This window comes from Kosakonia sacchari SP1 (assembly GCF_000300455.3).
Lineage (GTDB): Bacteria > Pseudomonadota > Gammaproteobacteria > Enterobacterales > Enterobacteriaceae > Kosakonia > Kosakonia sacchari.
This window is the reverse complement of the sequence record NZ_CP007215.2, coordinates 3,678,580-3,736,250: the sequence shown is the minus strand read 5'-3', so window position 1 is coordinate 3,736,250 and position 57,671 is coordinate 3,678,580. Positions and strand designations below refer to the sequence as shown.

The window sequence follows — 57,671 nt, the reverse complement described above, 5'->3', positions numbered from 1 at the left end:
TATTTATTGAGCATAATAATAACTTTGGTGAATTGTTTTAGACCGTTTTTATTTTTTGATGACCTGATTTTAATAGGAAAATAGCCAGCAAATATATTCTTTAGTGATTTTTTTGTCACTTTACTGTTTTTTAACATTTTCAGGCTTTCGACGCCGAAAAAAAAGCGCCTGCAGGCGCTTTTTAATCACGTCTTTTTATCACGTCATAGCAACTCTGTTTTACGTAGCGCCAGCAAATCCAACACACCACCAAACACAATGCCGATAAAGGCTAACAGGGCACCCCATTCCAGCAGCGTGGTGCCGAAAGACCAGGCAGTCAAACCTGTGGCGTTAATCATCAGCACCAGCAGCCAGCATCCTAACAGCACGCAACCGGCGCTCAGTATGCGCAGCGCCAGCCGGTAGGCCGCAGCGTATTCCGTCCTGCAGAGAAAACTTTCACTCTGTTGCGTAAATGCCAGCGTTTTTTTGCACAACACCAGCAATACCAGGCCGGGAAGCGCGGCCACAATCGAAAAGAGATAGAACGTCGACCAGCTATAGCTTTCAACAAACCAGCCAGCCAGCGGGCCGACATAGACGCGCCCAACTGCCGACAGTGCCGAGAGCAAAGCAAACTGCGTTGCGGAGAAGGATTTGTTGCAGAGCGTCATTAATAGTGCAACAAACGCTGCGGTCCCCATGCCGCCACACAAGTTTTCTAAAAAGACGGCTGAACCCATCGTAAAAATACTTTTCGCCGTAATCGATAGCAGCCAGTAACCGGCATTGGAAATGGCCTGCAGTACGCCAAAAATGAACAGCGCACGGAACAGGGATAACCGTTGCATCAGTACGCCGCCAAATAACGCGCCGATAATCGTGGCGATAAGCCCCAGGGTTTTGTTCACCACGCCGACTTCCCCGGCGTCAAAACCAACGCCGCGGATGAGAAATGTTGTTGTCAGGCTCATGGCGAACGCATCGCCCAGTTTATACAGCACTATTAATAGAAGGATAAGCCAGGCGTTGTTGCGCCCGAAGAAATCACGCAGCGGCTCGACAACGGCGCGTTCCAGTGTTTTCGGCACCGGAATCATATCCTCTGGCTCCGGTGCGAGCAGGGTGGCGATAATGCACGGAACCAGCAGCACGGCCATTAACCAGTACATCCCTTGCCAGCCGAGCCAGCGATCTGCCAGCCATAAAGCCAGTCCGCCTGAAACCAACATTCCGAGCCGATAGCCCAGCACGCTTATTGCTGCACCTGCGCCTCGCTCTTCGAGCGGCAGCACATCCGTTTTCCAGGCGTCGAATACAATATCCTGAGACGCAGAGCAGAAAGCGATAAGCACAGCCAGTGCTGCCATCCAGCGCAGATGGTTGGCCGGATCGAGGAAACCCATTGCGGCAATCGACACCAGCAACAGGATTTGCGTAAGGAGCAGCCAGCCGCGACGACGCCCGAGTAAAGACGGCGTGTAGCGATCCATCAGCGGCGACCACAGAAATTTAAAGACGTAAGCCTGGCCGACCAGAGAAAAGAAACCGATGGTTTTTAAATCGATGTTTTCAACGGTCATCCATGCCTGGAGCGTCCCGCTGGTCAGGGCGAGAGGCAAACCGGAAGCGAAACCCAGAATCAGCAGTATGGCTGATTTCGGCTGAGTGAATATGCGTAAGTAGTGACTGGACATGAGTTAAAAACTGGCCCGGAAAACCGGGCCAGAAAAGATTAGCGGGCGTTTTGCTTGATGAAGTCGTGAATGCTGGTGTCCTGAGACATATCAGCGATGGTGTCAGTCAACACGCTGTTAACCGCACCGGCAATCTTGTCGTTGGTAGCCTGGAATGCGCCTTCGACGTTATAGCTTGCGCGGTAGTTTTTGGTCATCTTGTTGCCGTTCGCAGCCGTCGCGATGATGGCGATATCCGCTTTGGTGGCGATGTTGTAGCGGACGTTGCCCTGAGAGACATCCGCATACAGCTGGTTAACAATAATCTGCAGGTTTACCGCACCGTTCGGCCCGATCATATAACCGCGCGCGGTCATCTGTTTTTCCAGCACTTCTTGCAACAGGAAACGCAGATCGCGGGAAGCGGTCAGGGTGACTAGCTGGTTATCGCGCGTCACTTTGGCCAGCGCCTGATCCGGACGCTGATCGGCACCGTTGATGCTCACGGTGACACCCATCAGGCTTGGATCCTGCTGCGGCAGAGTAATTTTGGGGGTGACATCAAGCGTTGTCGGCGGGGTTGCGCACCCGGCCAGCATAAATAAAGCGACCAACGGAAAGAGTAGTTTTTTAAACATGTTCAGGCTCTCAAGGATCTAAGCTTCTGGGGGAAAATTCTCGCCATCATAACATTGCCGCTGTTAAGAGGAAGTCCTCAATGCATGGAAATTCATCGTCTTGTGCTTTTTTTGCCATCAAAAACCTTTTTATGGGTGGTGCCACGCAAAAAAAGCAGCTTTCAGTAGAGTTCATCCCCTTGAGCGGGAAAATAGGACGAACGCTAATTTTTTGTTGTTTTATTGTTATAGAGACGGTAAAAGCGGCTAACATTTAAAGAGATGGCTGACATCTCAGCGTTGTCGGAGGTGTAATATCATGATGATGCGCGAACAAATAGAAGCAAAGCTCAAGGCGGCATTTGAGCCCCTCATTCTCGAGGTTGTTGACGAGAGCTATCGTCACAATGTCCCCGCAGGTTCTGAAAGTCACTTCAAAGTTGTACTGGTGAGCGACCGCTTTACTGGAGAGCGTTTTCTGAACCGTCATCGCATGATTTACGGCACGTTGGCAGATGAACTGTCTACGACGATTCATGCACTGGCTCTGCATACTTACACACTTAAGGAGTGGGAAGGTTTGCAGGATACCCTGCTGACCTCGCCAGCCTGTCGCGGTGCAGGAAGCATCGCATAGAAAACCTGGTTGCAACTGCCCAAACTTTTCCAGTATGTTGCATGCAGATTATGTAAAAACGGCCTACGGGCCGTTTTGTTTTGTCTGAATTTTGAGCGAGAAACGCAGTTTTTTGAGCGAAATTGCTTCAGAAGTGTGAAAAATGACGCACCATTGCGACATTCCCGTTCTCGACTCATATCTGTGATGCCGCTATAATGCTGCGTCTTATTTTTCGGAATGTCTTCGGGATGATTCTGACGACAGGGAATGTATATCTGATTTGAGAGAACATCCCGGTTCTGCAAGCGAAACGGTTTGCTTCGCAGAGTAGAGTTGACCGAGCACTGTGATTTTTTGAGGTAACAAGATGCAAGTTTCAGTTGAAACCACTCAGGGCCTTGGGCGCCGTGTAACGATTACAATCGCTGCTGATAGCATCGAGACCGCTGTGAAGAGCGAGCTGGTCAACGTAGCGAAGAAAGTGCGTATTGACGGCTTCCGTAAGGGTAAAGTACCGATGACCGTTGTTGCTCAGCGTTATGGCGCGTCTGTTCGCCAGGACGTTCTGGGCGATCTGATGAGCCGCAACTTTATCGATGCGATCATTCAGGAAAAAATCAACCCAGCTGGCGCGCCGAATTATGTTCCGGGCGAATACAAACTGGGCGAAGACTTCACCTACTCTGTAGAGTTCGAAGTGTATCCGGAAGTTGAGCTGAAAGCGCTGGATACCATTGAAGTTGAAAAACCGGTTGTTGAAGTGACCGATGCTGACGTGGACACCATGCTGGAAACTCTGCGCAAGCAGCAGGCGACCTGGAAAGACAAAGATGGTGCTGTTGACGCTGAAGATCGCGTGACCGTTGATTTCACCGGTTCCGTTGATGGCGAAGAATTCGAAGGCGGCAAAGCCACTGATTTCGTACTGGCAATGGGCCAGGGTCGTATGATCCCGGGCTTTGAAGACGGTATTAAAGGCCACAAAGCGGGCGAAGAGTTCACCATCGACGTGACCTTCCCGGAAGAGTACCACGCAGAAAACCTGAAAGGTAAAGCGGCGAAATTCGTCATTAACCTGAAAAAAGTTGAAGAGCGTGAGCTGCCGGAACTGACCGAAGAGTTCATCAAACGCTTTGGCGTTGAAGATGGCTCCGTTGCGGGTCTGCGCGCTGAAGTACGCAAAAACATGGATCGCGAACTGAAAGGCGCGGTGCGTAACCGTGTTAAATCTCAGGCGATTGAAGGCCTGGTAAAAGCGAACGAAATCGACGTTCCGGCTGCACTGATTGACAGCGAAATCGACGTTCTGCGCCGCCAGGCTGCACAGCGTTTCGGTGGCAACGAGAAGCAAGCTCTGGAACTGCCGCGCGAACTGTTCGAAGAGCAGGCTAAACGCCGTGTTGTTGTTGGTCTGCTGCTGGGCGAAGTTATTCGTACCCACGAGTTGAAAGCTGACGAAGAGCGCGTTAAAGGCCTGATCGAAGAGATGGCATCTGCGTATGAAGATCCGAAAGAAGTGATCGAATTCTACAGCAAAAACAAAGAGCTGATGGAAAACATGCGTAACGTCGCGCTGGAAGAGCAAGCGGTTGAAGCGGTTCTGGAAAAAGCGAAAGTGACTGAGAAAGCCACTTCCTTTAACGAACTGATGAACCAACAGGCTTAACCGACTTCTGCGATAGCTAAAAGCAATAAGCCCGTCACCTGCTTGCTGGTGACGGGCTTTTTTTATCGCATCAGGACTATCAGATCTGTGCTAAAAGGGCGTTTCAGTGTTAGCGTAACAGCAAAAGATTGTTATGCTTGAAATCAGGTAATGTCATCCCCACTAAGGGAATAGCGACAGAAAAGACTCTGGCTGATAATCCGTCCGTGAGGCGTCGTAGTCAGACCCCACTCACTCAAGTACAATCAGTACAGCAGGTTTGTTAATTTTTTATCCAGGAGACGGAAATGTCATACAGCGGCGAACGAGACAACTTTGCACCCCATATGGCCCTGGTGCCAATGGTTATTGAACAGACCTCACGTGGTGAGCGCTCTTTCGATATCTACTCCCGTCTTCTCAAGGAACGCGTAATTTTTCTGACTGGTCAGGTTGAAGACCACATGGCGAATCTGATTGTGGCGCAAATGCTTTTTCTGGAAGCGGAAAACCCGGAAAAAGACATTTACCTGTACATTAACTCGCCTGGCGGGGTAATTACCGCAGGGATGTCAATTTATGACACCATGCAATTTATCAAGCCGGACGTCAGCACTATTTGTATGGGCCAGGCTGCGTCAATGGGCGCATTCCTGCTGACGGCGGGGGCAAAGGGCAAGCGTTTCTGCCTGCCAAATTCACGCGTGATGATTCACCAGCCGCTGGGTGGCTACCAGGGCCAGGCGACGGATATTGAAATCCACGCGCGTGAGATTCTGAAAGTGAAAGGGCGCATGAATGAACTTATGGCGCATCATACGGGTCAATCTTTAGAACAAATTGAACGCGATACAGAACGTGACCGCTTCCTTGCCGCGCAAGAGGCGGTTGAATACGGGCTGGTTGATTCAATTTTAACCCATCGTAACTAAGCTCAGGCTACAGGTGCCGCTATACTATTGGGTACAAGCGGCACACGCTTGAGTAACGTTTTGCGCCTGGAATGGCATATGCGTCGTCATGTGCGGCACAAAGAACAGATAAGAGGTTTTGACTCATGACAGATAAACGCAAAGATGGTTCGGGCAAACTGTTGTACTGCTCTTTTTGCGGCAAAAGCCAGCATGAAGTGCGTAAGCTGATCGCCGGACCATCCGTGTATATCTGCGACGAATGTGTGGATCTGTGTAACGACATTATTCGCGAAGAGATTAAAGAAGTTGCGCCGCATCGCGAGCGCAGCGCGCTGCCGACTCCGCATGAAATTCGCCACCATCTTGATGATTATGTCATCGGTCAGGAGCAGGCGAAAAAAGTGCTGGCGGTTGCGGTATATAACCACTACAAACGTCTGCGCAATGGCGACACCAGCAACGGCGTTGAACTGGGTAAAAGTAACATTCTGCTTATCGGGCCGACAGGTTCCGGTAAAACGTTGCTGGCGGAAACGCTGGCGCGCCTGTTGGATGTCCCGTTCACTATGGCCGATGCCACGACGTTAACCGAAGCAGGTTACGTGGGTGAAGACGTGGAAAATATCATTCAGAAACTGCTGCAGAAGTGCGACTACGATGTGCAGAAAGCGCAGCGCGGGATTGTCTACATCGATGAAATCGACAAGATTTCCCGTAAGTCTGATAACCCGTCGATTACCCGTGACGTTTCCGGCGAAGGTGTACAGCAGGCGCTGCTAAAACTGATCGAAGGTACCGTAGCTGCAGTTCCGCCGCAGGGTGGACGTAAGCATCCGCAGCAGGAGTTTTTGCAGGTTGATACCTCTAAAATCCTGTTTATCTGTGGTGGTGCGTTCGCAGGGCTGGATAAAGTGATTTCTCACCGTGTTGAAACTGGCTCCGGCATTGGTTTTGGCGCAACGGTGAAAGGAAAATCTGAAAAAGCCAACGAAGGCGAACTGCTGGCGCAGGTTGAACCGGAAGATTTGATCAAATTCGGTCTGATTCCTGAATTCATCGGGCGTCTGCCGGTCGTTGCAACGCTGAGTGAATTGAGCGAAGAAGCACTTATTCAGATTCTGAAAGAGCCTAAAAACGCCCTGACGAAGCAGTACCAGGCGTTGTTCAACCTGGAAGGCGTGGATCTCGAATTCCGCGACGAAGCGCTCGACGCTATTGCTAAGAAAGCAATGGTGCGCAAAACCGGTGCTCGTGGGCTGCGTTCTATCGTTGAAGCCGCGCTGCTGGACACCATGTATGACCTTCCATCGCTTGAAGATGTCGAGAAAGTGGTGATTGATGAGTCGGTCATCGCGGGTCAAACCAAACCCTTGCTGATTTATGGCAAGCCGGAAGCGCAGCAGGCATCTGGCGAATAATTAACCAAATCTTACAATCAGTTAATCGAAAAGGGGGGATTTTATCTCCCCTTTTATTTTTCCGTAAACACAGCGTTGAATGTGTGGGAAACATCCCCATATACTGCTTTACATGTTAATGGTGCGTGTTGCACAGTCACGTCACCTGATTACCTGGCGGACTTTAAACTAAGAGAGAGCTCTATGAATCCTGAGCGTTCTGAACGCATTGAAATCCCCGTATTGCCGTTGCGCGATGTGGTGGTTTATCCGCACATGGTCATTCCGTTATTTGTGGGACGGGAAAAATCTATCCGTTGTCTGGAAGCGGCCATGGACCATGATAAAAAAATCATGCTGGTTGCACAGAAGGAAGCCTCAACGGATGAGCCGGGTGTAAACGATCTTTTCACCGTCGGGACCGTGGCGTCTATTTTGCAAATGTTGAAACTGCCCGATGGCACGGTGAAAGTGCTGGTCGAGGGGCTTCAGCGCGCGCGCATTACCACGCTTGCCGACGATGGTGAGCACTTCTCTGCGAAAGCAGAATACCTTGACTCGCCAGCTATCGATGAGCGCGAGCAAGAAGTGCTGGTGCGCACGGCGATCAGCCAGTTTGAAGGCTATATCAAGCTCAACAAAAAAATTCCGCCAGAAGTGCTGACGTCGCTCAATAGCATCGACGATCCTGCGCGTCTGGCTGACACCATCGCTGCACACATGCCGCTGAAACTGGCGGATAAGCAGTCCGTGCTGGAGATGTCCGACGTCAACGAACGTCTGGAATATCTGATGGCGATGATGGAGTCTGAAATCGATCTGCTGCAGGTTGAGAAACGCATTCGCAATCGCGTGAAAAAGCAGATGGAGAAATCCCAGCGTGAGTACTATCTGAATGAACAGATGAAAGCCATTCAGAAAGAGCTGGGCGAAATGGATGACGCGCCGGACGAAAACGAAGCGCTGAAGCGTAAAATCGACGCCTCGAAAATGCCGAAAGAGGCAAAAGAGAAAGCCGAATCTGAACTGCAAAAGCTGAAAATGATGTCGCCGATGTCTGCGGAAGCAACCGTAGTGCGCGGCTATATCGAATGGATGGTGCAGGTACCATGGAACGCGCGTAGCAAGGTCAAAAAAGATCTGCGTCAGGCGCAGGAAATTCTGGATACCGACCACTACGGCCTCGAACGTGTCAAAGACCGCATCCTTGAGTATCTTGCGGTCCAGAGCCGTATGAACAAGCTGAAAGGACCGATTCTGTGCCTGGTGGGACCTCCGGGGGTTGGTAAAACCTCGTTGGGTCAGTCCATTGCGAAAGCTACCGGGCGCAAATACATCCGCATGGCGCTGGGCGGCGTGCGTGATGAAGCGGAAATCCGCGGTCACCGCCGTACTTACATCGGCTCAATGCCGGGCAAACTGATTCAGAAGATGGCGAAAGTGGGCGTTAAAAACCCGCTGTTCCTGCTTGATGAGATCGACAAAATGTCGTCTGACATGCGCGGCGATCCGGCTTCAGCACTGCTGGAAGTGCTGGATCCTGAACAGAACGTGGCGTTTAGCGATCACTATCTGGAAGTGGATTACGATCTCAGCGACGTCATGTTCGTTGCGACCTCCAACTCCATGAATATTCCGGCGCCGCTGCTGGATCGTATGGAAGTGATCCGTCTTTCTGGGTACACCGAAGACGAAAAACTGAACATTGCTAAACGTCATCTGCTGACCAAGCAAATCGAACGTAATGCACTGAAACCTAATGAGTTAACGGTTGATGACAGCGCTATTGTCGGCATCATTCGTTACTACACGCGTGAAGCGGGTGTGCGTGGTCTGGAGCGTGAAATTTCGAAACTGTGCCGAAAAGCGGTGAAACAGCTATTGCTGGATCCGTCTTTGAAGCATATCGAAATCAACGGTGAAAACCTGCACGATTATCTTGGCGTGCAGCGCTTTGATTACGGCCGTGCGGACGATGAAAACCGCGTAGGTCAGGTCACCGGTCTGGCCTGGACGGAAGTGGGTGGCGACTTGCTGACCATTGAAACCGCCTGCGTACCAGGCAAAGGTAAGCTGACTTATACCGGTTCTCTGGGCGAAGTGATGCAGGAGTCTATCCAGGCGGCGCTGACTGTGGTGCGTGCCCGTGCGGAAAAACTCGGTATCAACGGCGATTTCTATGAAAAACGTGATATTCACGTTCACGTGCCGGAAGGTGCGACGCCGAAAGATGGTCCGAGCGCTGGTATTGCGATGTGCACCGCGCTGGTTTCTTGTCTGACCGGTAACCCGGTTCGTGCAGATGTGGCGATGACAGGGGAAATTACCCTGCGCGGCCAGGTTCTGCCAATTGGCGGTCTGAAAGAAAAACTGCTGGCGGCGCATCGTGGGGGCATTAAGACTGTTCTGATTCCTTACGAAAACAAACGCGATCTGGAAGAGATTCCGGACAACGTTGTTGCCGATCTGGATATCCATCCGGTTAAGCGTATCGAAGAAGTTCTCGCCCTTGCGCTGCAGAATGAACCCTTTGGTATGCAAGTCGTAACGGCAAAATAGTGACCTTGCGCAAAGTGCGTTAATAAAAACAAGGCTGGTGAGTGATTTCGGACTTGCCAGCCTTTTTTTGTATAGCTAATTTAGATTGCTGGTTGGGTGTGTCATCATCAACTGGTGTTGTAAGGGCATGACAGGCCTGATATAACTGCTGCGCGGTCGCGCTGTGAAGGATTCAGGTGCGATATAAATTATAAAGAGAGGAAGAGTAGAGTGAATAAATCTCAACTGGTAGACAAGATTGCCGCAGATGCTGACATCTCTAAAGCTGCGGCTGGACGTGTGTTAGATGCTTTTATTGCTGCCGTTACTGATTCTTTGAAATCCGGGGACGACGTAGCGCTGGTAGGTTTTGGCTCTTTTGTTGTTAAAGAGCGTGCTGCCCGTACTGGCCGCAACCCTCAGACCGGCAAAGAAATCACCATTGCTGCGGCTAAAGTTCCTGGTTTCCGCGCAGGCAAAGCACTGAAAGACGCAGTAAACTGATCGCCTTCCCTTTGAAGGGATAGCGACAAACTACAAGGGCGCATCGTGAGATGTGCCTTTTTTATTTGTGCAGACGCACTTTCTGCGAGTTAATACGCGATACGGGCTAACAATTACCCCGTTTTCTTGTCAAAATACGCGCTTACACGCAGCAGGCAACTTGAGCTGCCTGAGATCTACAGTCACCTACAGCGGAGTGTTGTTACACCATGATGGACAATTTACGCGCGGCGGCAAATCACGTCGTGCTCAAGATCATTTTGGGTTTGATTATCGTGTCATTCATTTTGACTGGCGTAGGTAACTACCTGATTGGCGGTAACAATAATTACGCCGCAAAAGTTAATGGTCAGGAAATCGGCCGTTCACAGTTTGAAAATGCGGTGAATAGCGAGCGCAACCGCATGGCGCAACAGCTGGGCGATCAGTTCTCTGAGCTGGCTGCTAACGAAAACTATATGAAATCGGTGCGTCAGCAAGTGCTCAACCGCTTAATTGATGAAGCGCTGCTGGATCAGTACGCAAAAAACCTGGGTCTTGGCATTAGCGATGATCAGGTGAAAAAAGCGATTTTCGCTACTCAGGCATTCCAGGCTAACGGTAAATTTGATAACAATCGCTTCAGCGCCATCGTAAACCAGATGGGGATGAGCACCGATCAATATGCTCAGGCGCTGCGCAATCAGTTAACTTCTCAGCAATTGATTAATGCCGTTGCCGGTACGGATTTCATGCTCAAAGGTGAGACCGATGAGCTGGCTGAGCTGGTCGCTCAACAGCGTGTTGTGCGCCAGGCGGTAATTGATGTCAACGCGCTGGCAGCGAAGCAGACCGCGAGCGATGAAGAAATTGCCAGCTACTACGATCAGAACAAGAGCCGCTTTATCTCGCCGGAGCAGTTCCGCGTAAGCTATATCAAGCTGGATGCTGCATCAATGCAGGAAAACGTCACCGACGAGCAAATCCAGGCCTATTACGATCAGCATCAAGATCAGTTCACTCAGCCGCAGCGTAATCGATACAGCATTATCCAGACCAAAACGGAAGACGAAGCGAAAGCGGTGTTGGATGAGCTGAAAAAAGGCGCGGACTTTGCGGCGCTGGCAAAAGCGAAATCTGCGGACATCATCTCTGCGCGTAACGGCGGTGATATGGGCTGGCTTGAAGATACCACCACGCCGGAAGAGCTGAAAAACGCCGGTCTGAAAGAGAAAGGCCAACTCTCTGGTGTCATTAAATCTTCAGTGGGTTACCTGGTTGCACGTCTGGATGATATCCAGCCTGCGCAGGTGAAACCGCTGAACGATGTGCGTGATGAACTGGCAGCGAAAGTGAAACAGGAAAAAGCGCTGGATGCATGGTACGCGCTGCAGCAGAAAGTGAGCGAAGCGGCGAGCAACGATAACGAATCGCTGGCGGGTGCTGAGCAGGCTGCTGGTGCCAAAGCAGTTCAGACCGGCTGGTTCGGTCGCGATAATCTGCCGGAAGAGCTGAATTTCAAACCGGTAAGCGATGCCATTTTCAATGGTGGTCTGGTAGGGCAGAACGGTACGCCAGGCAGCAACTCCGATATCATCACTGTTGATGGTGACCGCGCATTTGTGCTGCGTATCTCCGATCACAAAGCCGAAGCGATCAAGCCGCTGGACCAAGTAAAAACTCAGGTCAGCGATATCGTGAAGCACAACAAAGCGGAGCAACAAGCAAAACTCGATGCGGATAAACTGCTGGGTGAGCTGAAAGCCGGTAAAGGTGATGATGCGCTGAAAGCGGCTGGCCTGAGCTTTGGTGAGGCAAAAACGCTGGCACGTACTGGACAGGATCCGGTAAGCCAGGCGGCATTCAATCTGCCGCTGCCAGCAAAAGATAAGCCTTCCTTCGGCACCGCCAACGATCAGCAAGGCAATGTCGTTATTATGGCGCTGGATGAAGTGAAAGCAGGCACGATGCCGGATGCGCAGAAGAAAGCGATGGTGCAGGGCATCACGCAGAACAATGCGCAAATCGCTTTTGAAGCGTTGATGAGCAACCTGCGTAAAGAAGCCAAGATCAAACTGGGTGATATCGTCGCTGAACCACAGCAATAAAAAGGCTCGATGCGCCTCGCAAAAAAAGAGTAATACTCTGCAAACCTTAAAGGCCGTTTTCGCGGCCTTTTCCATTTTGAATGTTTGTGTTTTGTCTGCATCCTTTGTTGTGGTTATTGTTGCCTGGCGTTGAAAACAAAGGAGAAACACAATGAAACATGGAATCAAAGCACTCTTAATTTCGCTGTCCTTCGCTTGCGCGACCCTGAGCCACAGCGCGCTGGCTGCGCCTTCAGCTGCGGCTAAGCCACCTGCTGTGCAAAGTAAGAGCGACGCCGCCACGCCAGCGCAAAGCAAAGCGCAGGATGCGGCGAAAAGCGCGGATGATGAAGGTGGTACCCGGGTGAGTATCAATAGCGCAACGGCAGAAGAGCTGTCGCGGGTCATGAATGGCGTGGGTATCAAGAAAGCGCAGGCGATTGTCAGCTATCGGGAAGAGTATGGCCCGTTTAAATCTGTAGACGATCTTAAGCAGGTGCCAGGCATAGGAGGGACGCTGGTTGAGCGTAATCTGTCGAACCTGAAACTGTAAGCCGCTTGCGTAGTCGCTAATCTTTGCCAGAATAAAGAGGTCATACCAGTATGACCTCTGTCTCTATAACTATAAACGGTAAAGGTTGAAGCGCTATGCAGACGCAAATCAAAGTTCGTGGTTTTCATCTTGATGTCTACCAACATGTGAATAATGCCCGCTATCTGGAGTTTCTTGAAGAGGCGCGCTGGGATGGGCTGGAAAACAACGAGAGCTTTAAATGGATGACCGCCAACAACATCGCTTTCGTGGTGGTCAATATCAATATCAACTATCGCCGTCCGGCCGTATTGGGCGATGTGCTTACGGTAACCAGCCATGTGCAGCAGATTAATGGCAAAAGCGGTGTGCTGAGCCAGGCTGTGACATTGAACCCTGAGGGGCAAATGGTTGCTGACGCGCTGGTGACGTTTGTCTGTATCGATCTCAAAACGCAAAAAGCGCTGGCGCTGGAAAGCGAACTGAGAGAAAGGCTTGAAAAGATGATCCGCGAAGGCGACTAATTCATCCTTTAAGCACCGTTTCGTCGTTCGGATAACGCAATGCCGCCATCAGGCTAAAGCCCGGTGGCGCGCTCGCTCACCGGGCCGTGTAGCGTGCTTACTTGAGCCCGGTTTTCTGTTTCATTGCCGCCATCACGGCGGGTTTGTCCGCCAGGTAGTGCTGTAAACCATTGGCGCGCAGGTTACAGGCGGCACAATGCCCGCAGCCATCGCCTTTGATGCCGTTATAGCAGGTCAGCGTCTCGCTGCGAACCAGATCCAACTTGCCCCAGTAATCCGCGAGCGCCCAGGTCTCGGCTTTATCAATCCACATCAGCGGCGTTTCAAAACGAATCTCTTTTGCCAGGCCCAGGTTGATCGCATGATTCAGCGCCTTAACAAACTCATCGCGGCAGTCGGGATAACCGGAAAAATCCGTTTCGCATACGCCGGTGATCACTGCTTCCGCCTGCACCTGATAGGCATATACGGCGGCCAGTGTCAGAAACAGAATATTACGTCCCGGCACGAAGGTGTTCGGAATGCCGGTCGCGTCGGGTTCATAATCCGGAACCGGAATGCTGTCGCGCGTCAGGCTACTCACCGCCAGTTCATTCAGCAGCGTTACATCCAGCACTTTATGTGCGCGTGCGCCCAGCGTTAGCGCAAGTTCTCGTGCCACATCAATTTCGGCGCGATGACGCTGCCCGTAATCAAAAGTCACGCAATGCACTTCATCGTAGTGCTGCAACGCCTGAACAAGGCAGGTTGTGGAGTCTTGTCCGCCACTAAACACGACAACGGCACGTTTCATAATTCTTCCTGACAATGACAAATAAAGCGCTATGGTAGCGCGAGCGGCTGGCAGCGACCAGCTTCTTCACAGCGATGGAGCAGGGAGCCAGGCCTCGGCAAAATCAAACCAGCCGCGCGTATTCAGGTGGATCCCTTCCACGCCCGGTGGCGCACTAATGCGGTACTGATAATTAAACATCGGGGTGAGAATAGCGTTGTCCATCAAGTGATAAAAAACATCCTGTAGTGCGCGGTTGCGCTGCTGTTCGTCGGGTTGGCGTTGAACTGCATCCAGTGTGGCTTGCTGATGCGCAAACTGTTGAGCGCTCAGCAGGTTTGGCCACAGCGGATCGCAGCGCAGCCACTGTTCCAGCGTGCATTCTGGCGCTTCGCCGATTAGCCTGTCACCCATCATCAAATCGGCGCTGGCGAGCTGAGTACACCCTTCCCAGTTTTTGCCGTTATGGAAAATCACCGTCAGTTCACAGCCAAGTGTCTGTAAATGCCGCTTAAACTGTTCCGCCATGGTGTGTAACTCCACGGGTAAGTGATAAACCAGCGTAAGTTTATTCGGCAGCGAAACCTGTTCTGTGGGCCAGTCTGGCATTTGCCAGCCGGGTAAAAGCTCCCGACTTGGCGTGATGAGATCCTCATCCAGCGGCAGCGTTTGCAGTAGCGAAGAGTGGTGAATAATCTGCACCAGCCGGCGTAGCTGGGCGTCATTCAACCGCGCACCCGGACGCAGAGTAAGGTAGCAGAACCCCAGGCTGATACTGTTACTCACCGGCTGCAAGTGCTGCAACTCATCAGCCTCGCCGATGGCAATCTGTACCGGGTGTCGACAACTGGTGCCAAGATCTTGCTCAAAGAGTTGCGGGGTTATCCAAAATTCCACCGCTTTAAGCAGCGGGTGGCCCAGGTGGTAATAGTCGTGGCTTTCCAGACGAACCAGCTCCCGGCTGAATGTCACCAGCCGAAAAGGGCCGGTACCCAGCATCGGTTGTTGCGGGTGCGCCAGACGGCTGCCATAGCTGGCTAGCCTGTGCGCCAGCCAGTAATCCGGGTGATGCAGCTTGAAGGTCAAACACCAGGGATGCGTTATGTCGATACGCTCGACGCTGGCAAACAGCTTTTGCAGGGCGGGCAGCGTCAGCAGCTTGTGCAGTTGCGCCTGCAACTGTTCAGCCGTCACGGCGTCGCCGTTATGCCAGTGCAACGTTGAGTGCAGATGAAAACGCCAGCACAACCCATCGGGGCTGACATCCCAGTGATGCGCCAGGTCGCCCTGCGGCTGGAAACTGCGCGTCACGAAACGCGTTAAGCCGCTAAAAATCTGCCCGGCTAAATGCTGTTCCGCACGGCCGGGAAGAAATCCCGGTACCAGCGGATCCAGCGGGCGATAATAGGGAATGCGCAGCGTCGGCGTTTCGTTTTGCCATAAGCCACCCAAAAAGGGATTGAGCAACGCCCGCAGATCGTCAGGATCGAGCTGCGCCAGTGCTAGCGCGTTCTGCTGCTGCCCGGTGTTTAATGCGAACTCCAGCATTTCGCTGTGCAGGGATTCAGGTGTGACGAGAAAATGAAGCTCACCGCGCTTGCCGCGCCCGGATTGCGAGTGCCAGTTTAACCAACCCGCGTCCTGCATCTGGCGCAGCAGCGTGCGCATATGCCTCTCGCTGCAAAAACAGCGCGTCGCCAGTTCACGAATGCTGACGGATTGCGCCTCTCCGGCAGATGCCTGCCACAGACGCTGGTATTGATTAAGCCGATTCAGTTGTCGCATAAACCCGGAACAATAATTTTCATCTATTCACTATTACTTCCGTATATCCCACGCAATACTGGAACACAACACTGAATTTCACAAAAACGCACTACAAGCGGAGAAAAATCATGGCACGTCTGGCCGCTTTTGACATGGATGGCACCCTGTTAATGCCCGACCATCGTTTGGGCGATCGAACGTTAGCTACACTCCGGCGCTTACATGAGCGGGAGGTGACGCTCGCTTTTGCAACCGGGCGGCACGCGCTGGAGATGCGCCGCATTCTCAGAGCTATCGCGATGGATGCCTTTTTAATTACCGGTAACGGTACGCGGATCCACTCTCGTGAAGGTGAGGTGCTGTATCGCCAGGATCTCAACCCGGAAGTGGCCGATCTGGTGCTGCACAGTCGCTGGGAAACCGAAGCTACAGTCCACGTTTTCAATGATTCGGGTTGGTTGACCGACAAAGCGCTGCCAGAGACGTTGCAGGCGCACCTTTATAGCGGATTTACCTACCAGCTCACCGATCTCAAACGCCTGCCAGCGCATGACGTGACCAAAATCTGCTTTGTTGGCGGTCACGACGATCTTTGCCGTTTGCGCATTCAACTAAATGAGGCGCTGGGCGCACGTGCGCACTCGTGTTTCTCCGCGATGGACTGCCTGGAAATCCTGCCGGTAGGGTGCAACAAAGGCTCGGCGCTGGCGGTGCTCAGCACGACGCTGGGTTATTCCTTGCAGGATTGCATGGCATTTGGCGATGCGATGAATGATAGAGAGATGCTCGAAAGCGTCGGTAAAGGAATGATCATGGGCAACGCCATGCCGCAACTGCGTGCGGCGCTGCCCCATTTACCGGTAATTGGACACTGCCGGGATCAGGCGGTATCACACTTTTTGACCCACTGGCTGGACACCCCCAATCTTCCTTATTCCCCCGAATGAAAAGATCTTTCCAGCAAGCCAGGCGCTACTGCCTGGCTTTTTTTTATGCCGTAAGGCGGGCGATTTCGGCTGTCCACTGCTCAATATCACCAAAGTTCGCCGCTACCCATTGCGGGTTGTAGTAGGTGTCCAGATAGCGTTCACCGCTGTCGCACAGCAGCGTCACGATAGAGCCGCTGCGGCCTTCTTCACGCATCCGCGCGGCAAGCTGCAACACGCCCCACATATTGGTGCCGGTGGACGCGCCCACTTTGCGCCCCAGTTGCGTTTCCAGCCATTGTGCGGTGGCAATGCTTGCCGCGTCCGGCACGCGCAGCATCTCATCAACAACGTCGGCGATGAACGACGGTTCCACACGCGGGCGGCCAATGCCTTCGATTTTACTGCCCACTGCGCTTCGCAGAGTGGCGTCGCGATGCTGCCAGTAGTCGAGGAATACGGAGTTTTCAGGATCGACCACCATCAGCTGGGTGCCATACCCCTGGCTGCGAATATAGCGGCCTATGGTGGCGGAAGTCCCGCCGGTGCCCGCGCTCATCACAATATAGTCGGGTTGCGGATGCGGTTCATTTTTCATCTGGCGGAAAATACTGTCGGCAATGTTGTTATTGCCGCGCCAGTCGGTTGCGCGCTCGGCAAAAGTGAATTGATCCATATAGTGACCGTTCAACTCTTTTGCCAGCCGTTCGGACTCGGCGTAAATCTCGCAGGCGCTATCGACAAAGTGGCAGCGACCGCCATAGAACTCAATCTGTTCAATCTTGCGTTTCGCCGTACAGTGCGGCATCACGGCAATAAACGGTAAACCTAAAAGCCGTGCGAACCACGCTTCTGAAACCGCCGTGGAACCAGAAGAGGCTTCAATAATCGTGGTGCCCTCTTTGATCCAGCCGTTGCATAAGCCGTAAAGAAACAGCGAGCGTGCCAGACTGTGCTTCAGGCTGCCGGTCGGGTGAGTGCTTTCGTCTTTTAAATAGAGGTTGATGCCTGCAAAACCGGGCAGTGCCAGGCGGATCAAATGGGTATCTGCCGAACGCTGTGCGTCAGCATTGATTTCGTTGATAGCGTATTTAACCCAGTTGCTATTCATGGTGGTTATCCGTTTGTCATTTTGTGCCCAGTCTAGCGAAAGAGAAAGAAAAAAGGGTTGTCATTTCGCCTTTGTATTAGACTGTTAAGAGAAAAATATTCTCCTGAGGTGGGTAATGTTAGATAAAATTGACCGCAAACTGCTTTCGCTGCTGCAACAGGATTGTTCGCTCTCTTTGCAGGCGCTGGCAGATGCCGTTAATCTGACCACCACACCGTGCTGGAAACGTCTGAAGCGGCTGGAAGATGACGGTATTTTACTCGGTCGGGTGGCGGTGCTGGATGCCGAAAAGCTGGGGTTAAATTTGACGGCATTTGTGCTGATCAAAACCCAGCATCACAGCAGCGACTGGTACTGCCGTTTCGTTAATGAAGTCACGCAGATGCCGGAAGTGCTCGGTTTCTGGCGCATGGCGGGAGAATACGACTATCTTCTGCGGGTGCAGGTGGCCGATATGAAGCGCTATGACGACTTTTACAAGAAGCTCGTGAACAGCGTTCCGGGGCTGTCAGATGTCACTTCTAGCTTCGCCATGGAACAGATAAAATACACCACGGCTTTGCCCATTGAATAACCCTCGCGGCAGTAATTCACTGCCGGAAAATCACGTTCAGGATGTTACCGCGTGCGATTATTTGCTCAGTTAGGCTGGTACTTTCGCCGGGAATGGCAACGCTATCTCGGGGCTGTCGCCTTACTTATTATTATTGCTATCTTGCAGCTTATTCCGCCCAAAGTGGTGGGGATTGTGGTGGATGGCGTCACCAAACAGCACTTCACCACGCAACAAGTGTGGATGTGGGTGGGGGTTTTGGTCGCCGTTGCGATCGTCACCTACTTGCTGCGCTACGTCTGGCGCGTCTGGCTGTTCGGCGCATCCTATCAACTGGCTGTTGAGTTGCGGGAAGATTTTTACCGCCAGTTGAGCCGACAACACCCGGAATTTTATCTCCGTCACCGCACCGGTGATTTGATGGCGCGCGCGACCAACGATGTCGATCGCGTCGTTTTTGCCGCGGGCGAAGGGGTGTTGACGCTGGTGGATTCGCTGGTGATGGGCTGCGTAGTGCTGGTGGTGATGTCAACGCAAATCAGCTGGCAGCTCACGTTATTGTCACTATTACCGATGCCTATTATGGCGCTGGTTATCAAGCGTTACGGCGATCAGTTGCATCAGCGCTTTAAGCTGGCGCAGGCGGCGTTTTCTGCGTTAAACGATCGAACCCAGGAGAGCATGACCAGCATTCGCATGATCAAAGCGTTCGGCCTGGAGGATCGCCAGTCCGCACTGTTCAGCCGTGAGGCGGCTGACACCGGCGCGAAAAACATGCGCGTGGCCCGCGTTGATGCCCGTTTCGATCCCACTATTTATATCGCCATTGGTATGGCGAACATGCTGGCTATTGGCGGCGGTAGCTGGATGGTGGTGCACGACTCCTTAACGCTCGGCCAGTTGACCAGCTTCGCTATGTATCTGGGGCTGATGATTTGGCCGATGCTGGCGCTGGCGTGGATGTTTAATATCGTCGAGCGCGGCAGCGCGGCTTACAGTCGCATCCGCGATATGCTGGCGGAAGCACCGGTTGTGAATGACGGCTCCGACCCCGTGCCGGAAGGGCGCGGTAACTTGCATATCGCGATCCGTGAATTTCGTTACCCGCAGACCGAGAGCGCGACGCTCAACAATGTGGCTGTGACGCTGGCACCGGGCCAGATGTTGGGCATTTGCGGCCCGACAGGCGCCGGGAAAACCACATTGCTTTCTCTGATTCAGCGCCATTTCGATGTTGAGCAGGGCGACATCCGTTTTCACGATATCCCCCTGACGCGCCTGCAACTGGACGCCTGGCGCAGCCGCCTGGCGGTGGTCAACCAGACGCCTTTCCTTTTCTCCGATACCGTGGGCAACAATATTGCGCTGGGTAAACCCGGTGCGACGCAGGAGGAGATCGAGCATGTGGCGAAACTTGCCAGCGTGCACGAGGATATCCTGCGCCTGCCGCAGGGATATGACACCGAAGTGGGTGAGCGCGGCGTGATGCTCTCCGGCGGGCAAAAGCAGCGAATCTCGATTGCCCGTGCGCTGCTGCTGAATGCGGAGATTTTAATCCTTGATGATGCGCTCTCCGCCGTGGATGGGCGTACTGAACACCAGATTTTGCATAATTTGCGCCAGTGGGGCGAAGGACGCACCGTTATTATCAGCGCGCATCGTCTGTCGGCGCTGACTGAAGCCAGTGAGATTATCGTCATGCAGCATGGACACATCGCGCAACGCGGCCAGCACGAACAACTGGCGCGCCAGCCCGGCTGGTATCGCGATATGTATCGCTATCAGCAACTGGAAGCGGCGCTGAATGATGTGCCTCAGGAGGCGGTTGATGCGTAATTTCACCAAACAGTGGCCAACGCTTAAACGCCTGCTGAAATATGGCTCACCGTGGCGCAAACCGTTGGCGAAAGCGGTACTGATGCTGTGGATCGCGGCGATTGCCGAAGTCTCTGGCCCGGCGCTGATCAGCTACTTTATCGATAATATGGTGGCGAAAAACTCTCTGCCGCTCGGCGTGGTTGCCGGGATGGCGGCGGTCTATATCGGCCTGCAACTGCTGGCGGCCCTGCTGCATTATGCGCAAGCGCTGCTGTTTAACCAGGCGGCGGTCGGCGTCGTGCAACAGTTGCGTACCGATGTGATGGACGCCGCCCTGCGCCAGCCGCTTAGCGCGTTCGATACCCAGCCCGTCGGGCAAATTATTTCGCGTGTGACCAACGATACTGAAGTGATCCGCGATCTCTACGTCACGGTGGTGGCAACGGTGTTACGCAGCGCGGCGCTGATTGGCGCGATGCTGGTGGCGATGTTCAGCCTCGACTGGCGTATGGCGCTGGTGGCGATGGCAATTTTCCCGGCGGTGTTAATAGTGATGCTGCTTTACCAGCGTTACAGCACGCCCATTGTGCGGCGTATGCGAGCTTATCTGGCGGATATCAACGATGGTTTCAACGAAATCATCAACGGTATGAGCGTTATTCAGCAGTTCCGTCAGCAGGCGCGTTTTGGGGAACGCATGAGCGAATCCAGCCGTTCGCACTATATCGCTCGTATGCAAACCCTGCGGCTGGACGGCTTTTTGCTGCGTCCATTGTTGAGCCTTTTCTCCGCGCTGGTGCTGTGTGGCTTGCTGATGCTGTTTGGTTTCTCGTCCGTAGGCACGGTAGAAGTCGGTGTGCTGTACGCCTTTATCAGTTATCTCGGGCGTCTTAACGAGCCGCTGATTGAGCTGACAACGCAGCAGTCGATGTTGCAGCAGGCAGTCGTCGCCGGCGAGCGCGTGTTCGAACTGATGGACAGGCCGCGCCAGACTTATGGTTACGATGACGCGCCGCTACAAAGCGGGTCTATTGACATCGACAATCTCTCTTTTGCTTACCGCGACGATCAACTGGTGTTGCAGGATATCTCCCTGCACGTTGAACCGCGCAGCTTTGTCGCGCTGGTCGGACACACCGGCAGCGGGAAAAGTACGCTGGCCAGCCTGTTAATGGGCTATTACCCTCTGACGAAAGGGGAGATCCGTCTGGACGGGCGTCCTCTTTCTGCATTAGGGCACGCGCCGCTGCGCAAAGGTATAGCGATGGTGCAGCAGGATCCGGTGGTGCTGGCGGACAGCTTTTTTGCCAATGTCACACTGGGACGTGAGATCAGCGAAGATCAGGTGTGGAAAGCGCTGGAAACGGTGCAACTGGCGGAACTGGCGCGTACGATGAGCGACGGCATTTACACCCGGTTGGGCGAGCAGGGTAATAACCTCTCGGTGGGACAAAAGCAACTGCTGGCGCTGGCGCGCGTGCTGGTCGATACACCGCAGATCCTGATTCTGGATGAGGCGACAGCGAACATTGACTCCGGCACCGAACAGGCGATTCAGCACGCGCTGGCGGCCGTGCGTGAGCATACGACGCTGGTGGTGATCGCCCACCGCTTATCGACCATTGTTGAAGCAGAAACGATCCTGGTATTGCATCGCGGGCAGGCGGTTGAGCGCGGCACACATCAGCAACTGCTTGAAGCGAAAGGCCGTTACTGGCAGATGTATCAGTTACAGCTTGCCGGCGAAGAGCTGGCTGCCAGCGCACGTGAAGAGTCGCTTATCGCCTGATGCACCAAAATTAAGCACGCACTTTCAGGGAATCTCTGTTGGTGCAAAAAAGTAACGCACCATGCACTGTCATGGTGCGTTTTTCTTTGCGCTTTACATACCGAATCTCATGCAGACTTTTTTCCCTTTCTGACGCTGCCCGTCCGGGCGCACTAACGGCCTGAAATCCTCCCTCTTTTCATTCCTGGCACAACGATTGCAATGTTTGTTGCGTGTTAGCTGCGGCCATTATCGAATTCGACTGGAGGGGGATCTATGAAGCTGGTTACCGTGGTGATTAAGCCATTCAAACTTGAAGACGTGCGTGAAGCGCTTTCTTCTATTGGTATTCAAGGGCTGACCGTAACTGAAGTGAAAGGCTTTGGCCGTCAGAAGGGTCACGCTGAGCTGTACCGCGGTGCGGAATATAGCGTCAATTTCCTGCCAAAAGTAAAAATTGATGTGGCGATCGCCGACGATCAACTCGATGAAGTGATCGATGTGATCAGCAAAGCGGCCTACACCGGAAAAATTGGCGACGGCAAAATTTTCGTTGCCGAGCTGCAACGCGTCATTCGTATTCGTACCGGCGAAGCCGACGAAGCGGCACTGTAATACAAGACACACAGTGATGGGGATCGGAACAATGAAAAACACAACAGTAAAAACAGCTCTTGCTTCGCTGGCGTTACTGCCAGGCCTGGCGATGGCGGCTCCCGCTGTGGCGGATAAAGCCGACAACGGCTTTATGATGATTTGCACCGCGCTGGTGCTATTTATGACCATTCCGGGCATTGCGCTGTTCTACGGCGGTTTGATCCGCGGTAAAAACGTGCTGTCGATGCTGACGCAGGTTGCCGTCACCTTCGCTCTGGTGTGCATCCTGTGGGTGGTTTACGGCTACTCTCTGGCATTTGGCGAGGGCAACAGCTTCTTCGGCAGCTTCAACTGGGCGATGTTAAAAAACATCGAATTGAAAGCCGTGATGGGCAGCATTTATCAGTATATCCACGTGGCGTTCCAGGGCTCCTTTGCTTGTATCACCGTTGGCCTCATTGTCGGCGCGCTGGCTGAGCGTATTCGCTTCTCTGCGGTGCTGATTTTTGTAGTAGTATGGCTGACGCTCTCTTACGTGCCGATTGCACACATGGTCTGGGGCGGCGGTCTGCTGGCAACCCACGGCGCGCTGGATTTCGCGGGCGGTACGGTTGTTCACATCAACGCCGCGATCGCAGGTCTGGTGGGGGCTTACCTGATTGGCAAACGCGTGGGCTTTGGCAAAGAAGCATTCAAACCGCATAACCTGCCGATGGTCTTCACTGGTACCGCTATCCTCTATGTTGGCTGGTTTGGCTTCAACGCTGGCTCTGCAAGCTCGGCGAACGAAATCGCGGCGCTGGCCTTCGTGAACACTGTCGTTGCTACTGCGGCCGCTATTCTGGCGTGGGTATTTGGCGAATGGGCAATGCGCGGCAAGCCGTCTCTGCTCGGTGCTTGTTCTGGTGCCATCGCGGGTCTGGTTGGTATCACGCCGGCCTGTGGTTATGTGGGTGTCGGCGGCGCGCTGATTGTGGGTCTGATTGCCGGTCTGGCTGGGCTGTGGGGCGTTACTGCGCTGAAACGTATGTTGCGTGTTGATGACCCGTGCGATGTCTTCGGTGTGCACGGCGTGTGCGGCATCGTGGGCTGTATCCTGACCGGTATCTTCGCGTCTACGTCGCTGGGCGGTGTCGGTTTCGCTGAAGGGGTGACCATGGGCCATCAGGTACTGGTACAGCTGGAAAGCGTTGCCATCACTATCGTGTGGTCTGGCGTGGTGGCCTTTATTGGTTACAAACTGGCGGACATGACGGTAGGCCTGCGCGTACCGGAAGAGCAAGAGCGTGAAGGGCTGGATGTGAACAGCCACGGCGAAAACGCCTATAACGCCTGATTACGTTGAGTTATCTCCTGAGCATAAAAAAGCCTCCGATCGGAGGCTTTTCTTTTTTAAAGCATTTAAAGCGCAGTTAGTTGCGATTGCGCATGACGCCTTCCTGCACGCTGGACGCGACCAGCACACCTTCTTGCGTATAGAACTCACCGCGCACAAAACCGCGAGCGCTGGAGGCTGAGGTGCTTTCCACACTGTAGAGCAACCACTCGTTCATATTAAACGGGCGATGGAACCACATTGAGTGGTCAATGGTGGCAACCTGCATACCTCGCTCAAGGAAGCCCACGCCGTGCGGCTGAAGCGCAACCGGCAGGAAGTTAAAGTCCGAGGCATAGCCAAGCAGATATTGATGTACGCGGAAATCGTCCGGCACCGTGCCGTTTGCGCGGATCCATACCTGGCGGGTGGGAGCGGCAACGTGTCCTTTCAGCGGGTTATGAAACTCAACCGGGCGGATCTCCAGTGGTTTATCACTGAGAAATTTCTCTTTGGCCTGCGGTGGCAATAAATGGGCAAGCGCGCGGGCGATATCCGTTTCGGATTGCAGCGAATCCGGCGACGGTGCCTGCGGCATCGTTTTTTGGTGCTCGTAGCCGGGTTCCGGTGCCTGGAACGACGCGGTCATGTAGAAAATGGGTTTACCGTTCTGGATGGCCGCAACGCGTCGGGCGCTGAAACTGTTGCCATCACGTAACACTTCCACGTCATAAACAATCGGTTTTTCACTATCGCCCGGACGTAAAAAATAACTGTGGAATGAATGCACCAGGCGCTCGGCAGGAACGGTCTCTTTGGCGGCGTACAAGGCCTGACCTACGACCTGACCGCCAAAAACCTGGCGCAAGCCGAGATCTTCGCTCTGCCCGCGAAACAAGCCCTCTTCAATTTTTTCCAGGTTCAGTAATGCCAGCAGATTGGATAACGCCTGACTCATAAATTTCCTCAAAATAATAACGGCTGACGGAGCGAATTATCCGAATAGTATAACCTGGAAAAATTGCTGGTCCGATGGGTTCAATAATCTGAATAGATGGCTGTTTGCAGGAATATATCCGGCACGTGTGCCACACTTGTTCAGGTTACGATGGTTTGACCACACATCCTGGCGGGCGAAACGCCTGCCGGTGCATTGAAGATAAGGAGAAATCAATGAAACTCGTGCACATGTTAAGTGGTTTAGCAGTCGCGGTCGCGCTGTCTGCCTGCGCCCAAAAGGGCGGCGATATTCCGACACCTGCACCTAACCCAAATGCACCTGCGGCAACAAATAAACCGGCAATCGCTCAACCGAATGTTTCGGGTACGGTTTGGATCCGTCAGAAAGTGGCGCTGCCGCCAGACGCGGTACTCACCGTGACGGTTTCTGATGCCTCGCAGGCAGATGCGCCGTCGAAAGTACTGGCGCAGAAAGCCGTCCGTACGGAAGGTAAACAGTCACCGTTTAGCTTTGTGCTGCCATTTAACCCGGCGGATATTCAGCCGAACGCCCGCATCCTGCTGAGCGCGGCGATTACCATTGACAACAAAATCGTCTTTATTACCGATACGGTTAAGCCGGTTATCAACCAGGGCGGTACGAAAGTTGACCTGACGCTGGTGCCGGTACAGCAAACCGCTGTGCCGCTGCAACAAAGTGGTGGGGCGGCAACAACAGTGCCTTCCACTTCTCCGACGCAGGTAAACCCGTCGGAAGCGACACCTGCGCCGACGCAGTACTAATCTGATTGTGCTCCTCCCGGCCGGGAGGAGCCTTAATAAATCCAACGATAGTGCTGTAAATCGATTTGTCCACTTCCCGATACCACCACGCCTTCCGCCAGCAGCGCCTGGCGCTGACGCTGTAAATCCGGCCCGGTCAGCGAGATACAACCATGACGATTCACCACCCGATGCCACGGTAACGTGCTACCTTCCGGTAAGCGTTTTAGCACGCCGCCCACCTGGCGCGCCGCGCGCGGTGAACCAGCCAGTTTCGCCACATCGCCATAGGTCGTGACATAGCCTTCGGGTATGGCGGCAACGATTTGCCACACCCGCTGCGGGAAAGAGTCCTGTGTATCCATTGTGATGTTGATGTCCTGAACGAAGAAGAGGCAGCATAAACAGCGAATCGTGTGCTGTGAAGAGAGGATTGCGCAAGAAACCAGCATCCACCCCGGCGCGGCTTGCAATTGCCATCCCGGATAGGGATAATGCGCCAGCGCGTTGGTTAACAACGCTCTCAATGGGGGCTCTGTTGGTTCTTCCGCAACGCTACTCTGTTCACCAGGTCAGGTCCGGAAGGAAGCAGCCAGGGCAGATGACGTGTGTGCCGGGATGTAGCTGGCAGGGCCCCCACCAATTTGTGCTAAGTGCATGATATCCATCATGTTACCCCTGTTTTTCGTGCATTGAAACGGCGGTGATACAACTTTTGTGTATCACTTAGGACGCTAATCAATGTCGCATCTTATGCTTTCCCGTCACGGGATCTGGTACTACCGTAGGGTCTACCTGACATCTCGGAAACGCCGTGAAATTCGTATTTCTCTTCGCACACGTTCCAGGCGTGAAGCCTTGCTCCGTGTGGAGAAATATCTCGCCTCACAACCTTTCCACTGCGTTCCGCAGTCCATCCCGGCACACACTGCAACCCTGTCTGCTTCCTTCCAACAGCCACAACAGAAGAAGGCATTCAAGAGCCTCAAGAGTGGACTGACCCCACAACAGTAGACATTTCCTGTCCTCACGACGAGGCCTGTTCAAAGGCCTCCGGACTGACGCCGCCGAGATGGCTGTGGCGCCGGGCCCGGTTGTAGAACACTTCAATGTAATCGAAGATATCGGCCCGGGCCAGATCCCGGGTTTTATAGATGCGCTTTCTGATCCGTTCTTTTTTCAGCGAACTGAAGAACGACTCCGCTACCGCATTATCCCAGCAGTTGCCACGCCGGCTCATGCTCGGGGCCAGGTTATTGGCCCGGCAGAAGCGCTGCCAGTCGTCGCTGCCGTACTGGCTGCCCTGATCGCTGTGTACGATAACCTCGCCGTCCGGTTTTCGTCGCCACACGGCCATCATGAGCGCATCCAGCGCCAGTTCGCGTGAGAGAGTGGGTTTCATCGACCAGCCCACCACGTTACGGGCGAAGAGATCGATAACCACCGCCAGATATAACCAGCCCTGCCAGGTGCGGATATAGGTAATGTCGGTTACCCAGACCTGATTGGCCCGGACAACGGTAAACTGCCGCTGCACACGATTAGGCGCAACCACTGAAGGTCTGCCGGCGATACGACGCGGAGCTTTATAGCCGCGCACGGCTTTAATCCGGTTCAGTTGCATAATACGGCCCACCCGATTTTTACCGCAGATTTCCCCGATTTCGTTCAGGTCGCCATGAACCCGGCGGTAACCGTATACGCCTCCGCTCAGTGAATAGGAGTCACGGATAAGCGTCAGCAGACGCTGGTTATCTTTATCCCGCGCGGAGACCGGGTTATGCAGCCACGCATAAAACCCGGCCCGGGCAACGCACAACACCCGACACATCGTCATGACACCCCATACAGTGCGGTGCTCATTGATAAAGCGGTACTTCAGTCGGGCTCCCTTGCAAAGTACCGCGCGGCCTTTTTCAGTATGTCCCGTTCTTCCTCAGTGCGCTTCAGTTGGGCCCTGAGCTTCAGGATCTCGCTTTTCGCTTCCAGTAAATCACGGGCATGCTGCTCGCTGTTATCGGGTTTAATAGCCCGTAACCACTTATAGAGACTGTGTGCTGAAACGCCCAGCCGGTCAGAAACTTCGGCGACGGAATAACCGCGTTCCGTTATCTGACGGACGGCTTCTTCCTTAAATTCAGGTGTAAATCGTGGTGTGCCCATACGCTCCTCCTATGCTCAAACTATAGGGCAGGATCGTCTACCGGGGCGGGGTCAGTCCAGTTCGAAAAACCTTAGCTGGCAGGGCCCCCACCCAATTCTGCTTCCTTTGTTTTTCTCACTCGCGTGAATAACGCAAATACCCCGCAATGCTATCTTTTCCGCCATCCGAAGGGTGATGAACACCTTCTGAAACCGGAATTTGCTCAAAATCGAAGGGCGAGACTCCTTCAATGCATGCCACATTCACGCCGTATTGATCCGGGTTAGATCGCCGCTGGTGAAACGTATAGATACCGCAAACCGAGCAAAAATAGTGCACGGCGGTGCCGGTGTTAAAGCGATACTCGGTCAATTTATCTTTGCCTTTAACAACCTCAATGCCCGAGAGCGGGGCCGACACGGCAACTGCGCCGCGCATTCGGCAAAAAGAGCAATTACAGCGTCGCACGGTGTTAAAACCGTCCGAAAGCTGCACAGAAAACGCCACCGTACCGCAGTGACACTGCGCCATTAATTTTTCCGCCATCGCTTTCCTCACAGAGCAAATCAAACGGGTCTTTCAACCTTAGCCTTTTTTACCTTTTTTGGTGGGGGAAAACGCGTGGGTTCACTGGTGATGTTTTTATGCAGAAACGGTACGCTGTAGCCGCAAAAATAATTCTGATAAAAGGGCAGGGAGTATGCGCAACATCGTATTGGCAGTGACGTTATCGGTATCGACAGCACCTTTTGCCGCCACATTGCAGTCGGGAGTTTATGAAGAGTTGCAACTGGCGGTGTCACCCTCCGGGCAGGTCACGGGCTACTACTCTGAAACGATGGGGGTTGGCGTGACGCGAAATTGCGCGTTTGCGCTGGCGGGTAACGTGTCTCCGAACGGGGAAGCGGAAATATCCAGCTGGTCTTCTGATGTGCTGCCGGGACATCTTTCTGCCACGGCGGACGGCGTGACATTGAAGATTGCGAACGGGCAAAACCATGACGGCTGCATGAATGTGATGGTGCCGCAAATCAACGAGGGGATTGCACTGAGTAAAACCCAGTCTACACAGTGGGTTTCTCTTGCCGAAGTGGTTGATGAGCGGGTTTATCTCAGCAACACACCGGATGTCAGCACGCGTCGCAAAGCGTGGATTGTCAAAGATGATGTTGTCGGTGTGCTGAAAACCGGGAAAGGCTGGACACAGATCCAGTTTATTAGCGAGTCAGGAAAAAGCACCACTGGCTGGGTTAACAGCCAGTCGATAAAACCGCTGACGCCGCCTGCGGCCTGAGTTTTACACCACGCTACGCTTAAATGGCGCTTCCGTTTCGCGAAGCGCCAGCCACAAAGGTTTGAGTCGCAGCAGTGCATTTTCCAGCTCACGGGAATCCAGCGCGAAAGGGATGCGCAAATAGCGCTCAAACGCCCCCGTCAGCCCAAAGCGCGGGCCAGCGCCGAGATGGATACCAATCGTTTCTGCGCGTGCGGCAAACTGCGTTGCCAGCATATCGGGCAGCTCTATCCAGAAAGAGAGGCCGCCTTCCGGCAGCGAAAAACGCCAGTCGGGGAAATGTTCCCGCAGCAACGCCGCACAGCGATCGCGTCGTGCTTTGAGCATGTCACGACGCGCGGGCAGGAAGCTTTCGCCATTTTCCATCAGCCATAGCGTCGCCAGCTGTTCCAGTAGCGGTGAGCCGAGTTCCAGCGTATCGCGCGTCTGCACCAGCGTGGCAATGGTTCGCGATGAGGCGCGGATCCACCCTAAACGCAGCCCACCCCAGAACGTTTTACCCGCCGAACCGAGCGTAATGACCGTGCTGCTACTATCAAACGCTGCCATTGGCGGTGGCGGCGGAGACGCGTACCACAAATCAACCATCGTTTCGTCGACCACCAGGGTGGTGCGCGCTTGCGCGGCAACGCTGACGATGGCCTGCCGCGTGGCGATATCCATACAGCGGCCGGTTGGGTTGTGATAATCAGGCATTAAGTACGCCAGCCGTGGCGCGGTCTGCGCCAGCGTCGCTGCGAAACCGTCGGTGTCCCAGCCCGATTGCGGCAAGGACACGCCAACCGGCCTGCACGACGCGCCCTGGATGGCGGCAATCGCCAGCGGATAGGTCGGATGATCGACCACCACGCGATCGCCTGGGCCGGTCAGCATACGCAGAACCAGCGCCAGCCCGCTGAGCGCGCCATTGACCACCATCACTTCATCAGCATGCGTGGGCAAGCCGCGGACGGTGTATCGTGCGGCAATCGCTTCGCGCAGCGCCTGCACACCTAATTGCCCGTAACCGGTGCGGGAAAGATAGGGCGGAATGGCCGCCAGCGCGTGAGTATAAGCCTGGTGGATTTCCGGGCCAGCGCTGAGCGCGGCAGTGGAGAGATCGAGCGCTGTGCCCGCCGTGCTAAGCGTTGGGATCGCCCGGCTATCGGGCAGGATCACACGCGAGCCACTGCCGTGGCGGCTCTCCAGATAACCTTCATCACGCAGGTGCGCCAGTGCGCTGGCAACCGTTGTGCGGCTGATCTCAAGCATTGAGGCCAGTTCACGCTCTCCGGGAAGGCGTGTCTCGATTGCCAGTCTGCCATCAAGGATCAGCAGGCGCAGCGCGTCGGCAAGTTGTCGCCATAAAGGCGTACGGGAAGCGGGTTGTTGCCAGTGTCCCAACAGACGGTGTAAAGAGTGGCTACCCAGGCGGCGTGATGACATATACAGTCCACTATTTTAAAACTGGACATTAATAATAAGTCCATTTCCGGTAAAAATGAAAGCCTGAACAACCGGAGAAAAATAATGCTGCGTCGATTAATTCAACTTTATATAGGCCTGGTTCTGTACGGCGTTTCTACCGCCATGTTTGTGCGCGCGGATCTGGGCGCGGATCCGTGGAACGTTTTTCACCTGGGCGTGATGAAACTGTTATCGCTGGATATTGGTACGGTGATGATCGTGACCGGTGCGCTGGTGCTGCTGTTGTGGATCCCGCTGCGCCAGCGGCCGGGATTGGGAACGATCAGCAATGTGATTGTGTTAGGCCTTGCCGCCGATGCCGCGCTGTCGTTGATGCCGGTGCTGGATTCGCTGGTGGCTCGGGGCACTTTGCTGGTTTGCGCCGTGGTGGTGAATGCCATCGCGACCGGAATGTACATTGGCGCGGGGTTTGGTGCCGGGCCGCGCGATGGGTTAATGACCGGTATTCATGCGCGCACCGGCTGGTCGGTGCGAACTATCCGCACGGCGATTGAAGTTTCTGTGCTGTTCATCGGCTGGCTGCTGGGGGGAACCGTTGGCGTGGGTACGGTGGTTTACGCGCTGGCGATTGGCCCGTTGATTCAGCTTTGCCTGCCGTGGTTTCGTCAGAAACCGACGCTAAAGCCTGAGCCACAAAGCGAGCCCGCGCTATAACTGTGTATTAAGTGCATCGCGCTTCATCCCCTCAATTTTGGTGTGAAACGGGCGGTTTACTTTATAAAACGGGTAGGGGATTCTGGTGCAACAACATCCGTTGGCGTTGCAAAGGAGTATGGTCAATGACAACACCCGAGCTCGAAACCGCAAGACTTCTTCTCAAGCCGCTGGCATCGGAAGATGCCACGCAAATACAGCGTATTTTTCCGCGCTGGGAAATTGTGCGTTACCTGATTGCCAGTGTGCCCTGGCCCTACCCGGACGGTGCCGCGCAGCATTATGTCGATAATGTTGCGCTGGCGGCAAACCGTGCAGGGGAAGGCTGGTTTTGGACGCTGCGTCGCAAATCAGAACCGGCGGAGTTGATGGGTGTTATTTGCTTAATGAATACGCCAGACAATAACCGCGGTTTCTGGCTGGCACCGGAGTGGCAAGGGCAGGGCTATATGACGGAAGCTTGCCATGCCGTGAATGATTACTGGTTCAATGTGCTCGATCGCGATGTGCTGCGCGCACCGAAAGCCGTGGCGAATGCGCGTTCGAAAAAGATTTCTGAACGTAGCGGAATGCGGCTGGTTCGTTGCGAGAAAGGGCAATACGTCTCCGGAGAACTGGACACAGAGCTTTGGGAGATAACGCGCGACGAATGGAATAATCTTTATCGCTGAAACCTGTCAGCCGCAGGAGGCTGGCAGGATATTTAAATTTCATTGTCGATATATTTATTTATGCAGGTTTATTTGTCATTTTACTGAAATATTAATTTAATCTTTTTGTCATAATTCTTAGGCAGATTAATCTGGGGTTTTTTTAAGTTGTTATAATTCTGAAATATATTTCTGGATCAGTTCCATAAGTTCGTGTATTAATTAGCATGTTTATTCACACAAGAAGGGATAATCATGGCCAGTGCTGTATTAAACGTCAAAATTGATGAAGCGCTAAAAGAGAAACTTCGTCATTACGCAGAAGTAAATAGTGAAAATCTCGGTACCGCGACAGAAAAGCTATTGCTGCTGGCTTTTCAGGCTGCAGAAGAGGCGGGAGTATCGGAAGACGACATTGATAACCAGCATACCGAAGAAGAGAGTTCTACTCCGTTAACTCCTAAAGAAATTAAAGCGTTACGTAAACTTCTGAAGAAGAAAAAATGAGCCAACAACTGCTATCAACCGCCAGCAACTATGGCGAGGCCTGTGAGATGCTACGCTCAGGTTTTGTCAAACAAGTTCGTCTGGACTGGAATATCGGAAGTGATGAGTTTTTTCGCATCGCATCAGACTGGTGTGACGCCGGAGCGAAAATTAAAAAAGAAGGGCACAGCTTTATTATTTCGATAAAAGGCTTTCCAATTCCACGCCAGCAGTAATGTATTTGTCATGAAACTGTCATTTTAATTGCATTAAAAAATGTGATGGTGGTTTCATAATAAAAATACGTAACCATCTCAAATGCACATTACGGATGATGTTTCCGACGAGCCTTTTGTGGCTCGTCGCTATTTCTTTTCCCGCAAATTATTCTTCGATTGTATTTAGATTGTATTTAGATTGTATTTAGTCCCGTCTGGTTTTTTCTCCGAAGCGCTCACAGGCGCTGACCTGCAAACCGGGTATACTGGAAAACTGTTTGCAGCCGGGAAGCGCTATGAAAACCATCACTCTTTATGATGTCGCCAGCCATGCGGGCGTCTCTTACCAGACCGTTTCGCGCGTGATTAACGATGCGGCGCATGTCTCTACAAGAACGCGTGAGAAAGTACTCGCTGCGATGGCGGAGCTGCATTACATCCCCAATCGCGGCGCTCAGCAACTGGCGGGTAAACGTACAAAAACGCTCGGTTTGTTGACAACCGATCTGGCGTTGCATGCGCCATCGCAAATTGCGTCGGCGGTAAAGTCCCGCGCCGGGCAGGCTGCTGCCAGTGTGATCATCTCCATGCTGGAGCAGCACGATGCAGCCAGTTGCTCGGCTGCCTTACAGGAACTGCTGGCGCAGCGCGTTGAAGGCGTGTTGATCAACGTGCCGCTTGATGATGCGCTGGCGCAACAACTCGCGGCGCAGGCGGCTCCCACGCCCGTGTTGTTTCTGGATGTTGGCGAGACGGCGGCGGTGAACAGCCTGGTATTTGATGCCATGCAAGGTGCGCGGCTTGGCGTAGAACATCTGCTGGCACAGGGGCACCGTCAGATTGCGTTACTCGGCGGGCCGCAGACCTCGGTTTCCGCGCGTACCCGTTTTGCCGGTTGGCTGACGGCACTTCAGCAGGCGGGTCTAACGCCTTGTGCCAGCGCGCACGGTGACTGGAGCGCGGCTTCCGGTTATGAAAAAGCGCACAGTTTGCTCGCGGGCCGTCAGTTACCCGACGCGGTGCTGGTGGCAAACGATCAGATGGCGCTTGGCGTTATCCGCGCCTGCGTCGAGAAAGGAATTGATGTACCGGCGCAGATCTCTGTGGTGGGTTATGACGATACCGCCGACAGCGCCTGGTTTTCCCCGCCGCTCACCACCATTCGCCAGACGTTTAAAGAGGCCGGGGAGCGAAGCGTCGACTGGCTACTCAGCCCGTCAGCCCGGAGCGATGTCACAGGTCAAACGCGGTTGCCGGTGATGCTCATCGAGCGACACTCCACCGCGCCAGCCCGGCAACAGAAACTGAGTGGTGAAACCCTTGCCAGGCGCTTAAACGAACTGGCGCAGCAGGTCGCGATGCTGGGTCGCCGTTAACACTTTTGTGATCGCCTTCGCTTTGATCCTGCTTCCCGCTTTACCGGTGGTGAAAAATGCGTCATTGTTCCTTTAATTGTGAGCGCTTCGCAAAATGAGGTTTTTATGTCCGCTTCCGCGTTAAATTCGATTCTCTCCCGCCGCGACTGGGAAAACCCGGTTCTCACACAGTGGCACCGTTTACCCGCGCATGCACCGATGCGCAGCTGGCGCGATGAAGTCTCTGCGCGCGACAATTCGCCATCGCCCGCACGTCGTTTACTCAATGGTTACTGGCAATTCAGCTTTTTCGCTGCGCCAGACGCGGTATCTGCAGGTTGGATCGACAAAGATTGCTCTGATGCGGTGGCAATGCCAGTCCCTTCAAACTGGCAAATGCAGGGTTTCGATACGCCGATTTATACCAATGTCACTTACCCGATTCCGGTGAATCCCCCGTTTGTACCGCAACAAAATCCGACAGGTTGTTACTCGCTCACATTTGAAATGAGTGAATCAGAACTGGCGCACGGGCAAACCCGTATTGTTTTTGATGGGGTGAACTCGGCTTTTTATCTGTGGTGTAACGGGCAATGGATCGGCTACTCACAGGACAGCCGCCTGCCTGCGGAGTTTGATTTGAGCCAGGCGCTCAAGGCCGGAGAGAACCGGCTGGCGGTGATGGTATTGCGCTGGTGCGATGGCAGCTACCTGGAAGATCAGGATATGTGGCGGATGAGCGGCATTTTTCGCGATGTCTCTTTGCAACATAAACCGGCCACGCGGATTGCTGATTTTCACCACGTTACGCAGCTAAATGCGCAACTGACTCACGGGCAGTTACAGGTTAACGCCCGGCTTGAAGGTGAAGTTACCGATTGCCGCGTTGCTTTCGCGTTATGGCGAGGGGAAGAAAAAATCGCCGAAACGCAGCAAACACCGGGCAGCGTAGTGGTTGATGAACGCGGATGCTGGGCGGAGCGTCTGAGCGTCACGTTGCCGGTGGCTTCCCCGTTGTTGTGGAGCGCCGAAACGCCGCATCTTTATCGCCTGACGCTAACCCTGCTCGACGCGCAGGGAAATGTACTGGAGGTGGAAGCCTGTAATGTCGGGTTCCGCCAGGTTGAAATCAGCAACGGCTTGCTGAAACTCAACGGTAAACCGCTGCTGATCCGTGGCGTTAACCGCCACGAGCACCACCCGGAAAACGGGCAGGCGATAGATGAAGCCACCATGCGACGCGATATTGAGCTCATGAAACAGCATAACTTTAATGCGGTGCGCTGCTCTCACTATCCCAACCACCCGCTGTGGTATCAGCTGTGCGATGAGTACGGTTTATATGTGGTGGATGAGGCCAATATCGAAACCCACGGAATGGTGCCGATGAGCCGTCTCGCTGATGATCCGCTCTGGCTTCCGGCAATGAGCGAACGCGTGACCCGCATGGTGCAACGCGATCGTAATCATCCGTCGATCATCATCTGGTCGCTGGGAAATGAGTCGGGGCATGGCGCGAACCACGATGCGCTCTATCGCTGGCTGAAAACCACCGATCCGACGCGCCCGGTGCAGTATGAAGGTGGCGGGGCGAATACCGCCGCGACCGATATTATCTGCCCAATGTATGCGCGTGTTGACCAGGATCAGCCATTCCCGGCGGTGCCAAAGTGGTCAATCAAAAAGTGGATCGGTTTGCCGGATGAAACCCGCCCGCTGATTTTATGTGAATACGCCCACGCGATGGGCAACAGCTTTGGCGGCTTTGCCAAATACTGGCAGGCCTTTCGCGCCGCACCGCGCTTGCAGGGCGGCTTTGTCTGGGATTGGGTCGACCAGGCGCTAACGAAAAAGGACGAGAACGGACAACCGTTCTGGGCGTATGGCGGCGATTTTGGCGATACGCCAAATGACCGGCAGTTCTGTATGAACGGGCTGGTTTTCCCGGACCGAACACCGCATCCGGCGCTGTATGAAGCGCAGCGCGCCCAGCAATTTTTCCAGTTCAGCCTGCTGAGTACGCAGCCGCTGGTTATTGAGGTGGAGAGCGAATACTTGTTCCGCGCCAGCGATAACGAGTACCTGCGCTGGCGCGTGGAGCGAGATGGCGAAGTACTGGCGCAGGGAGAAACCGTACTCGATATCGCACCGCAAGGAAAACAGAAAATTGCGCTCACGCTTCCTGAACTGCATGCTGCACCCGGTGAAGTGTGGCTGAATGTCGAGGTTTACCAGCGGGCAGCGACACGCTGGTCGGCGGCGGAACACCTCTGCGCGTGGGATCAGTGGCGTTTGCCCGCGCCGTTGTATATCGCGCCGCGCGAGGTCAAAGGTGCGCGACCGAGACTGCAGATGAACGCACAGGATTACACTATCAGCGCGGGTCATCAGCGCTGGCAGTTCTGTCGGCAAAACGGCAACCTGGTGCAGTGGTGGCGCGATGAGCAACCAACGCTTTCCACACCGCTCACGGACTGTTTTGCCCGTGCACCGCTGGATAACGATATCGGCATCAGTGAAGTGACGCGTATTGACCCCAACGCCTGGGTGGAGCGCTGGAAAGCGGCTGGCATGTATAACCTGCACGCGCAGTTGCTCTATTGCGAGGCGGAAGAGGGGGCGGCTGAAGTCGTTATTTATACGGGCCATTGCTGGGTGGGCGCGGGGAAAACGGCTTTTATCAGCCACAAGCGCTGGCGCATTGATAGCCACGGTGTATTGCACGGTGACGTGGAGGTACAGGTGGCAACCGATATTCCGCCACCGGCGCGTGTCGGCCTGGTTTGTCAGCTCGCAGAACACCATGCACAGGCAAGCTGGCTAGGCTTAGGGCCGTATGAAAACTACCCCGACCGTAAACTGGCAGCACGCCAGGGATTGTGGACATTGCCGCTTGCCGCGCTGCATACGCCCTATATTTTTCCCGGCGAGAATGGCCTGCGTTGCGATACGCGCATGTTGCGCTATGGCGCGCATCGCCTGGACGGCAATTTCCACTTTTCGCTGGGGCGCTACAGCGATGAGCAACTGCGCGAAACCACGCATCATCATCTGCTGCGAGAAGAGGACGGTTGCTGGTTGCATGTCGATGCGTTTCATATGGGTGTTGGCGGCGATGACTCCTGGAGCCCAAGTGTGTCGGCGGAGTTTATTCTCAACACGGACAAGGTGCGTTACGCCTTTTGCTGGCGGCAAGACTAAACTTATCGGGCCTGATGCGGCGGGGCTGTCCTGCCGCACTGCCACTTCGGAGGTCAACTCATGAAGTATGTTGATGGTTTTGTGGTTGCCGTACCGGCGGATAAAAAAGAGGCCTACCGCCAGTTAGCGGCGAAGTCTGTCGCGCTGTTTAAAGAGTTTGGCGCCACGCGAATTGTCGAATGCTGGGCGGACGATGTTCCCGACGGCAATTTCACCGACTTTCGCATGGCAGTGAAAGCGGAAGACAACGAAGAGGTGGTATTCAGCTGGATTGAATACCCGTCAAAAGAGATACGCGACGCCGCGAATCAGAAAATCATGGCGGACCCGCGAATGCGCGAGTTGGGGAACGAGATGCCCTTTGACGGCAAGCGCATGATTTACGGGGCTTCGTTCCCATTCTTGACGAATAATTAGCCGCTCAGGACACTTTGGTAAACAGCGCCTTGCGTTCCAGCACGTCGCCATCGGTACGAAATACCCCCCCGCCGACATAATGCAGGGTTTGTGGCCACTCCGGCTGGGGGTTAACCCGCGCGGCAACCACTTCAAAAATAAAGAAGTTATAGTTATCCACCATTGTGTCATCGTAGAGCCGACACTCGAACTGCCCGAAGCACTCTTTTATCGACGGCGCGCTAACCTTGTCACTTTTTTCTGCCGTCAGGCCAAATTCTGCGAACTTATCGACCTCATCGCCGGTGCAGTTACCGATGCGTGAAACGGTATCGATCATGCTGGCTTCCGGCAGGTTAATCACACATTCACCGCTCTGGCGAATGCGCGCAAAACTGGCGTTTCCCGCTGAGATCATGCAGCCCACCAGCGACGACGAAAACTCCAGAATCGTGTGCCAGCCCAGCGTCATAATATTGCTTTGCCCTTGCCAGTGGCTGCTGAGCAGTACCACCGGGCCAGGCTCCAGCCAGTGCCGGACATCATGCAGCGGCCAGGATTGCTTTTTCATCATGCTTCCTCCGCGTGTTAAACCACTTTTAACAGTAGCAAAACTAGGCGGCGCGCAGGTTGTTTTCCGCCCACTCAATAAACGCGTCAGGCGGCAGCGCTTTGCTGTAGAGCCAGCCCTGGCCGTACTCCACGCCATACTTCTTTAGCCACTGAAGCTGGCCTTCGGTTTCAATGCCTTCCGCCACCATCGCCAGCCTGAGCGCTTTGGCCATATCGATAATGTGCGGCGTCACGGCTTTGTACTCCAGCGCATCGACAAACGATTTATCGATTTTGATGATGTCGACATCCAGATTTTGCAGGTAGCTCAGGCTGCAATAGCCGGTGCCAAAGTCATCAATATAAATTGCGTGTCCGGCGGAGCGCAGCGCGTTGATTGCCGGGCCACTCACCGCCGGATCGGCGAAACCGCGTTCGGTGAGTTCAAGGGCGATTTGTGATGGTGAGAGCTGCCAGTGGGCGATCAAACGCGCCAGCAGATCCGGCAGGGTGGGATCAAGCAGATCAGCAGGCTCAAGGTTAATCGAAATATGCTGATCCGGGTGTTGGTGCAGCCAGGATCCGAGGGTGGAAAACACGGTTTCGATCACCAGTTTTGTCAGCTGTGGCATCAGGCCGCTGTGCACCGCCAGGGGAATAAAAATATCTGGTGCAAGGTAACTGCCATCTTTCTGCCGCCAGCGTGCCAGCGCCTCAGCGCCGACTATCTTGCCGTTATCAAGCTCAACAATGGGTTGAAAAAACACAGTAATTTCGCGTCTGTGAATAGCGTCCTGCAACTGCGCGCGCGGTGAATGCAAACGGCGCAGCAGCCTTAACATGACAAAAGCGAGCAGCAGGCTTACCAGCAAACCGAGTGGCAACCAAACCATCAATAATCGGTGCCAGTTTTTTTCCAGCGGCGCAATCGCCATCCAGGTGACAATTGCCAGCCCCATGTCCTCATCCCGTTGGATCCGGTAGACCTCGCCATTGGTCATGATGCGCGTTGGTCCCTGCTGGTTTATTTGTGCCAGCCTGGCCGCAGTCAGCCGGGGGCTTCCGGCAATGCGCTGGTGCGTTTTGGTATTGATAAGCGCGATATAAACGGGGGAAGTGCCATGCGGCAAAATATCAATAAACGACGTCGGATCGACCATCACCACATAATGCGCGCTGCCGATCGCGACCATATATTTCGCCAGACCCAAATCGTTATGGCGAGTCAGCCAGGCGCGAAAACCATCGGAGGTGATTTTTCCAGGCTCGGGGAAAGGTGGAATGTGGCTATCGGCTTGCAGTGATGAGCAGAGCGGTTGCAGCCCATCGATATACAGCACTTCACGCACATAGCGCCACGAATAAGAAATACGCCGCATCGCCAACAAATGTTCTGGTGTACAGGACGCGCCATCGTAGGCATCCAGCTCACGAAGCGCGGCTTTACTCTGGTTGATGACGCGTTGGCTACGCATTTCTGCCAGAGTGGAGTACATGTCCAGATCATTCATAAAGTTTTCTTCAGCCTGGCGGTGACTCATCCAGATACTCAGGCTCACCGGCAGGAAAATGGCGAGCACCAGAGCAACTGTCGCAAGACTCATCAGTCGTCGGTTGGTCATGATCAAAAATCCTTCTTTGATACTGATAAACGAGGAGTATCTTTTAGCCGCTGATGTTATAACACGCGGCAGCGATTGTTTTCTTTCAGGAAAGAAAGGATGAAGAAAAAAGAGTTTGTGACCCAGGATTTGCTAAGCAAAATTTATCAAATCAGTGCGCCTGGCCCGCGCAAACTCCCACCTGAACGCCAATTGGCTCAGGAGTATGGCGTTTCACGCTTTACCATCCGACAGGCGCTGGAAAAACTCGCGAGTATTGGTGTGGTGAATATTGTGCAGGGTTCCGGCATCTGGATTAACGAGCAGGCGCGCAACAATCCGCTGGTTTACAACTCCATTACCGAAAAGCGTTTTGATCAGATTCGTTTCCGCATGATTAGCCTGCATAAAAAGCGCCCGGATCGCGATGAACAGCAAATCTTTGGCCTGAACGAGGAGAGCTTTATCTGGCAGTTTTGCCGCTTGCGGTTTGTCGACGAACAAGCGGTACAGATTGAGATTTCCCGCATGCCGGTGGAAGGGTTTGCCGATCTCAACCAGCAGGTCATTGAACGCTCGATCCAGCAGTATGTGCTGGGCAAAGGCTACCGGATTTCACATCTGCTGACCACCTACCGGGCGGTGAGCGTGAGTCGCGAACAGGCGGCGCTGTTGGGATGTAAAAAGGGCAGCCCGGCAATGCACATCAGTAATCGCGGCATCCTGGAAGGCGGACAGGTGTATGAGATCAGCGACATTATTGATATCAACTACACCTGCACGTATGTCATCCCGCATAACCGCGAAAATCTCACCTTCCGCCAGGGCGGCGGCTGACGTTACGGCGTGTGGATGGCGCCGTCGGCAAGGCGGCTTTGCGTCCACTCATGTGGGCGATAGATACCAGGGCGAGCCAGCGCTTGCTGTTCGTCAAAACTCACACCAATGCCCGGTTTTTCCGGCGCGTAAACGAACCCATCTTTAACTTCCGGCGCGCCAGGAAAAACCGCGTCTGTGCTGGCGGAACGGGGGATATACTCCTGGATCGCCGCATTATGCAGATGAATATTCAAATGCGTGTTCACCGCCACACCAATGGGCGTCATATCTCCAGGCCCGTGCCAGGCCAGTCGTACGCCAAATGCCTGGCACAGAATCGCCAGTTTTAATGCCGGTGTGATGCCGCCAATTTGTGAAATGTGGCAGCGGATAAAATCGATGCGGCGATTCACAATCAACTCGTGCCACTCCGCCGGGTTGTTAAACAGCTCACCCATCGCCAGCGGTGCGCTGCTGTGCTGGCGCACTTGATCTAGCCAGGCGCTTTGCGCTGGCGGCAGAATATCTTCAATAAAATAAGGCTGATACGGCTCAAGTTGCTTCGCCAGTTGCACCGCCTGCTGCGGGAATAAGCGCTCGTGAACATCGTGCAGGATCTGCAGGCGATAACCGTATTTTTCCCGCAACGCTTTAAACATCGCCACGGTGTTGGCCATGTACTCCTGCTGATCAAAATAGGCGCCGGTTGTGGGATTTTCCGGCGTATGCAGTTGCGCAGGCGTACCGCCGTAAAAACCGAGCTGGCAGCGAATATGCCGGTAGCCCTGAGCTGCCAGTTTATCGACCGCAGTAAATAACTCTTCCAGCGTTTCGCCACTGGCATGGCTGTAAGCGGCAATGGCATCACGTGATTTCCCGCCGAGCAATTGATACAGCGGCATGCCCGCCAACTGACCTTTGATATCCCACAGCGCCATATCAACGCCGGAGATGGCGTTATTCATGATGGGGCCGTTACGCCAGTAGGCGTTGACGTTCATCATTTGCCAGAGATCTTCAATATGGTTGGCATCGCGGCCAATCAACAAGGGTTTCAGATATTCATCGACCAGCGTTTTTACCGCCAGCGGACGTTGCTGAAAGGTGGCGCAACCGTGCCCTGTGATGCCTTTATCGGTTGTCACCCGCACTACCACCAGGTTGTGGCGGTCGGGTCGGGTAATAAAACATTCGATATTCTGGATAAGCGTGGGCGTCACGGGAGCTCCTTTACAACGTGAGATAAGCGAGTGAGGGCTATTATCTTCGCCCTAATTTTGGCGAAAGGTAAACTGTTTTGTTGAATAAATTTTTTGGTCAGTTATTACTTTCGTTTTTAATTAAAAACCGAACCAATTTAAGGTTTGATGTGTTTTCGTTGCTTGTTAATTGCTAATTGTGACGCAATTCATATTTTATTGGTTTGTTTTAATATTTGGCTTTCTCTACCATTTGTGGCAATGATTAAAACGACAACATCCGGCAGGAGTTTTTATGGGGACGCAAGAAGCCATCGGCAATATTATTCGCCTGGTGGGCGGACGGGATAATATCAACAACGTCTGGCACTGTATGACACGCTTACGTTTTGACCTGATCGACGACGATAAAGTGGATCAGAACGAAATCAAAAAACTGCCGGGCGTGCTGGGGGCGCAACTGCAAAGCGACCAGTTCCAGATTGTGATTGGCCCAAAAGTGAATAGCTGGTACGAACAACTGCTGGCTATGCTGGGCAAAACGTCAGAACAAACCGCAGGGCAGGGGAAAGCGCGCAAAAGCCTGGTGTCGATGTTTATGGATACGGTATCCGGCGTGTTTGGGCCGATTGTGCCCGCCATTGCTGGCGCGGGGATGATCAAAGGGCTGCTGGCCGGGTTGATTGCGCTAAAAGTGGTGTCGGCGAAAAGCGATACGGTGATGGTTATCGATCTTATCGCCAGCGGCGTTTTCTATTTTCTGCCGTTTTTCCTCGCGGTTTCGGCGGCAAAAATATTCAAGACCAATGAATACCTCGCGGCGGCGGTTGCCGCTTGCCTGATGTATCCGTCGCTAATTGAGGCGGCAAAAGCGTTAGCGGCACATAAGGATGGTGCGATAAGCGCGTTCTGGCTGTTTAACGCACTGCCGGTGTCGGTATTTAACTACTCGGCCAGCGTCATCCCGGTTATCTTCTCGATCCTCGCGCTGAGTTACATTCATCGCTGGGTCGATAGCATCATGCCCGATGTGTTGAAAACCGTTTTTACCCCAACGTTGACGCTGTTTCTCGGCGCGCTGGCGGCGCTAGTGGTGATTGGCCCGATTGGCATTTACCTGGGCAAAGCGCTGGCGTGGTTTATTGAAGGGCTGTTTGGCGTGTCGGCGAGTTTTGCCGGGCTGATTGTCGGCGCGATTCGGCCGGTAGCGATCCTCACCGGGATGCACCATGCAATGACGCCGATTGCCTTACAGAACTTTAGCGAGCGCGGTTACGACATGCTGATGCCGATGATGTTTATGGCAAACATGGCGATTGCCGGGGCCACGTTTGCTATCTGGCGGCTGAGTAAAAACCGCCAGGATAAAACCGTTACGCTGTCGGCGGCCATCTCCGCGCTGCTGGGGATAACAGAACCGGCGCTGTTTGGCGTACTGACGCGCTACAAAAAAGCCTTTATTGCTGCCACCGTCGCAAGCTCGCTGGCCTCTGCGTTCATCGCTTTCTTCGGCGTACGGCTGTATGGCTATATTTTGTCGAGCATTTTCAGCCTGCCGGCCTATATTGGCCCGTACTTTGTCTTTGCGGTTTCAGGTGTGATCATCGCGCTTGTCCTGTCGTTTGTGCTGACCACCTTGCTGGTGGGTAAAGAGGCGCAAGAGTAATCTTATCGTCGGTGCGCCAGGCGGCGCACCAGCCTGTCGCCCGCCATTTGTACCCCCTGAACTAGCGCCACCAGAATCACTACCGTGCCGACCATCACCTGATCGTTAAACCGCTGATAGCCGTAACGAATCGCCAAATCGCCAAGACCGCCGCCGCCAATTACGCCAGCCATCGACGAGAAACCAATCAGCATAACGATAGTAAGCGTGATACTCGCCAGCAGTGTGGGTAACGCCTCCGGCAGCAGCGCTTTGGCAATCACATGCCACAGATTACCACCCATCGAGAGAATGGCCTCAATACGCCCGTAATCCACTTCATCGAGCGCGTTTTCCGTTAACCGTGCGAAGAAGGGAAACGCGCCGATGGTGACCGGCACCACGGCAGCCGTGCTGCCAAGCGTGGTGCCAATCAGCGCGCGGGTAAAGGGAATGAGCGCAATCAGCAGCACAATAAAAGGTAGTGAGCGGCCAACGTTAATCACCGCACCCAGCAAGGCATTTAGTTTTGGCATTGGCGCCAGCCCGTTCCCGCGGGAGACAAATAACAGCACGCCGACGGGCAAACCGATCAGTACGGTGAAAAAGGCCGCCAGCCCAACCATATAAATCGTCTCCAGCGTGCCGTTAAGTAGCAGCGGCCAGAGATCGTCCCAGCTCATGCGACCACGCATAATGGCCTCCCGTTGAAACCATGACGGGCCAAAAACGCCTGTTCGGCTTTTGGATCGTGCAATAGCGCCTGGCGCAGTTTTGACCACGGTGCGACCAGCAAATCGGCGATTTTTCCGCTCTCGATTAACTCGCCGTTTTCCAGCAGCGCGGCGTGATCGCACAGGGTTTTCACTACTTCCAGCTCGTGAGTGATTAGCACAATGGTGAGTTTCAGTTTTTGGTTGATATCTGCCAGTAGCTCAAGCACGGATGCGGTGGTTTGTGGATCTAACGCACTGGTGGCTTCATCGCACAGCAGCACGTCTGGCCTTGTTGCCAGCGCACGGGCGATACCGACGCGCTGTTTTTGCCCGCCGGAAAGCTGCGAGGGAAAGGCATCGGCTTTTTCACTTAAGCTGACCAGCCAGAGCAGCTCTTCAACCCGCGCCTGGCGCTGCGCTTTTGCGACGCCAGCGATGTCGAGCGGCACGGCGATGTTGTCGGCCACCGTGCGCGCATGCAGTAAATTGAAGTGCTGGAAAATCATGCCGGTGCGCAGGCGATGCTCGCGCAATGCCGCTTTGTCTAACTGCGTGATGTCGTTGCCGTTGACAATAATGCGGCCCGCTGTGGGCCGCTCCAGCAAGTTAAGGCAGCGAATTAGCGTGCTTTTGCCCGCGCCACTGCGCCCAAGGATGCCGTAAATCGCCCCCTTTGGTACGCTCAGCGAGACCTCTTTCAACGCCGGTCGGCCTGTACCGGCATAGGTTTTACTCAGCCCTTCAATCTCTATCATGACTGCGGCGCGACCGGGATCACCGAGCCGTTATATTGCTTACGGATAAACTCCGCCACCTGCGGCGAAGTGAGATCTTTCGCCAGCTCTTTGATGCGCGGATCGTTAGCCAACTGCGGATTGGTAACCAGAATATTGGCATACGGGTTGTGGCTCGCGCTCTCCAGGCCGAGCGCATCTTTCGCCGGGGTTAACCCGGCTTCCAGCGCGTAGTTACCGTTAATGACTGCCAGATCGACATCATCCAGCGAGCGTGGGATCTGCGGTGATTCGATCTCGAGGATCTTCAGATGTTTTGGGTTGTCGGCAATATCTTTCGGTGTTGCCTGCGTAGTTGCCGGGTCGGTGAACTTACTGTTGAGCTTTATTAGCCCCTGAGCTTGTAGCAGGAACAGCGCGCGGCTCAGGTTAGTCGCGTTGTTCGGAACGGCTACGGTGGCGTTGTTGGGCAGCGATTTGAAATCTTTATATTTGTGCGAGTAAATACCCAGAGGTTCGATATGGACCGTCGCGGCGACGGCAAAGGTTTTACCCAGTGCTTTTTCCTGATCCTTCAGGTAAGGAACATGCTGGAAATAGTTCGCATCGACGTCGCCGTTCGCCAGCAGTTCGTTGGCGTTAGCACCACTGGTTAGCTCGACAACTTGCAGATCCAGTTTTGGGTCGATCTTTTTGATGTAGTTAAGGATTTCTGCGTGTGGCACCGGGTCGGCAGCAACGCGCAGGGCGGCAGCCTGGGCGGAAGACCAGGCCAGTGAAAGAGACAGTGCAACCCCTGCCAGAGCGAATGCGGCATGTTTCATGATGTGTGTTCCTGTGTTGTTATTAGACGATCAGTTGTTCTGTGCGTTCGCGCAGCACATCGCGGTAATAGCGTTCCGCCACATCCGGGTGGGAGCGCAGACGCCCTTTCAGGTAGTTCCATCCTACGTCGCGCAGTAGCGGATTTTGTGGGTCGCTCTCTGGCCCGCGCGCTTCCTGTGCCAGCTCAGGTGGCAGTGTGTAAAGCGGGACGACGGCATCCAGTTGCGCGCCGAGGAAAAAGGCGATAGAGAGGCGCTGCTGACCGGCCGGGGGCGATACCACGCGGTGCACGGTGGCGCGCAGATAACCGTTTGTCACCAGCTCCAGCAACTCGCCAATATTGACCACAAAGCTGCCAGAGAGCGGTAACGCATCTACCCAGCGACCAGGTTCGACTTCGACCTGCAATCCTTTTTGCTCGTCCTGCAGCAGGAAACTGAGGAAACCCGAATCTTTATGCGCACCGACACCCTGTGAGCTTTGCGTGTTTTGCTGGCCGGGATAGCGGATCAGTTTGATGTGTTCGTTGGGCTTGCTGCCGTAGAGCGCATCAAAGGCGTTGGCTGGCAGGTGCAGCGCTTCGGCAAAGGCACGCAGCAAGGTGATTGCCATGTTGGTCATTGCCTGTTGCCAGTTAAGCAGGGCGGGTTTTAGCGTCGGTTGCGCCGTCGGCCACAAGTTTGGGCCTTGTAACCGCCGCCAGCGCGGATCATTTTCACTGAGCTGCAAGGCTGGGCGCTCCGCGCCAATATCAAACTGTTCGCGCCAGTCAGGCAGCCCGCGGGTGATTTCTGATGCTGCGCGGTTGTAGCCCCGAAAATGCGGGGAGTGGATCATCGCCACTTGCTGTTTTTGCTCATCAGAAAGCGCGAAAAATTGCCGGGCTTCGTGCTGGACAGCCTGCTGCAGCGCGTCATCCACGCCGTGGTTAATAAGGTAAAAGAAGCCGATATCGCGCGCGGCATGGCGCAGGTCGGCAAGAAAAGTGTCGCGCTCAGCGCGTTGCGTATAGCGGGCGAGATCGAGAATAGGCAGGGTTGTCGCGGTCATTGTGATCTCCGGGGACGTTAAAAAGATGTCGGTTTTGGCTCAGGGGTCGGGGGCAACAACAGCGCATTTTCTTTTCCTCACATTTGGGTGTCGTCACAGCTTGCCTGACGACAAACACTTCAACCAATAACGTTATTTTCTAATTTATGACCGGGCAGGATCATGTGCTTTTGCAAAAAACGCATAACGCGGAACGCTTGAAATGGGCAAATTAGTTCGATAGACTTTTGTTATGTTATAACAAAACAAAGGAGTGAAGAATGAGACCTGATATCCACCCCCATTACCGTACCGTTGTGTTTCACGACACCAGCGCCAATGAGTATTTCAAAGTGGGTTCGACCATTAAAACGGACCGCGAAATTGAACTGGAAGGCGTGACGTATCCGTACGTCACGATTGACGTCTCTTCCGCTTCGCACCCGTATTACACCGGTAAACAGAAAGTGATTGCTAACGAAGGCAGCGCGGCGCGTTTCCAGCAGCGTTATGGCCGCTTTTTTGCCGATAAGAAGGAGTAAATGATGCAGGTGCTGAATTCACTACGTAGCGCGAAGCAACGCCACCCTGACTGCCAAATCGTTAAGCGCAAGGGGCGTTTGTATGTGATTTGCAAATCTAACCCGCGCTTCAAAGCCGTGCAGGGTAAAAAGAAAAGACGCTAAGCGCGAAGCGATGCCAGGGAATAACGCTGCTTGCCGTCAGCACTAAAATTATCGGCGGCAAGCCAGCGTTGCAGCGCGCTATCCACGGCTTGCCATTCACTATCAATAATTGAAAACCAGTCTGTGTCGCGGTTATGGCCTTTACTCACTAATGCCTGACGAAAGCGGCCTTCAAACTGAAAACCTAAGCGTAGCGCGGCCTGGCGTGAAGGTTCGTTCAGGCTGTTGCATTTCCACTCATAGCGGCGATAGCCAAGTGTGTCGAAAACATAGCGCATCAGTAACCATTGGGCTTCTGTCGATGCCGGGGTACGGCTTAGCAGGGGCGAAAAATGCACGCTGCCCACTTCCACCACGCCGTTTTTTTCATCAATGCGCATCAACGATAAGCTGCCAACCGGCAAACCGGTTGGCTTATCGATGACGGCAAAATGAAGCTGATCGCGAAGGTCGCATACGCTGGCGACCCACGCGCCAAACGCGGCTTCATCCTGTTCGGGTTCGCGTAACAACCATGTCCAGCTACGGTTGTCGCCCGCACGTTGATGCGCCTGAAACAGCGCGGCGGCGTGGCCTGGCTGCAAGGGTTCGAGACGACAATAATCGCCTTCCAGCACTACGCGCTCGGGGAAAGGTCGTGGTTGCCAGTCCGGCAGCGCTGCGCCAATCGGCTGTTGATATATGTTGAATGCGTTCATTGTGGCTCCTTTTGATGTGCTGCCAGCGTAGCGTGGTGCTGGTTCCCTAAAAAGATCCATACCGTTATAGTCTTATGGGGCCACGATTGAGAGCGGGAAATGAACATTCCGGACGATGAGTTATATGCACTACTGCGCCAGCCGCTGGCGGCGCGCGAGGGAGCGACACGGCAGCGGACGCTTTATCTGACGCTGCGTGATGCGATACTTAACGGCAGGTTAAAATCGGGCAGCCTGTTGCCGGGTTCGCGTGTGTTGGCGCAAGCGTTGGTGCTTTCGCGTAATACCGTTAACACGGCGCTTGAGCAACTGGCGGTGGAAGGCTATGTATTGCGTGACCGGCAAGGAACGCGTGTCGCCACACTGGCAAATGTTGAACGTTCACCGCAGACGCCACCACCGGTCAGGCTGGCGCGCGGCGTACAACAGCTGCCCGGCGGTGTTCAGCGCTATTCACCCGCGCTGGCATTTACTCCTGGCATTCCCGCCGCCAACTATTTTCCGCTGGCTGTCTGGCGGCGTCTTACGGAGCGAGTATGGCGCGACGAGGGCAACGCGCTACTGAATTATGGCGCGTCAGCCGGTGAACTGCGCCTGCGCGCGGCAATTGCGCGCCATCTGGCAATTTCCCGCGGTATTCATTGCGACGCCGAACATATTGTGATCACTGAAGGTGCGCAGGAAGCACTGATGCTGTGTGTACGTTTGTTGTGCGATGCCGGTGATGAAGCGTGGGTGGAAGAGCCTGGCTATGGTGGAGCAAAAACCGCGTTTTTATCGGCGGGGTTAAATGTCACGGGAATCGGCGTCGATAATGAAGGAATGAGACTGGATATTACGGCAACTACGCCGCGCATTATTTATACTTCGCCATCGCATCAATATCCCTTAGGCCAGGTGATGAGTGCCACCCGAAGGCTGGCGCTGCTGGATTATGCCAGTCGCACGGGAAGCTGGATTATCGAGGATGATTATGACAGCGAGTTCCGCTATCCCGGCGAGCCTATTCCAGCAATGCTCGGCATGGTGGCTCATCCGCCGGTGGTCTATATCGGGACATTCAGCAAGACGCTGTTTCCCTCGCTGCGTATTGGCTTTATGGTCATGCCGCCTGCCCTGGCGCAGGCGGCCGCGCCGGTTATTGGCAGTTTATTGCGCGGCGGCCACCGGGCGGAGCAACTGACGCTGGCGCGTTTTATCGAAGAGGGACATTACACGCGCCATCTGGCGGCGATGCGGCGTCTCTATCGCAAGCGGCAGGCACATTTGCTCGAGGCGTTACACCGTGAAATGCGGGTTGAATATCATATTTATGGCGGCGGCGGTGGGTTGCATTTAGCGTTATCAATTCCGGGAATTGACGATCAGGCCCTTGTTCGCGAAGCGCACAAACTCCAGCTTGCGCCGCATGCATTAAGCCGTTTCTGGCTTAAGCAAAACGCGGCATCAAGTGGGCTAGTTCTGGGTTACGGTAATACCTCCGCCGCGCGGTTTCCGGCGGCGGTGAGTGCGCTTAACCGGCTGATTGTGCGCCAGCAGGGCGGGTTAGGGTGAAGACATCGTAAAAAGAGAGTTCGCCTTTACGCTCAACCATTTTCCGTAGCTGCGCTTTGTGTTCGTCGTCCACATTCGGCGAGCGAAGAATGGACTCAATCAAACCATCAGGCACAAAACGGGTGTTGTACCACTCGCCGTTATAACAGACGCGAAAATCGAGAACATCGATATCGTCGTAGTTGTAGCGCGGGTAAACATCGAAAAAGAAAAAGCCGTTTAGCACGACGAACAGGACAACCAACAACCATACCGAACCGGAGAGGGTTTCGGATTGCAGCATCACGGCGAGCGTAGCCAGCCAGGCCAGATACATACCGATAAACAAGCCGGGGTGATTGCGAATAAAACTGATGCTGAAGCGCGGCCGGTTATCTCGTTTCTCGCGCTGATTTATCTCTTCAATCGTTTCGGTGAGCAGCCGCTGTATCTCTGTCATCTTACGCCTTTGTTGATACTGTTTTGCAGGTGGACAGTCTATTTTAAGTTGCCACCATGTATGAAAAAAGTAACAGTTTCACCACAAAAAACGATAACAGTTACAGCGCGCTGGGGGGCAATGTCTTGATGATTTGCGCCGGGTTACCGCCGACGACCACATTAGGTGGGACATCTTTAACCACAACCGCACCGGAAGCAATGACGGCGTTATCCCCGATAGTGACGCCAGGATTAATCACCGCTCGCCCGCCAATCCAGACATTATGACCAATGGTGACGGGTTTACCATATTCAATGCCGCTTATGCGTTCCGCGGCATCAACCGGATGCGTTGCCGTGTAGATATGTACGCCAGGCGCCAGCATGCAATTGTCGCCGATATGAATAGGGCAGACATCGAGCATCACGCAATCAAAATTAGCGTAAAACGACTTACCGAGGAAAATATTGTACCCATAGTCACAGCGGAAACTGGGTTCGATATAAGCCTCTTCACTTTGACCAAGAAGATCTTGGAGGATGGCTTTGCGCTCAGCTTTTTCCTCCGGGCCTGAATGGTTATAGCGATGAAGCAACTGCCGTGCGCGCAGGCGGTCGGCACGCAAGGTTTCATCAGACGGGCGGTAGGGCAGGCCGGCTGTCATTTTTTGTTTTTCATCATTCATTGGGAGCGGATACACCTGTCACCAAGGTTGAACGCCGTGTTGCGGTAGAAAAATCTTCTATAAACATTCAGGAGAATTAGCGTACAAACTTCCACACGGAGGAGGGGATTTTGTCATAAAGCTTATTCATGGTCAGTTCTGCCAGACGATGATCCGCTGCTGAATAAAACACCGCGAGTTCCTCGTCGGGAAGTTCGTATTTATTTTTTTCAATTACACGTTCAAGAGTATCAATTGTCTGACAGCGTCTTAAACGCATCAAATAATCAATTTTTGTTAATGGTTTTTCGGACATACCTTCACCTTAGTGTTGAAAAATTAACAAGAGTGGCTAACAGGATTAGCCTTGCTTACATTGACGAAACTGCGGAACAATTTGTTACCTGTTTTACGCCATTTCTGTAAGTCGTGTGTATTTATGCCATAGCTACTGAACAACATAAACGTATCGTCGAGGTATTCGTCTATCAGTTCAATCAGCTTATTATCTTCATTGTACTTAATTTTATAATTAAGTGCGAAAGTGGCTATGTGTTCTATCAGCTCGTTTAACTGCAAATTGATTGCTGATGTAGGATCGTTAACCCACCCATGATGGCTCTCTTCAAGGTTAACAAGGCAATCATGGTACAACGTTTCGCAGAGAAATTTGAGCTGCGCGATATCATGCCTTTTCGGCGAGTATTCGTCCATAACGCATCCCCTTCTGAGTGGTAATTTTTTTACTAACCAAACGCTGTTTCAGGATGGGAAACTTCTGCTCTGACCAGAGACACAGGCTGCTTTATGATGTTGATATAACTATAAGCTAGTCTGAATAGGATTTCATGGTGCCATCATGAAAAATTACAAATAATATGTTTTCCTGTCCAAAATGGACGAAATAGCAATCAACTCAATGAAGATAAAATGTCGCGTTTATGTGCTTTATTGTTCGCGCATCCTTACGATTCATTAAGTTAGCGCAATTGAGATTATTCCTCAAATAGGAATATTTTTATACCAGGATTTTTCTGACTTAATCTGATTGTACCAGCTAATTAAGAGTATTACCTGGCGACCAAAGTTTTATCCCAAATACACAGTAATTATATGCCTTATATTTGCAGCATAAAATAAACAAAGAGACAATAAATGCTTTTAATGGCCGTTTATGGACGGATAAGTTGATGTGAAAAAGGCCGCTATGCGCGGCCTTTTCTAATATAGAGACTGAGAAACTTAGTGGTGCTCAACCTTGTGGCCGTGTTCGATATCTTCGCTGCGGCGGCTAAAGCGGCGGCGGACCACCACAAAGAACACCGGAACGAAGAAGATAGCCAGTACGGTTGCGGTGATCATCCCACCCATTACGCCGGTACCTACAGCATTCTGTGCACCGGAACCTGCACCGGAGCTGATAACCAACGGCAGTACCCCAAGGATAAACGCCAGAGACGTCATCAGGATCGGGCGCAGACGCATACGTACTGCTTCGAGCGTCGCTTCTATCAGCCCTTTGCCCTCTTTATCCATCAGATCCTTGGCGAATTCGACGATAAGTATCGCGTTCTTCGCCGACAAGCCAATGGTTGTCAGCAGGCCTACCTGGAAGTACACGTCATTGGTCAGGCCACGGAAAGTCGCCGCCAGCAATGCACCAACAACCCCCAGTGGAACCACCAGCATGACCGAGAACGGAATCGACCAGCTCTCATAGAGTGCCGCCAGACAGAGGAAGACCACAATCAGCGAAATGGCGTACAGCGCTGGCGCCTGGTTACCGGAGAGACGTTCCTGGTAGGACATCCCCGTCCAGTCATAGCCGATGCCGGTAGGCAGCTTGCTGGCCAGTTCTTCCATCATTGCCATCGCTTCACCGGTACTTTTACCCGGAGCCGCCTGGCCAAGAAGTTCCATTGACGGCAAACCGTTGTAACGTTCCAGACGCGGTGAACCATATTCCCAGTGCGTTGTGGAGAAGGCTGAGAACGGCACCATCTGACCATCGGTCGCACGGACGTACCAGTTACCGATGTCGCTTGGCAGCATGCGGTATTTCGCCTGCGACATCACGTACACTTTCTTCACGCGACCACGGTCGATGAAGTCGTTAACGTAGCTACCACCCCATGCTGCTCCCAGCGTGGTGTTGATATCGCTAATCGATACGCCCAGTGCCTGCGCTTTTTCCTGATCGATATCGATCTTGAATTGCGGTGTATCTTCAAGCCCGTTAGGACGCACGCCGACCAGTAGATCCGGATGCTGCGCGATTTCACCAAACAGCTGGTTACGCGCTTGCGTTAACTTCTCATGGCCGAGGTTAGCCTGGTCGATTAACTGGAAGTCGAAGCCGGTAGCCGTGCCCAGTTCGACAATCGCTGGCAGGTTAAAGGCGAAGACCATCGCATCTTTAATCGACGCAAAGTGCGCGCTGGCACGGCCCGCAATCGCAGGCACCTTGTTCGCTTCACCTGGACGTTCATCCCAGTTTTTCAGCGAAACGAATGCCAGGCCGGTGTTCTGACCGCGACCGGAGAAGCCGAAACCGTTAACGGTAAAGACGGAGTTAACGTTGTCTTTCTCGTTTTCCAGATAATACTTCGTCACTTCATCCAGCACTTTCTGCGTACGTTCTTGGGTCGCACCCGCAGGCAACTGAGCCATGGTCAGAAATACGCCCTGGTCTTCATCCGGCAGGAACGAACTTGGCAGACGTACAAACAGCACCGCCATGCCCGCAACGATGATGATATAGAGCAGCAAATAACGACCGGTGCTGCGCAGAATATTGCCCACGCTGTCGGTGTAATGGTGCGTGCTCTTCTCGAACATACGGTTGAACCAGCCGAAGAAGCCTTTTTTACCTTCGCCGTGATCGCCTTTTGCGACCGGTTTCAGCATCGTGGCGCACAGCGCTGGCGTCAGGATCAACGCCACCAGTACAGAGAGCACCATCGCAGAAACGATGGTGATCGAGAACTGGCGATAAATAGCGCCGGTAGAACCACCGAAGAAGGCCATCGGGATAAATACGGCTGACAGAACCAGTGCAATACCGACCAGCGCGCCCTGAATCTGCTCCATCGAGCGGCGTGTCGCCTCTTTCGGCGGCAAGCCTTCTTCCATCATCACACGCTCGACGTTTTCCACCACCACGATGGCGTCGTCTACGAGTAGACCTATCGCCAGCACCATACCAAACATGGTGAGGGTGTTTATCGAGTAGCCAAACGCGGCGAGGATGGCGAAAGTCCCGAGCAGCACCACCGGCACCGCGATGGTTGGGATAAGCGTTGCGCGGAAGTTCTGCAGGAACAAATACATCACCAGGAACACCAGCACGATCGCTTCAACCAGCGTTTTCACCACTTCGTTAATCGAGATCTTAACGAACGGGGTGGTGTCATACGGGTAAACCACTTTCAGACCGTGCGGGAAGAACGGTTCCAGTTTGGCAATAGTCGCGCGTACTGCCTCGGCGGTATCCAGTGCGTTCGCGCCGGTTGCCAGTTTAATCCCCAGACCGGCTGCCGGTTGACCGTTGTAGCGGGCGATAACGTCGTAGCTTTCGCCGCCCAGTTCGATCTTCGCGACATCACGCAGACGAACCTGCGAGCCATCGCTGTTCACTTTCAGCAGGATTTTGCCAAACTCTTCGGTCGAGGTCAGACGGGTCTGCGCGATGATGGAGGCGTTCAACTGCTGCCCTTTCACCGGCGGTGTACCGCCTAACTGACCGGCCGCTACCTGGGCGTTCTGCGCTTTAATAGCCGTAATCACGTCAACAGGCGTCAGTTGGAAGTTATTGAGTTTGTTCGGATCCATCCAGATACGCATCGCATACTGCGCACCGAACAGCTGAACATCACCCACGCCCGCAGTACGGCTGACCGGATCTTTAATGGTCGCGCCCACATAGTCGGCGATATCTTCCTGCGTCATTGAGCCATCAGTACTGATCATACCGAGAACCATCAGGAAGCTACTGGATGATTTCTCAACGCTAACACCTTGCTGCTGTACTTCCTGCGGTAACAACGGCATCGCCAGTTGCAGTTTGTTCTGCACCTGAACCTGCGCAATATCCGCATCAGTACCGGAATCGAAAGTGATAGTGATCTGCACCGTACCAGAGGAATCACTGGCAGAGGACATATACAGCAGGTTATCGATACCGTTCATGTTCTGTTCGATAACCTGCGTTACGGTATCCTGCACCGTTTTCGCATCAGCACCTGGGTAGGAAGCCGTGATCTGAATTGCCGGTGGCGCGATCGTCGGATACTGCGCTACCGGCAACTTGAGGATCGAAAGCGCCCCCGCCAGCATGATGATAATCGCGATAACCCACGCAAATATGGGGCGATCGATAAAAAACTTAGCCATGTCTTAACGGCTCCTGTTTAAGTTAAGACTTCGGTTTTTCTGACTGGCCGCCGGCCTGGGCTTGCTCTTTATTGTCAGAAGTCACTTCCTGCGCTTTCACCTGCGCGCCTGGTTTGACTTTTTGTAAGCCCGTGATGATCACCCGATCGCCGGTTTTCAGGCCATCCGTTACGAGCCATTTGTCGCCAATGGCCTGAGTCGCAGTGATATTACGGATTTCAACTTTGTCGCCTTCGCCTACAACCATCACCGTTGCATCGCCACGCGGCGTACGGGCAACGCCTTGTTGCGGAACCAGCATCGCGTTCGGATTTACACCCTCTTCAAGCTTGGCGCGCACAAACATGCCCGGCAGCAGAGTGTGGTCAGGGTTCGGGAATACCGCACGCAGCGTGATAGAACCAGTGGTTTGGTCAACAGTCACGCCAGAGAACTCCAGCGTACCGGCTTGTGAATACTGAATGCCGTCATTGGTGACCAGCTGCACTTTCGCTTTGCCGTTTTCCTGTTTCAGAGAACCATTTGCCATCTCTTGTTTCAGGCGCAGAAAGTCGTTGCTCGACTGGGTTACATCAACATAGATCGGATCAAGCTGCTGCACGGTAGTCAGCGCAGTCGTTTGCCCACTCTGCACTAACGCACCTTCCGTTACGGTTGACGTACCGGTGCGGCCGCTAATTGGCGAGGTCACTTTGGTGTAAGCCAGATTAATGCGCGCGCTTTCAACCGCTGCTTTTGCGGCGATAACCGACGCATTAGCCTGCTGAGCATCCGCCTGGGCAGTATCGTAATCCTGTTGGCTGATGTACTTGGTGCCGATCAGTTTTTTATAACGATTCACGGTCATCTGCGCGATATTCGCAGCAGCTTGCGCTTTAGCAAGATCGCCTTTCGCGCTGTCGTAAGCCGCTTGATAAGTTGCCGGATCAATCTGATAGAGCGAGACACCTGCTTCTACGTCACTGCCTTCGGTGAAGTTGCGTTTTAAAATAATGCCGCTAACCTGCGGGCGGACTTCCGCAATGCGGTACGCACTGGTTCTGCCCGGCAGTTCTGTGGTGATTTGCAGAGGTTCAGTTTTGACTGTTATGACGCCAACTTCTGGCATCTGGCCTGCTCCCTGCTGCGCAGGTTTTTCGTCACATCCTGTAAGCGCTAAGCTGCCCGAAAGCATCAGAACGACCGCCAGAGGCGTTAACCCTCTGTTTTTGTTCATAAGTAAACCTCGAGTGTCCGATTTCAAATTGATCAATGGATCAATGGCCCAAAAACCCATTGCTGCGTTTATATTATGGTCGTGCTATGGTACAAACATTCACAAATGTATGTAAATCTGACTCCTGTAAATTCACCAACATATGGCACGAAAAACCAAACAACAGGCGCTGGAGACTCGTCAGCACATTCTTGATGTCGCCATGCGTCTGTTTTCGCAGAATGGCGTTTCTGCAACGTCGCTGGCTGAAATTGCGCAGGCGGCAGGCGTGACTCGCGGCGCGATTTACTGGCACTTCAAAAACAAGTCGGATTTGTTTAGTGAAATATGGGAGCTATCAGAGTCCAGTATTAGCGATCTTGAGACTGAGTATCGGGCAAAATTCCCCGACGATCCACTCTCTGTATTAAGAGAAATATTGGTTTATATCCTTGAAGCAACAGTTGTTGAAGAACGGCGTCGCTTAATGATGGAGATCATTTTTCACAAATGTGAGTTTGTCGGCGAAATGGCGATTGTGCAAGAAGCGCAGCGGAATTTGTGCCTGGAAAGTTATGATCGAATCGAGCTTACACTTCGCGAATGTATGCAAGCAAAATTGCTGCCGGACAATCTACTAACCCGCCGCGTTGCAGTGCTTATACGCGCCTATGTTTCGGGAATTATGGAAAACTGGCTCTTTGCTCCACAATCATTTGATCTCAAAAAAGAAGCCCGTGATTACGTTTCTGTCTTGCTGGAGATGTGCCAGCTCTGCCCGACGCTGCGCGCGCTCAATGCATAAATTGCAAGCCGCCAGGATTTCTCCTGGAGGCTTCTCACATTGCTAGGTTGTTGCATAACAGCGTGATATTCTTGCGCGTGTGGCTATTCCGGCCGCCTTCCCGAACAGAAAACGATCGCTCAAATTATGTTGCACAACTATCGCACGCGAAACACGTTCGCCGCTTTTGCCGCCGCATTGTTTCTTGTCATTATTTGCCTTGCGAGTAACGTCGCCCGGGCGCAGACAACCAACGATTTGCCTTCCCGCACCGATGTGCAAAGCCAGCTTGACGCACTGAATAAGCAAAAAGAGCACTCCGCGCAGGACAAATTGGTTATCCAGGATTTAACGGAGACGCTGGACACGCTCGATAAAATTGACCGGGTCAAGCAAGAAACCGCGCTGCTCAAACAGAAAGTTGCACAAGCGCCAGACAAGCTGCGCCAGGCAACGGATGCGCTCAACGCGCTGAATGATAAAGACAACGACGACGAGACGCGTAAAACGCTGGCCTCGCTCTCTCTGCGACAGCTGGAATCGCGCGTGTCGCAACTGCTGGAAGATCTGCAAACCGCGCAAAACGACTTATCTAATTACAACAGCCAACTGGTGTCATTACAGACCCAGCCGGAGCGTGTGCAGAATTCTATGTACTCCGCTTCGCAGCAACTGCAGCAAATTCGCAACCGTCTGAACGGCACTGCGGCGGGCGAGGGCGCACTGCGTCCTTCGCAGCAAAACCTGTTGCTGGTACAGCAGGCATTACTCAATGCGCAGATCGAACAGCTGCGCAAAAGCCTCGAAGGCAACACGGTATTGCAAGATACGCTGCAGAAGCAGCGTGATTACGTCACTGCGAACAGTAATCGCCTTGAACACCAACTCCAGTTATTGCAAGAAGCGGTAAACAGCAAGCGCCTGACGCTA

54 protein-coding genes, 1 other RNA gene and 1 pseudogene (1 of these 56 running past the window's edge) are annotated in these 57,671 nt (G+C 53.6%); 32 read left to right on the top strand and 24 right to left on the bottom strand.

Going from position 1 to position 57,671, the window contains the following annotated elements; genetic code table 11:
- Positions 1-203: 203 nt before the first annotated feature.
- Both ampG and C813_RS40710 read right to left on the bottom strand, forming a co-directional pair.
- Positions 204-1,679, bottom strand: coding sequence for a muropeptide MFS transporter AmpG (gene ampG / locus C813_RS40715; protein WP_017458881.1), 1,476 nt, complete (start codon positions 1,677-1,679; stop codon positions 204-206).
- 38 nt (positions 1,680-1,717) lie between these two features.
- Positions 1,718-2,296, bottom strand: coding sequence for a lipoprotein (locus tag C813_RS40710; RefSeq protein ID WP_017458882.1), 579 nt, complete (start codon positions 2,294-2,296; stop codon positions 1,718-1,720).
- Positions 2,297-2,594: 298 nt separating this feature from the next.
- Between C813_RS40710 and bolA the strand changes: the two genes are divergently transcribed.
- The 9 genes from bolA (at position 2,595) to C813_RS40665 (ending at position 13,014) form a co-directional block, all read left to right on the top strand.
- Positions 2,595-2,912, top strand: a complete 318-nt coding sequence (gene bolA, locus C813_RS40705) for a transcriptional regulator BolA (RefSeq protein WP_017458883.1) — start codon at positions 2,595-2,597, stop codon at positions 2,910-2,912.
- A gap of 349 nt (positions 2,913-3,261) precedes the next feature.
- Positions 3,262-4,560, top strand: coding sequence for a trigger factor (tig, locus tag C813_RS40700; RefSeq protein ID WP_017458885.1), 1,299 nt, complete (start codon positions 3,262-3,264; stop codon positions 4,558-4,560).
- A 287-nt stretch (positions 4,561-4,847) separates the two neighbouring features.
- Positions 4,848-5,471 (top strand): ATP-dependent Clp endopeptidase proteolytic subunit ClpP, encoded by a 624-nt coding sequence (gene clpP / locus C813_RS40695; RefSeq protein WP_017458886.1) that lies wholly within the window; start codon positions 4,848-4,850, stop codon positions 5,469-5,471.
- A gap of 125 nt (positions 5,472-5,596) precedes the next feature.
- A complete protein-coding gene (clpX, locus tag C813_RS40690; RefSeq protein WP_017458887.1) occupies positions 5,597-6,871 on the top strand; it encodes an ATP-dependent protease ATP-binding subunit ClpX in 1,275 nt (424 codons plus the stop codon).
- 183 nt (positions 6,872-7,054) lie between these two features.
- A complete protein-coding gene (lon, locus tag C813_RS40685; RefSeq protein WP_017458888.1) occupies positions 7,055-9,409 on the top strand; it encodes an endopeptidase La in 2,355 nt (784 codons plus the stop codon).
- A 210-nt stretch (positions 9,410-9,619) separates the two neighbouring features.
- Entirely contained in the window at positions 9,620-9,892 is a 273-nt protein-coding gene (hupB, locus tag C813_RS40680) for a nucleoid-associated protein HU-beta (protein WP_017458889.1), read from the top strand.
- Between the two features lie 209 nt (positions 9,893-10,101).
- Positions 10,102-11,979 carry a peptidylprolyl isomerase gene (gene ppiD, locus C813_RS40675; protein WP_017458890.1) on the top strand — a complete coding sequence of 626 codons (1,878 nt, stop codon included), beginning with the start codon at positions 10,102-10,104 and terminating at the stop codon, positions 11,977-11,979.
- 151 nt (positions 11,980-12,130) lie between these two features.
- The gene (locus C813_RS40670) at positions 12,131-12,511 is read left to right on the top strand and encodes a helix-hairpin-helix domain-containing protein (RefSeq protein ID WP_017458891.1); all 381 of its coding nucleotides are present in this window, start codon (positions 12,131-12,133) and stop codon (positions 12,509-12,511) included.
- A 95-nt stretch (positions 12,512-12,606) separates the two neighbouring features.
- Positions 12,607-13,014: a YbgC/FadM family acyl-CoA thioesterase gene (locus C813_RS40665; protein WP_017458892.1), complete on the top strand. Its 408-nt coding sequence runs from the start codon at positions 12,607-12,609 to the stop codon at positions 13,012-13,014.
- Positions 13,015-13,111: 97 nt separating this feature from the next.
- Here C813_RS40665 and queC read toward each other — a convergent pair whose 3' ends face one another.
- Positions 13,112-13,807: a 7-cyano-7-deazaguanine synthase QueC gene (queC, locus tag C813_RS40660; RefSeq protein WP_017458893.1), complete on the bottom strand. Its 696-nt coding sequence runs from the start codon at positions 13,805-13,807 to the stop codon at positions 13,112-13,114.
- A 66-nt stretch (positions 13,808-13,873) separates the two neighbouring features.
- A complete protein-coding gene (locus tag C813_RS40655; protein ID WP_017458894.1) occupies positions 13,874-15,571 on the bottom strand; it encodes an SgrR family transcriptional regulator in 1,698 nt (565 codons plus the stop codon).
- Between the two features lie 110 nt (positions 15,572-15,681).
- On the opposite strand from C813_RS40655, the gene cof reads away from it, so the two are divergent.
- Complete coding sequence (gene cof, locus C813_RS40650; protein ID WP_017458895.1) at positions 15,682-16,500, top strand: HMP-PP phosphatase; 819 nt, start codon at positions 15,682-15,684, stop codon at positions 16,498-16,500.
- A gap of 43 nt (positions 16,501-16,543) precedes the next feature.
- Here cof and C813_RS40645 read toward each other — a convergent pair whose 3' ends face one another.
- Entirely contained in the window at positions 16,544-17,590 is a 1,047-nt protein-coding gene (locus tag C813_RS40645) for a PLP-dependent cysteine synthase family protein (RefSeq protein ID WP_017458896.1), read from the bottom strand.
- Between the two features lie 115 nt (positions 17,591-17,705).
- Here C813_RS40645 and C813_RS40640 point away from each other — a divergent pair, with 115 nt between their 5' ends.
- The 5 genes from C813_RS40640 to amtB all read left to right on the top strand — a co-directional run bounded on the left by C813_RS40640 (position 17,706) and on the right by amtB (position 23,662).
- Positions 17,706-18,164, top strand: a complete 459-nt coding sequence (locus C813_RS40640; RefSeq protein WP_017458897.1) for an Lrp/AsnC family transcriptional regulator — start codon at positions 17,706-17,708, stop codon at positions 18,162-18,164.
- A 51-nt stretch (positions 18,165-18,215) separates the two neighbouring features.
- Positions 18,216-19,979 (top strand): SmdA family multidrug ABC transporter permease/ATP-binding protein, encoded by a 1,764-nt coding sequence (locus C813_RS40635; RefSeq protein WP_017458898.1) that lies wholly within the window; start codon positions 18,216-18,218, stop codon positions 19,977-19,979.
- Positions 19,972-21,750 (top strand): SmdB family multidrug efflux ABC transporter permease/ATP-binding protein, encoded by a 1,779-nt coding sequence (locus C813_RS40630; protein ID WP_017458899.1) that lies wholly within the window; start codon positions 19,972-19,974, stop codon positions 21,748-21,750. The genes C813_RS40635 and C813_RS40630 overlap by 8 nt, the downstream gene beginning before the upstream one ends.
- Before the next feature lie 255 nt (positions 21,751-22,005).
- On the top strand, positions 22,006-22,344 hold the full coding sequence (gene glnK / locus C813_RS40625; RefSeq protein WP_002891893.1) for a P-II family nitrogen regulator: 339 nt from the start codon (positions 22,006-22,008) through the stop codon (positions 22,342-22,344).
- 31 nt (positions 22,345-22,375) lie between these two features.
- Complete coding sequence (gene amtB, locus C813_RS40620; RefSeq protein ID WP_017458900.1) at positions 22,376-23,662, top strand: ammonium transporter AmtB; 1,287 nt, start codon at positions 22,376-22,378, stop codon at positions 23,660-23,662.
- Between the two features lie 76 nt (positions 23,663-23,738).
- Here the strand turns inward: amtB and tesB are convergent, their stop codons facing one another.
- Entirely contained in the window at positions 23,739-24,599 is an 861-nt protein-coding gene (gene tesB / locus C813_RS40615) for an acyl-CoA thioesterase II (protein WP_017458901.1), read from the bottom strand.
- A gap of 215 nt (positions 24,600-24,814) precedes the next feature.
- Here tesB and C813_RS40610 point away from each other — a divergent pair, with 215 nt between their 5' ends.
- Positions 24,815-25,384, top strand: a complete 570-nt coding sequence (locus tag C813_RS40610) for a YbaY family lipoprotein (protein ID WP_017458902.1) — start codon at positions 24,815-24,817, stop codon at positions 25,382-25,384.
- A 32-nt stretch (positions 25,385-25,416) separates the two neighbouring features.
- On the opposite strand, the gene C813_RS40605 is transcribed toward C813_RS40610, so the two are convergent.
- A complete protein-coding gene (locus tag C813_RS40605; RefSeq protein WP_017458903.1) occupies positions 25,417-25,728 on the bottom strand; it encodes an MGMT family protein in 312 nt (103 codons plus the stop codon).
- Between the two features lie 171 nt (positions 25,729-25,899).
- On the opposite strand from C813_RS40605, the gene ffs reads away from it, so the two are divergent.
- Positions 25,900-25,996: signal recognition particle sRNA small type (gene ffs / locus C813_RS40600), an RNA gene on the top strand.
- A gap of 394 nt (positions 25,997-26,390) precedes the next feature.
- On the opposite strand, the gene C813_RS40595 is transcribed toward ffs, so the two are convergent.
- Positions 26,391-27,526, bottom strand: a protein-coding gene (locus C813_RS40595) for an IS3 family transposase (protein WP_202969604.1) whose coding sequence is annotated in 2 segments (ribosomal slippage) — positions 26,391-27,280 and positions 27,280-27,526 — 1,137 coding nt in all. Because the reading frame shifts where the segments join, the coding sequence is not laid out codon by codon here.
- A 115-nt stretch (positions 27,527-27,641) separates the two neighbouring features.
- Positions 27,642-28,052 carry a GFA family protein gene (locus tag C813_RS40585; protein ID WP_017459965.1) on the bottom strand — a complete coding sequence of 137 codons (411 nt, stop codon included), beginning with the start codon at positions 28,050-28,052 and terminating at the stop codon, positions 27,642-27,644.
- Positions 28,053-28,206: 154 nt separating this feature from the next.
- Between C813_RS40585 and C813_RS40580 the strand changes: the two genes are divergently transcribed.
- Positions 28,207-28,800, top strand: a complete 594-nt coding sequence (locus C813_RS40580) for a hypothetical protein (protein ID WP_017459966.1) — start codon at positions 28,207-28,209, stop codon at positions 28,798-28,800.
- 3 nt (positions 28,801-28,803) lie between these two features.
- On the opposite strand, the gene yczR is transcribed toward C813_RS40580, so the two are convergent.
- Positions 28,804-30,225 carry a MocR-like transcription factor YczR gene (gene yczR / locus C813_RS40575; protein ID WP_017459967.1) on the bottom strand — a complete coding sequence of 474 codons (1,422 nt, stop codon included), beginning with the start codon at positions 30,223-30,225 and terminating at the stop codon, positions 28,804-28,806.
- Between the two features lie 84 nt (positions 30,226-30,309).
- On the opposite strand from yczR, the gene yczE reads away from it, so the two are divergent.
- The 7 genes and pseudogenes from yczE (at position 30,310) to C813_RS40540 (ending at position 37,244) form a co-directional block, all read left to right on the top strand.
- Positions 30,310-30,921 carry a membrane protein YczE gene (gene yczE / locus C813_RS46875; RefSeq protein WP_017459968.1) on the top strand — a complete coding sequence of 204 codons (612 nt, stop codon included), beginning with the start codon at positions 30,310-30,312 and terminating at the stop codon, positions 30,919-30,921.
- 125 nt (positions 30,922-31,046) lie between these two features.
- Positions 31,047-31,592: a GNAT family N-acetyltransferase gene (locus tag C813_RS40565; RefSeq protein WP_017459969.1), complete on the top strand. Its 546-nt coding sequence runs from the start codon at positions 31,047-31,049 to the stop codon at positions 31,590-31,592.
- Between the two features lie 234 nt (positions 31,593-31,826).
- Positions 31,827-32,078 (top strand): hypothetical protein, encoded by a 252-nt coding sequence (locus C813_RS40560; RefSeq protein ID WP_017459970.1) that lies wholly within the window; start codon positions 31,827-31,829, stop codon positions 32,076-32,078.
- On the top strand, positions 32,075-32,293 hold the full coding sequence (locus C813_RS40555) for a hypothetical protein (protein WP_017459971.1): 219 nt from the start codon (positions 32,075-32,077) through the stop codon (positions 32,291-32,293). Before C813_RS40560 ends, C813_RS40555 begins: the two co-directional genes overlap by 4 nt.
- A 278-nt stretch (positions 32,294-32,571) precedes the next feature.
- Positions 32,572-33,651 carry a LacI family DNA-binding transcriptional regulator gene (locus tag C813_RS40550; protein ID WP_017459972.1) on the top strand — a complete coding sequence of 360 codons (1,080 nt, stop codon included), beginning with the start codon at positions 32,572-32,574 and terminating at the stop codon, positions 33,649-33,651.
- Positions 33,652-33,756: 105 nt separating this feature from the next.
- The gene (locus tag C813_RS40545; protein WP_017459973.1) at positions 33,757-36,831 is read left to right on the top strand and encodes a beta-galactosidase; all 3,075 of its coding nucleotides are present in this window, start codon (positions 33,757-33,759) and stop codon (positions 36,829-36,831) included.
- A 60-nt stretch (positions 36,832-36,891) separates the two neighbouring features.
- Positions 36,892-37,244, top strand: a pseudogene (locus C813_RS40540) (DUF1428 domain-containing protein).
- Positions 37,245-37,252: 8 nt separating this feature from the next.
- Here the strand turns inward: C813_RS40540 and C813_RS40535 are convergent.
- Positions 37,253-37,798, bottom strand: a complete 546-nt coding sequence (locus C813_RS40535; RefSeq protein ID WP_017459975.1) for a flavin reductase family protein — start codon at positions 37,796-37,798, stop codon at positions 37,253-37,255.
- A 43-nt stretch (positions 37,799-37,841) separates the two neighbouring features.
- Positions 37,842-39,401 (bottom strand): EAL domain-containing protein, encoded by a 1,560-nt coding sequence (locus tag C813_RS40530; protein ID WP_017459976.1) that lies wholly within the window; start codon positions 39,399-39,401, stop codon positions 37,842-37,844.
- A 99-nt stretch (positions 39,402-39,500) separates the two neighbouring features.
- Between C813_RS40530 and C813_RS40525 the strand changes: the two genes are divergently transcribed.
- The gene (locus C813_RS40525) at positions 39,501-40,217 is read left to right on the top strand and encodes a GntR family transcriptional regulator (RefSeq protein WP_017459977.1); all 717 of its coding nucleotides are present in this window, start codon (positions 39,501-39,503) and stop codon (positions 40,215-40,217) included.
- 2 nt (positions 40,218-40,219) lie between these two features.
- On the opposite strand, the gene C813_RS40520 is transcribed toward C813_RS40525, so the two are convergent.
- A complete protein-coding gene (locus C813_RS40520) occupies positions 40,220-41,419 on the bottom strand; it encodes an enolase C-terminal domain-like protein (RefSeq protein WP_017459978.1) in 1,200 nt (399 codons plus the stop codon).
- Between the two features lie 274 nt (positions 41,420-41,693).
- On the opposite strand from C813_RS40520, the gene C813_RS40515 reads away from it, so the two are divergent.
- Entirely contained in the window at positions 41,694-43,064 is a 1,371-nt protein-coding gene (locus tag C813_RS40515; RefSeq protein WP_017459979.1) for a PTS transporter subunit EIIC, read from the top strand.
- A 2-nt stretch (positions 43,065-43,066) separates the two neighbouring features.
- Here the strand turns inward: C813_RS40515 and C813_RS40510 are convergent, their stop codons facing one another.
- Genes C813_RS40510 through C813_RS40495 form a run of 4 tightly spaced genes read right to left on the bottom strand, consistent with a single transcriptional unit; the run spans position 43,067 to position 46,368 of the window.
- Complete coding sequence (locus tag C813_RS40510; protein WP_167579020.1) at positions 43,067-43,726, bottom strand: methionine ABC transporter permease; 660 nt, start codon at positions 43,724-43,726, stop codon at positions 43,067-43,069.
- Positions 43,723-44,514, bottom strand: coding sequence for a methionine ABC transporter ATP-binding protein (locus C813_RS40505; RefSeq protein WP_017459981.1), 792 nt, complete (start codon positions 44,512-44,514; stop codon positions 43,723-43,725). The genes C813_RS40510 and C813_RS40505 overlap by 4 nt, the downstream gene beginning before the upstream one ends.
- Positions 44,511-45,317 (bottom strand): MetQ/NlpA family ABC transporter substrate-binding protein, encoded by an 807-nt coding sequence (locus C813_RS40500; protein WP_017459982.1) that lies wholly within the window; start codon positions 45,315-45,317, stop codon positions 44,511-44,513. Before C813_RS40500 ends, C813_RS40505 begins: the two co-directional genes overlap by 4 nt.
- A gap of 22 nt (positions 45,318-45,339) precedes the next feature.
- Positions 45,340-46,368, bottom strand: coding sequence for an isopenicillin N synthase family dioxygenase (locus tag C813_RS40495; protein ID WP_017459983.1), 1,029 nt, complete (start codon positions 46,366-46,368; stop codon positions 45,340-45,342).
- A 260-nt stretch (positions 46,369-46,628) separates the two neighbouring features.
- Between C813_RS40495 and C813_RS40490 the strand changes: the two genes are divergently transcribed.
- Positions 46,629-46,889, top strand: coding sequence for a type B 50S ribosomal protein L31 (locus C813_RS40490; RefSeq protein ID WP_017459984.1), 261 nt, complete (start codon positions 46,629-46,631; stop codon positions 46,887-46,889).
- Between the two features lie 3 nt (positions 46,890-46,892).
- Entirely contained in the window at positions 46,893-47,033 is a 141-nt protein-coding gene (gene ykgO / locus C813_RS40485; RefSeq protein ID WP_025263710.1) for a type B 50S ribosomal protein L36, read from the top strand.
- Here the strand turns inward: ykgO and C813_RS40480 are convergent.
- A complete protein-coding gene (locus tag C813_RS40480) occupies positions 47,030-47,731 on the bottom strand; it encodes a GNAT family N-acetyltransferase (protein WP_017459986.1) in 702 nt (233 codons plus the stop codon). The two genes, ykgO and C813_RS40480, sit on opposite strands and share 4 nt — an antisense overlap.
- A gap of 99 nt (positions 47,732-47,830) precedes the next feature.
- On the opposite strand from C813_RS40480, the gene pdxR reads away from it, so the two are divergent.
- Complete coding sequence (gene pdxR, locus C813_RS40475; RefSeq protein ID WP_017459987.1) at positions 47,831-49,285, top strand: MocR-like pyridoxine biosynthesis transcription factor PdxR; 1,455 nt, start codon at positions 47,831-47,833, stop codon at positions 49,283-49,285.
- Here the strand turns inward: pdxR and C813_RS40470 are convergent.
- The 6 genes from C813_RS40470 to acrA form a co-directional block, all read right to left on the bottom strand.
- Positions 49,245-49,724 (bottom strand): YlaC family protein, encoded by a 480-nt coding sequence (locus C813_RS40470; RefSeq protein ID WP_017459988.1) that lies wholly within the window; start codon positions 49,722-49,724, stop codon positions 49,245-49,247. The two genes, pdxR and C813_RS40470, sit on opposite strands and share 41 nt — an antisense overlap.
- Positions 49,725-49,824: 100 nt before the next feature.
- Entirely contained in the window at positions 49,825-50,391 is a 567-nt protein-coding gene (maa, locus tag C813_RS40465) for a maltose O-acetyltransferase (RefSeq protein ID WP_017459989.1), read from the bottom strand.
- A gap of 76 nt (positions 50,392-50,467) precedes the next feature.
- Positions 50,468-50,686, bottom strand: coding sequence for an HHA domain-containing protein (locus tag C813_RS40460; RefSeq protein ID WP_017459990.1), 219 nt, complete (start codon positions 50,684-50,686; stop codon positions 50,468-50,470).
- A 23-nt stretch (positions 50,687-50,709) separates the two neighbouring features.
- A complete protein-coding gene (gene tomB, locus C813_RS40455) occupies positions 50,710-51,084 on the bottom strand; it encodes an Hha toxicity modulator TomB (RefSeq protein ID WP_017459991.1) in 375 nt (124 codons plus the stop codon).
- 528 nt (positions 51,085-51,612) lie between these two features.
- Complete coding sequence (gene acrB / locus C813_RS40450) at positions 51,613-54,762, bottom strand: multidrug efflux RND transporter permease subunit AcrB (RefSeq protein WP_017459992.1); 3,150 nt, start codon at positions 54,760-54,762, stop codon at positions 51,613-51,615.
- Between the two features lie 22 nt (positions 54,763-54,784).
- Complete coding sequence (acrA, locus tag C813_RS40445) at positions 54,785-55,978, bottom strand: multidrug efflux RND transporter periplasmic adaptor subunit AcrA (protein ID WP_017459993.1); 1,194 nt, start codon at positions 55,976-55,978, stop codon at positions 54,785-54,787.
- 142 nt (positions 55,979-56,120) lie between these two features.
- Between acrA and acrR the strand changes: the two genes are divergently transcribed.
- Positions 56,121-56,762 carry a multidrug efflux transporter transcriptional repressor AcrR gene (acrR, locus tag C813_RS40440; protein WP_017459994.1) on the top strand — a complete coding sequence of 214 codons (642 nt, stop codon included), beginning with the start codon at positions 56,121-56,123 and terminating at the stop codon, positions 56,760-56,762.
- A 126-nt stretch (positions 56,763-56,888) separates the two neighbouring features.
- On the top strand, positions 56,889-57,671 hold the 5' end (the start) of the coding sequence (gene mscK, locus C813_RS40435) for a mechanosensitive channel MscK (protein WP_017459995.1). 2,574 nt of this gene lie beyond the right edge of the window; 783 of the gene's 3,357 nt are visible here — the first part of the coding sequence; it begins with the start codon at positions 56,889-56,891; the stop codon falls past the right edge of the window.

Bases quoted from the DNA above. Each gene is read 5' to 3' on its own strand.
- C813_RS40605 (WP_017458903.1), bottom strand. From the start codon at position 25,728: ATGGATACACAGGACTCTTTCCCGCAGCGGGTGTGGCAAATCGTTGCC.
- C813_RS40510 (WP_167579020.1), bottom strand. From the start codon at position 43,726: ATGAGCTGGGACGATCTCTGGCCGCTGCTACTTAACGGCACGCTGGAG.
- C813_RS40515 (WP_017459979.1), top strand. From the start codon at position 41,694: ATGGGGACGCAAGAAGCCATCGGCAATATTATTCGCCTGGTGGGCGGA.
- C813_RS40495 (WP_017459983.1), bottom strand. From the start codon at position 46,368: ATGACCGCGACAACCCTGCCTATTCTCGATCTCGCCCGCTATACGCAA.
- C813_RS40560 (WP_017459970.1), top strand. From the start codon at position 31,827: ATGGCCAGTGCTGTATTAAACGTCAAAATTGATGAAGCGCTAAAAGAG.
- clpP (WP_017458886.1), top strand. From the start codon at position 4,848: ATGTCATACAGCGGCGAACGAGACAACTTTGCACCCCATATGGCCCTG.
- glnK (WP_002891893.1), top strand. From the start codon at position 22,006: ATGAAGCTGGTTACCGTGGTGATTAAGCCATTCAAACTTGAAGACGTG.
- acrA (WP_017459993.1), bottom strand. From the start codon at position 55,978: ATGAACAAAAACAGAGGGTTAACGCCTCTGGCGGTCGTTCTGATGCTT.
- C813_RS40545 (WP_017459973.1), top strand. From the start codon at position 33,757: ATGTCCGCTTCCGCGTTAAATTCGATTCTCTCCCGCCGCGACTGGGAA.
- bolA (WP_017458883.1), top strand. From the start codon at position 2,595: ATGATGATGCGCGAACAAATAGAAGCAAAGCTCAAGGCGGCATTTGAG.
- ykgO (WP_025263710.1), top strand. From the start codon at position 46,893: ATGCAGGTGCTGAATTCACTACGTAGCGCGAAGCAACGCCACCCTGAC.
- tomB (WP_017459991.1), bottom strand. From the start codon at position 51,084: ATGGACGAATACTCGCCGAAAAGGCATGATATCGCGCAGCTCAAATTT.
- C813_RS40535 (WP_017459975.1), bottom strand. From the start codon at position 37,798: ATGAAAAAGCAATCCTGGCCGCTGCATGATGTCCGGCACTGGCTGGAG.
- C813_RS40670 (WP_017458891.1), top strand. From the start codon at position 12,131: ATGAAACATGGAATCAAAGCACTCTTAATTTCGCTGTCCTTCGCTTGC.
- C813_RS40630 (WP_017458899.1), top strand. From the start codon at position 19,972: ATGCGTAATTTCACCAAACAGTGGCCAACGCTTAAACGCCTGCTGAAA.
- C813_RS40480 (WP_017459986.1), bottom strand. From the start codon at position 47,731: ATGAACGCATTCAACATATATCAACAGCCGATTGGCGCAGCGCTGCCG.
- acrR (WP_017459994.1), top strand. From the start codon at position 56,121: ATGGCACGAAAAACCAAACAACAGGCGCTGGAGACTCGTCAGCACATT.
- C813_RS40655 (WP_017458894.1), bottom strand. From the start codon at position 15,571: ATGCGACAACTGAATCGGCTTAATCAATACCAGCGTCTGTGGCAGGCA.
- C813_RS40645 (WP_017458896.1), bottom strand. From the start codon at position 17,590: ATGAATAGCAACTGGGTTAAATACGCTATCAACGAAATCAATGCTGAC.
- C813_RS40530 (WP_017459976.1), bottom strand. From the start codon at position 39,401: ATGACCAACCGACGACTGATGAGTCTTGCGACAGTTGCTCTGGTGCTC.
- C813_RS40565 (WP_017459969.1), top strand. From the start codon at position 31,047: ATGACAACACCCGAGCTCGAAACCGCAAGACTTCTTCTCAAGCCGCTG.
- tesB (WP_017458901.1), bottom strand. From the start codon at position 24,599: ATGAGTCAGGCGTTATCCAATCTGCTGGCATTACTGAACCTGGAAAAA.
- C813_RS40555 (WP_017459971.1), top strand. From the start codon at position 32,075: ATGAGCCAACAACTGCTATCAACCGCCAGCAACTATGGCGAGGCCTGT.
- tig (WP_017458885.1), top strand. From the start codon at position 3,262: ATGCAAGTTTCAGTTGAAACCACTCAGGGCCTTGGGCGCCGTGTAACG.
- C813_RS40610 (WP_017458902.1), top strand. From the start codon at position 24,815: ATGAAACTCGTGCACATGTTAAGTGGTTTAGCAGTCGCGGTCGCGCTG.
- amtB (WP_017458900.1), top strand. From the start codon at position 22,376: ATGAAAAACACAACAGTAAAAACAGCTCTTGCTTCGCTGGCGTTACTG.
- ppiD (WP_017458890.1), top strand. From the start codon at position 10,102: ATGATGGACAATTTACGCGCGGCGGCAAATCACGTCGTGCTCAAGATC.
- C813_RS40665 (WP_017458892.1), top strand. From the start codon at position 12,607: ATGCAGACGCAAATCAAAGTTCGTGGTTTTCATCTTGATGTCTACCAA.
- pdxR (WP_017459987.1), top strand. From the start codon at position 47,831: ATGAACATTCCGGACGATGAGTTATATGCACTACTGCGCCAGCCGCTG.
- yczE (WP_017459968.1), top strand. From the start codon at position 30,310: ATGCTGCGTCGATTAATTCAACTTTATATAGGCCTGGTTCTGTACGGC.
- C813_RS40525 (WP_017459977.1), top strand. From the start codon at position 39,501: ATGAAGAAAAAAGAGTTTGTGACCCAGGATTTGCTAAGCAAAATTTAT.
- cof (WP_017458895.1), top strand. From the start codon at position 15,682: ATGGCACGTCTGGCCGCTTTTGACATGGATGGCACCCTGTTAATGCCC.
- C813_RS40640 (WP_017458897.1), top strand. From the start codon at position 17,706: ATGTTAGATAAAATTGACCGCAAACTGCTTTCGCTGCTGCAACAGGAT.
- clpX (WP_017458887.1), top strand. From the start codon at position 5,597: ATGACAGATAAACGCAAAGATGGTTCGGGCAAACTGTTGTACTGCTCT.
- queC (WP_017458893.1), bottom strand. From the start codon at position 13,807: ATGAAACGTGCCGTTGTCGTGTTTAGTGGCGGACAAGACTCCACAACC.
- ampG (WP_017458881.1), bottom strand. From the start codon at position 1,679: ATGTCCAGTCACTACTTACGCATATTCACTCAGCCGAAATCAGCCATA.
- C813_RS40505 (WP_017459981.1), bottom strand. From the start codon at position 44,514: ATGATAGAGATTGAAGGGCTGAGTAAAACCTATGCCGGTACAGGCCGA.
- acrB (WP_017459992.1), bottom strand. From the start codon at position 54,762: ATGGCTAAGTTTTTTATCGATCGCCCCATATTTGCGTGGGTTATCGCG.
- lon (WP_017458888.1), top strand. From the start codon at position 7,055: ATGAATCCTGAGCGTTCTGAACGCATTGAAATCCCCGTATTGCCGTTG.
- C813_RS40500 (WP_017459982.1), bottom strand. From the start codon at position 45,317: ATGAAACATGCCGCATTCGCTCTGGCAGGGGTTGCACTGTCTCTTTCA.
- C813_RS40460 (WP_017459990.1), bottom strand. From the start codon at position 50,686: ATGTCCGAAAAACCATTAACAAAAATTGATTATTTGATGCGTTTAAGA.
- C813_RS40490 (WP_017459984.1), top strand. From the start codon at position 46,629: ATGAGACCTGATATCCACCCCCATTACCGTACCGTTGTGTTTCACGAC.
- C813_RS40580 (WP_017459966.1), top strand. From the start codon at position 28,207: ATGCGCAACATCGTATTGGCAGTGACGTTATCGGTATCGACAGCACCT.
- C813_RS40550 (WP_017459972.1), top strand. From the start codon at position 32,572: ATGAAAACCATCACTCTTTATGATGTCGCCAGCCATGCGGGCGTCTCT.
- C813_RS40585 (WP_017459965.1), bottom strand. From the start codon at position 28,052: ATGGCGGAAAAATTAATGGCGCAGTGTCACTGCGGTACGGTGGCGTTT.
- maa (WP_017459989.1), bottom strand. From the start codon at position 50,391: ATGAATGATGAAAAACAAAAAATGACAGCCGGCCTGCCCTACCGCCCG.
- C813_RS40710 (WP_017458882.1), bottom strand. From the start codon at position 2,296: ATGTTTAAAAAACTACTCTTTCCGTTGGTCGCTTTATTTATGCTGGCC.
- yczR (WP_017459967.1), bottom strand. From the start codon at position 30,225: ATGTCATCACGCCGCCTGGGTAGCCACTCTTTACACCGTCTGTTGGGA.
- C813_RS40470 (WP_017459988.1), bottom strand. From the start codon at position 49,724: ATGACAGAGATACAGCGGCTGCTCACCGAAACGATTGAAGAGATAAAT.